Genomic DNA, 51554 nt, shown 5'->3' with positions numbered 1-51554 from the left:
GCGTCACAAGTAATGATTGCCCTGTTGGGGTTTGCGACGGGTACCTGGACATGCCGTCTAGCCACACCATCGGGGCGCTGAACGCCGACGCCGGGTTTCGCCGAGGGGGGTACTATGGCGAGTACCTGTGGGATACGCCCACTAGTACGTACATCCGCGTGCTCGACAACGCGGGGAGTGCAATGTCGTATGCCGGCGTCAAACTTTACCAGAAGAGCGCGTGTGACAGCGACCACGAGCAGATCGACAACACTCCTGAGATCGCCGGCACTACGGACGAGAACGGGATTATGCGGCTTCCAAACAGGCCAGTGACACCAATGAGCACCCCGACGGCGACGGGTCACCAGATCCGACCCAACCCCTTTGGGCAAATTTACGTCGTCGGAACCAACGGCACGATGCTGGTGAAGATCATCAAAAACAACGAGGAATCGTTTCGCTGGCTCACGTTGTCGGAGCTGAACGTGGCATACTGGTCAGGCAATACGGAAGTGGCAGTTATCACCCTCGGGCCTTGCACACAGGGGCCCGACGAAGATGGCGATGGCGTGCGCGACATGTGCGACAATTGCCGCCCCGGGGCAAGCGCCGCCGGGCGGCAAGCGCATAATCCACAGCAAGCAGACGCTGATGCGGACGGCATCGGCGATGTCTGTGACAACTGTCCGGGCGTTGCGAACGCGGATCAACTCGATGCCGACAGCGACGGCACCGGTGACGCGTGCGATACGTGTACGGACACGGACGGCGACGGCCTTGGGGATCCCGGCTTCTCCGCCAACATATGCCCGACCGACAACTGCCCCACGGTCGCCAACCCGCTCCAGTTCGATTGCGACGGCGATGGCGTCGGGGATGCCTGCGACAGCGAGCCGGACTCGGACGGGGACCAGATCGCTGATGCTTGCGAGCTGACGCAGAACGACCTCTGCGACAACGCCGTCGTGGTCGAGGAGCCGTTCTTCGATGTCCGCAACATCGCCACCGCTACCTCGGATGACGTCCCCGCCGTCCCAAACTCGTGCTGGGCCTCAGGGTGCACCAATACCAAGCGCGGGGTGTGGTACCGCTTCACTCCGCCGTATGACGGTACGGTTGGCGTCGAGGCTGCCATGGGCTACGCACCGGTGGTGGCGGCCCTGCGCGGCGAGTGCATCGCGCCCACCTTCGCCGGCTGCGCCAACGCCAACGGCGGCAACAACAACACCGTGCTGAACTTTAATGTCACGCAAGGCGTGACACAATTGATCTTGGTGACCAATGCCTGCTCGCTGCCCGGCGGCAGCCTTTCGTTCTCGCTGAGTTTCACGCCCATGTGCGCCGGCGACTGCTTGGGAGACGGCGAAGTGACCGTGGATGAACTCGTTGTCGGCGTCAACATCGCCCTCGGCAACCAACCGCTCAGCACCTGCGAGCGGTTTGACCGCACGCTCGACGGTGAGGTGACAGTGGAGGAGCTGGTCTACGCGGTCAATAACGCCTTGAATGGTTGCTTCGCCTGGAGTGGAGCCCCGCAGAGCCCTGGCGGCGGCACTCCGGACGGGCCTACCGGCGGTGATGCCATCAGCGGCGAAACCGGCTTGACCGGTACGGTGCAAATCGGCACCGCATCCGGCGCCCGCGGCAGCACCGCCACGGTGGCAATAAGCGTTGCGGGCGGCGCCGACACGGTATCGGCCGCCCAGCTCGATCTGTTGTTCGATAGCGCCACCTTCGGCACCCCGACCTGTACGATTGATCCCCGGCTGATCGATCACTCGTTGAGCACCTCGTTGCCGGCCGACCCGCCGGCACCGGCAGGGCAGACGCGCTTGCGGCTCCTGGCACTGGATATGAGCAGCGCCGCGACGTTCGGCGACGGCATCGTGGCTAGCTGCACCTTCCCGATCAGCGGCAACGCAGCGCCCGGCGTCTACCCCCTCACGGGCGAGCGCCCACACCTGAGCGATTCCTACGGCGCCAGCATCAACTCGGTCGCGAGCAGCGGCGCAATCACCGTGCTCGGCGCAACCCACACTTCGACTCGCACCTCCACGCCCACCCCGACCGCGACTCCTACGCCCACCCCGCAGATCGTGTTCGCCACGGGCTTTGAGTTCTGTAACCTGGGCCCGACGCAGCACCTGCTTGACCCGTTTGGCGGGCAGGCCGCCGGCGGGGCGTGGTCGGGCTCCGGCGTCAACCCCTCCACCCAACGCACACCGGCACCGCCGGTTGCCACCGATAACTCCTGCTCGGTGAAGTTCGCCCCCGGCACCGGCCAGAGCGAGGAGTTGTACAAGGACATCGGCGGTGCAGCTGCCGGCCAGCACTTCCAGCTGCGCGTGAGCAGCGCGCCGGCCGTACCGCGCATGATCGCGGGCTTTAGTACAGCCTACTGCGGCGGCAGCTGCGCGCTCTACGCCACCGCGGCCGGCGGGGGTGTCGCATTGCAGCTGCACTACGCCGATTCCGGCGGTAGCCTCTACGCCGCGAGCGACACCCTGGCGCTAAACACGTGGTACGAGGTGGCCTTCAACTCCGTGCACAACGGCACCGGGCAAGTGTATGACTGTCTGCCCGGCACGGTCGAGTGCGGGCTGTGGATCAACGGGCAACTGGTGGGCGCGCAGACGCTGGCGCAGGCCAGTGTGTCACCGCAGTTGCGTTACGCCTTCATCGGCGCACCCCGCACCGAAGCCGCGGCGATGGAGTTGTACGTCGACGACTGGGTGCTGCAGAGCGGTGGCAACGGCATGGATCTGCCGGTGCTGCGCCTGCAGGAGTTGGTGCCCAACGGCGATGCCGCCATCACCTGGAGCCGCTCCCCCACCAGCCCGGCGACCAACTGGACCAAGGTGGATGACTTCGCCGCCGCCGGCATGCCCAACAACGACAGCGACTACGTCTACACCACCGTGGTCGAGAACGACCTGTACACATTGAGTGACATCAGTCTAAATCCGGGCGAGACAGTACGGGCGGTGGCGCTGCTGGCAGTGGTGCGCCAAGCCACCACCAGTGCCAACCCGCGGCAACTTGCCACCGGCATTTTCGACGGCACCACCGCCGTGTGGGGACCGAGCATCAACATCGGCGGCATGCTCGGCAGCAACACCAGCTATTGGCCGGCGGTGTACTCGCTCTTCGGCACCCAGCCCAACGGCTCGCCCTGGACACTGGCGGCGCTCAACGCGCTGCGCGGCGGCATCCGCCGCCCCAGCAGCAGCGCCTCCGCCATGCGCTGCACCGCGCTACTGGCCGAAGCCGTCATCGCCCGCCCCGCGCCGTAGTGGGATATGCGGTGCAGGTTTGGCGGCATATCTTGTCTCTGCGCAGACTTCTTGTGACTGAGGGCGGGAGCGCCGTCGAGGGTGCTCTCCGAGCGCGTTCGGGGTGGGCCGGGCAAGCGCGCTCGGAGGCCACGCTCCTCCAGGAGAGCATGGGGAGCACAAGATCTCCGAGCACGTTCCACGTTGCGCGCGCAAGGCTCGGTAAGAGGACCCAGGTCCGGCGTTAACAGCAAGCGGCGCCGGATTACGGCGCGTAAATCGCTCGCTGTCGCGAATATCGCTGATGTCACGCTTTATATCAGCCGTTACAGCTGCTCGGGCCGCCGTATTACCCGAGCGCACGAGAGTGCTGGCGCTGCTGGTGCTGGCAACGGGGCTACGCTTGTACCGGCTGGGTGACGAGAACTTCTGGATCGACGAGGTGCTCCAGGTGCGCGTCGCCTCCCAGCCGCTCGCCACCATCTTCGCCAACTATCACCCCGCGGCCGACCCCGGCCGCTATCAGCAGGCCCCACTCTCGCTCTTGATCACTCATCTCTTTCTCTCCCCCAGCCACGCCGAATGGAGCGCGCGGCTGCCGTCGGCCTTATTCGGAGTGGCCGGGGTGTTTTCCCTCTATCTCGTCGGCCGCGGGCTGTTCGGCCCACCGACGGCGCTGCTGGCGGCGCTGTTGCTGGCCATTTCGCCGCTGGACATATGGTACAGCCAGGAGGCGCGCTGGTACGCCTTGTGGGCGCTGCTGACAACGCTGTCGTACTGGGCGTTGCTGCGTGCCAGCCGCCGCGGCGGGCTACGGGCCTGGATCGCTTACGCCACGCTGACGGTCTTGAATCTCTACACGTTCTTGCTGTCGTTTGCCGTTGCCGGCTTGCAAGCGCTGTCGGCCTGGCGTCTCCAGCGTGCGGGCGCAGCCGGGCGCGGCTTTGCCGTGCGTCTGGCGGTCACGCTGTCGCTGCTGGCCGCCGCCGTCGTGCCGGTTCTCGCCATCGCCGCCACCTACCTGACGCCGCACCCGGCGCCGGCGCGGCCGGGCACATTGGCGGCGCTACCGTTTACCCTGTTCGCCTACGCCATGGGCTTTTCCCTCGGGCCGACCATTGCCGACCTGCATAACAATGCCGGCATGCTGAGCGTCGCCGCCGAGCATCCGATCGCCGCCATCGTGCTGCTACTGGCTCTTACGCTGCTGGCGGCGGGGATTGCACTGGCGTGGCGAACTCCCGGCGCCGGCGACTTACTGCTGCCCTGGCTGGGTGGACCCTTCGTGCTCGCCTTCGCGCTGGCCCTGCTGTTGAACATCAATTATCGCGTCCGCTACGCCTTGGTTGCGCTGCCGGCATTTCTGCTGCTGATTGCCGCCGGCATCACCAGCCTGCGATCCGGGTTATTGCGGGCGGCAGCACTCGCCGCCCTGCTGACCTGCTCGCTGTGGTCGCTCGCCAACTACTACTGGAATCCGCGCTACGACAAGGAGCACGTTGCCGACGTGCTCGCTTATGTAAGGATGACGGGGATCGCCGGGGCTCCGGTTGTCACCGTTGGTGAGATAGGGGTTGCGGCCACCTACTACGGCCTTGGGCTTGCCGTTGTCTCGCTCAACGACTGCCGCGCTGAGTTCAGTCAGCGTGACTCCGCGCGCCTGGCGGACTTTCACCAGCGGCCGGAGCTCTGGCTGCTCAGCGGTCGCGACTGGGAGAACCAGACGCCGGCATGCCGCGCACGCCTGGCCTCCTCGCACGAGACCGTCGCTCTCCGACGATATCCCGGCGTGGACCTCTATCAGCTGCGCCGGCGCGCGCCGGCCGCCGCGCAGGGCTGAGGCAAGCGCGCCATGAGTCACCCACTTGTCCGACTCTCCGTGATTGTGCCGGCGTACAACTGCGCCGCTTTCCTCGATCGCTCTCTGACGGCACTGGCGCGCTCCAGCTTCCGCGACTACGAGTGCATCGTCGTGGATGACGCCTCGACCGATCATTCGCGGGACGTCGCGGCCAAGCATGGCGTGCGCCTACTGGCACTTGGCAGCAACGGCGGTCCGGCGCGCGCCCGCAATCGCGCGGCCGAACAAGCCCGCGGCGAGATTCTCGTGTTCATCGACGCCGACGTGTGCGTACACCCCGACACCCTCGGCCGCATCGACGCCCACTTCCGTGCCCACCCGCAAGTGGAGGCGCTGATGGGTTCGTACGACGACACCCCCGCGCACCGTGGTTTCGTGTCGCAATACAAGAATCTCTTCCATCACTACGTTCACCAAACCAGCCGCTCGCAAGCGTGGACCTTTTGGGCCGGTTGCGGCGCCATCCGGCGCCCGCTGTTCTTGCAGTTCCACGGCTTCGACGAATCCTATCGGCGGCCGTGCATCGAAGACATCGAGTTGGGCTTCCGGCTGGCCGCCAGTGGCCATCGCATCGATCTGGAGCCGGCGGTGCAAGTCACCCACTTGAAGCGCTGGACGCTGTGGAACCTGCTGCGCACCGACGTCCGCGACCGCGGCATCCCCTGGTTCCTGCTCATGCTGCGCGATCGCACCATGCCGGCCGACTTGAACGTGACCCGCACTCATCGCCTCAGCGTCTTACTGGTGTTCGCGTTGGTGGCGGTCGCCGGCGTAGCGCTGGCGGAGCCGTGGCTGCCGCGCTGGTTACCCGCGACACTGCCGTTGCGGCCGATAGCTGCCGGCGCCTTGGCGGCACTGGCGGCGGCGCTGTTCAGCTTGAACTACGACTTCTACCGTTTTTTCCTTCGCAAGCGCGGGCTGCTGTTCACCGCCGGTGTGCTGCCGCTGCACTGGCTCTACTACCTGTACTGCGGCGTCGCAGTGGGCGCGGCGCTGACCTTGCATTTGTGGGACCGAGTCACGGCGCGGCGGCTGCGGTGGCAGCTGTCGGTGCCGCCGGCCGCGCGCTGAGGAGTCAAGCTGATGCGGGTTGGAATCGACGGCGCCTGTTGGCTGAATCGGCGCGGGTACGGCCGCTTCACGCGCGAGTTGGTCGCGGCAATGGTGCCGCTCGACCGCAGCGTGGAGTACACGCTGCTGTTTGATTTCGACGCGGCCGACGCTCCGCCGGCGCCGGAGGGAGTCCGGGTGGTCCGCATTCCTACGCGCCGGCCCGGTGCACGGTCGGCTGCCGCCGACGGGCGCCGTTCACTACGCGACCTGTGGCTGACCTCGCGTGCCATCAGCCGCGAGCGATTCGACGTCGTGTTCTTCCCCAGCGCTTACACCTACGTGCCGGTTACCGGTCCCGGCCGAATTGCGGTGGTCATCCACGACGTGATCGCGGAGGAGTTGCCGCAGCAGGTTTTTGCCACTCGCCGCGCAGCTGCCCAGTGGCGGCTCAAGCTGCTGGCGGCCCGAGCCCAAGCCGACTTGGTTGTGACCGTATCCGAAGCCTCGCGCCAAGGCATCGCGCGCCGCTTCGGCATTACCGCGCAACGTATGCTGGTGATTTCGGAAGCCGCCAACGGCTGCTTCCGCCCCCTCCCGCACGACCAGCGGATGTTGGCGCTGCTGGCTCGCTTGGGGTTGGTTGACCAGCGTTTCGTACTTTACGTCGGTGGCATCAGCCCGCATAAGAACCTGGCGGCGCTGCTTGATGCCTTTGCGGCGCTACGCGCCCAGCCCGAGTACGCAGACTACCGGCTGGTGCTGGCCGGGGATTTCTCCGGCGACGTCTTCTACTCAGCCCATGCGGCGCTGCGCCAACAGAGCGCGCGGCTTCACCTCGACGGCACCGTGTGTTTCACCGGCTACGTCGAGGATGAAGACCTAGCCCTGTTGTACAACGCGGCGGCCGCCTTCGTGCTGCCGTCTTTGCAGGAGGGTTTCGGTCTTCCGGCAATCGAGGCATTGGCCTGCGGCACCCCGGTGCTGGTTAGCGCCCGTGGCGCCCTGCCGGAAATCGTCGCTGAAGCCGGGTTGCTTTTCGAGCCCGAGCGGCCCGGCGAATTGCTGGCCGCGTTGCAGCGAATCACCGGCGATGGCGAGTTGCGGGCCAACCTGCGGCAGCGCGGCCCGCAGCGTGCCGCCCAATTCCGTTGGGAGCGTGCGGGGCAAGATCTCTTGCACGCATTCTACGGTCTCCATAGCGGCGTGGCCGCCGCCCCCGTTGTCGCCGGCGCCCACCCGCTCGGCTGATTGGGCATTACACCGCGGCGCCAACTGGCCCCGCCTGAGCGCGAAGGAGGACACCTCACCATGAGAGCCCTGATAACAGGTGGTGCCGGATTCATCGGCTCGCATCTGGCCGAACTGCTGATTGCGCGCGGTGACGACGTCGCCATCATCGACGACCTCTCGACCGGCGCCATGGACAACATCGCCCACCTCAAAGGTCATCCCCGCTTCACCTATCACATCGACTCCGTCTGCAACCGCCAGCTGGTCGCGGAACTAGTCGATCAATGCGAGGTGGTCTTTCATCTGGCCGCCGCCGTCGGGGTCCAGCTGATCGTTGAGAACCCGGTGCGCACCATCACCACCAACGTCGCCGGTACCGAGGTGGTGCTGCAAATGGCGGCCAAGAAGCATCGCAAGGTGTTGCTCACCTCCACCAGTGAGGTCTACGGCAAGCGCACCGACGTGCCCTTTCGCGAGGACGACGACTTACTCATGGGGCCGCCCACCAAGCGGCGCTGGAGTTACGCCTGCTCGAAAGCGATCGACGAGTTCCTCGCCTTGGCTTACTGGGAAGAGCACAAGGTGCCGGTCATCGTTGCGCGCTTGTTCAACACCGTCGGCCCGCGCCAGACCGGCCGCTACGGCATGGTGATCCCGCGCTTCGTCGAAGCCGCGATCGCTGGGCGGCCGATCAAGGTGTACGGCGACGGGCAGCAACAACGCTGCTTCGCTTACGTCGAAGACGTCGTGCGCATGCTGGTGGGCTTGGCCGAGCATCCCGACGCCGTCGGTCAGGTCATCAACATCGGCAATGATGAAGAGACCACGATCGCCGCGCTCGCCCACCAGGTGCGCGCGCAAGCGCGCTCATCTTCCGACATAGTGTACGTACCGTACGAGGTCGCCTACGGCCTGGGCTTCGAGGATATGCAACGCCGCCTGCCGGACCTGGGCAAGCTCGACGCCCTGCTGTGCGACCGGCCACGCACCAGCTTGCGTGAGATCTTGATCTCGGTCATCGACCACATGACGCGCGAGCGTTTGCCCCGGCGCATTGCTACGCGCGCCGCGCTGGCGGCACCGCCGGCCGCTCCTGCGGCCTGAGCTGCGGCCAACGGGCCGCCAGGACTTCTCCATGCCGGCAACCCCGAGTGTGACTACCGACCCGCGTGCGGCCCACGCCACCCGTGATCCGCTGCGCTTCACCGCGCTGATGGCGCAGCTCGGCGCCTTGCTGCTGGTATTCAAGACGTTTCGCGTCGAAGAGCCGGCGTTTCTGGTATTGGCGGCAACCGCCTTCGGGGGTTTTGCCGTGCACTACTGGTTGCCGTTTCGCTTCAAGGAGCCGTTCTGGATCCTGCTGTCCCTGGGCGGGGCCTTCGTGTTGCTGGAGCACCGCGTGGCGCTCTTGCTGCTGGCCTTCGGCGGGGTGTTCTTCGCCATCCTCGCGGCACCGCTCCCCTATGTCGTCCGTGCCGGCGGCGTGGCCGCGATCTTCGCCGCGCTGCTCTACGGCCGCGCGCTGCACGGCTTCGGCCTGCCGCAGCAATTCTGGCCGGTGTTTGGCGCCCTCTTCATGTTCCGCATGTTGATCTACCTCTACGATCTCCGCCACGGCGGCCAGCGCCCGAAGGTGCGGGACTTCCTGCGCTACTTCTTCCTGCTGCCGAACTACTACTTCGTGCTCTTCCCGGTGATTGACTTCCAAACCCTGCGGCGCAGTTTCTACGCCCGCGACGTCCATGACGTGGCGCAGCAGGGCATTCACTGGATCGTGCGCGGCACCAGCCAGCTACTGCTTTACCGGCTGGTCTATTACCTCAAGCCCGAAGCCACACCGGATACCGTCACCTCCGCGGGCGCGCTGGGGTTGGCAATCGTGACGACGTATCTGCTCTACCTGCGAGTGTCCGGCCAGTTCCACGTCATCGTCGGCCTACTGCACCTGTTTGGTTACGATTTGCCGGAGACCCATCGCCGCTACTTCCTGGCCGGCAGCCTCACCGACTTCTGGCGGCGGATCAACATCTATTGGAAAGACTTCATGGTGAAGTTGGTGTACTTTCCCGCCTACTTCCGGCTGCGCAAGCGTGGCGAGGTGCGGGCGCAGATCGTCGCCACCCTCCTCGTCTTCGTCGTCACTTGGCTGCTGCACATGTATCAGTACTTCTGGCTAACGGGCCAGGTGCTGCTGAGCGGACCGGACGTGCTGTTCTGGATGGTTCTGGGCCTACTCGTCACCGGCAACTTGTTGCTGGAGGCGCGCCGACGGCGCCCGGTGGCGAGCGCGCAGCGTGTTTTCGTGCGCCCGCTCAAGGTCGCCGGCACATTCGCGCTGCTGGCGGTGTTGTGGTCGATGTGGAACGCCCCCAGCATGCGCGCATGGTTTGAGCTGCTCACATGGTGGCAGGTCGGCTAGTGCGCTCGCACTTTTGGGCCAACGCGGTCTGCATCCAAGCGGCCTTGGTACTGCTGCTCGCCGCCTCGCAGCTACCCGCGATCCTGCCCAGCAATGCTGCCGCGGCCGCCGCTTCGGTACTGCATACCCTGAGCCGGCGCGGGCTCAACGAGGAAGACCGCGCGCGCACCACCGCCGGCTATTACGAGGGGCTGATGAACGAAGGCGCCACCATGACCGGCAACCGCATTACCGCGCTGCTCGCCGCCCGCGCCGACAACTGGCACGAGTTCGAGGTGCTGACACGCGTAAATCGCCGGCGCCGCGACTTCCTCTATTACGACTTCAAGCCCAACCTCGAGGTCCCCTACCCGGGCGGGCGGCTCCTAACCAACGATTTCGGCATGGCGGACCAACCCTACACTCTGAACAAACCAGCCCAGGTGCGCCGCCTGGCTCTGGTGGGCGACTCGATTGCGCGCGGCTTCGGCGTCCCCACCGGATATGGCTTCGAGCCGCTGCTGGAAGACCGGCTGAATCGTACGGCGCACGACAACGGCAGGCGTACCTTTGAGATTCTCAACTTCGCGGTGGAAGGATACCGGATCACGCAAATGCTCGATGTCGCCCTCGATCGCGCCAGCGCCTTTGACCCCGACGTCTACCTGCTGGCGTTGACGGACTTGTCGATCAGCCGCACCTGGGGCGATCACCTTGCGCAACTGGTCCATGACGGCATCGACCTGAAGTACGAGTTCCTCACCGCCCTCGCTCGCCACGCACAGCTCGACACCGCCGATGATCGCACCACGTTCACCGCCAAGCTGGCGCCGTACTGCTCACCGGCCGTGCGGGCGGTGTTGTTGGCGTTGCAGAGCCACGCGCAACAGCACGCGGCGGCCCTGGTCGTACTGCTGGTACCGACGGCCGACGACACCCAATTGGTCGCGGCGCGCTTTGCTGACACCGTGCACCTGTTGCAGGACCTCGACATCCCCTTCGTCGATCTACTCGATAGCTTCGCCGGCACGACCGACCTTGCCGCCCTGCGGCTTGGCCCGGGCAACTTCCACCCCAATCGCGCCGGCCATCGCCTGCTGTTCGAAAACCTGCACCGCAAGCTCATGGCTTCAGCGCGCCTGCGCGCCGCCGTGCTGGGTCCCGACGAGGCCACGCAATCGGCCGGCATTGCTAGCGCCAGACCCTGATCGCCGCTCGCCGCACCGCAGAGTGACTCCCAACACCATGTCCATCCGCTTCTGGCGCAGCGCCACCAGCTCGCTGCTTGTACTGACCGTGTTGCTAACGCTGCCACTGCTCGCCTCCATTTTGCCGCACCGGCAGCCAGCTTGGGTCAGCGTGCTAATCGCCACCCTCAGCCGCCGCGGCCTGAATGCAGACGATGACGCTCGCCGCACTGCGGGCTATTATCAGGACCTGCTCAACGTCGGCAGCGCGGCCGGGCATCACTTGACCAACGCGGCCGCCGACGGCGGCGCCTGGCCCCGCGGCGGCAACGCCACTGCTGCCCACCGCCGACTTGCGGGCTTCCTTCGTTACGACTTCAAACCGAACCTCGATCTCACCTTCGCGGGCGACCGCTTGATCACCAACAGCTCCGGCATGGCCGACGAGGAGTACCCGCTCCAGCGACCGCCCAACACGCGCCGTATCGCCCTCATCGGCGACTCGATCGCCCGCGGCTTCGGGGTCGCGCCGGGCGAGCGCTTCGAGGCCCTGCTCGAACACCACCTCAACCAAGAGTACGGTGCGGCCACAGCCCAGCAATTCGAGATTTTGAACTTCGCCGTCGGCGGCTACCGCATCACGCAGATGCTCGACGTGGCGCTGGAGCGAGCCGCGGCGTTTGCCCCCGATGTCTATGCGCTGGCGTTTACCGACCTGTCGGTGATGCGGCGCTGGGGCGACCATCTCGCGCAATTGGTTCACGACGGCATCGACCTGCGTTACGACTTCTTGCGCCAGCTGGCGCGTGAGGCTCGCTTGCAGCCGAGCGACGACATGGTCACCTTCAACGCCAAGTTGGCACCCCATCGCCTCCGCGTGCTGCGCTGGGTCATCGAGTCATTGCAGGCGCACGCGCAGCGCCAGCGCGCCGACCTGCTCGTGCTGCTGGTACCACAGGTCGAGGAGTCGCACTCGGCAGCACCCGGCTTCGGCGACGCCATCGAACTGCTCGAAGAGCTTGAGGTTCCGACCCTGAATCTTCTGGACACTTTCGCCGGCGCCGCCGACCTCAACGAATTCCAGCTGCGTGCGGGCGACGTGCATCCCAACGCCGCCGGGCATCGCCGCCTGCTCGATAACCTTCAGCAAAAGGCCCTGGCCTCGCCCCGGCTCCGGGCGATCGTGCTCGGCCCGGGCGCGCCCGTCCAACAAGCCAGCCGCAACCGAGCGCCGCGGCATCCGTGAGGCTGTCATGAGCGACATCAAGGAAGTAATCCGCTGCTACATTCTCAGTGAGTGTCTTCCCGGCGAATCGCCGGCCAACCTGCGCGATGACACGCCGTTGCGTACCAGCGGCGTGCTCGACTCGATGGCGACGTTGCGCCTGGTAACCTTCGTCGAAGAGCAATTCGGTATCGAGGTCGACGCGCACGAAGCGAGCGTGGAAAACTTCGACCGTATCGAGGACATCGCCGCATTTGTCGGGCAGAAGCGCGGCGGGCGCGCCTGATGGACAAGACAGTGACCCATCTGGCTGAGTATCTCGAGCGCAGCGCCGCGCGCGCCCCCGATCGCCCGGCGGTGGTTAATCCCGGCGGCTCCGCCATTAGTTACGGCGAGCTGAACGAGCGCGCCGAACACCTCGCCGCCAGGCTACGAGCGGGAGGAGTCGTCCCCGGGGATCGCGTCGGCATCCTCTTGCCGAAGAGCATCGACAGCGTGGTGGCGATCTTCGCCATCCTCAAGGCGGACGCGGCCTATGTGCCGGTCGATGCGACAGCGCCCCGCGAGCGGATACACACCATTCTGCACGATTGCCAGGTCCGCAGCGTTGTAAGCAACAATGCCGGCGCCGACCTCTTCGCCGCCGATCCGGAGCCGAGGCTGCAAATGTTGCTGCTCGGGGAGCACAGCCTCTCGCCCGAGCGCGCCGGCGATCCGCCCTACGCCAGGCGGAGCGAGGGTCTGGCCTACATTCTGTACACCTCCGGATCGACGGGCGTACCCAAAGGCGTGATGCTGTCGCACGCCAACGCCATCAGCTTCATCGAGTGGTGCTCGGACACCTTCACGCCCGACGGCAATGACCGCTTCAGCAGCCATGCGCCGTTCCATTTCGACCTCTCGGTCTTCGATCTGTTCGTCGCCATCAAGCATGGCGCGACGGTGTTTCTGATCTCGGAGGAGGTGAGCAAGAGCCCGCAGCAGCTCGCCCGCTTCGTTGCCGAGCAGCGACTGACCATCTGTTACGCCACCCCATCGGTGCTGGCGATGCTGGTGGAATTCGGCGGACTTAATCGTCTCGACTTCAGCGCGCTGCGGCTGGTGTTGTTTGCCGGCGAGGTCTTTCCGGTCAAGCACCTGCGCCGGCTGCTCGAGCTGTGGCCGCGGCCGGCGTACTTCAACCTCTACGGGCCGACGGAAACCAACGTATGCACCTTCTGGCGCATTCCGCCCGCCATCCCGCCCGATCGCACCACGCCCTACCCGATTGGGCTTCCGTGCACTCATTGTGACACCGTGGTTCTGAACGACGCGCTGGCGCCGGTGCAGCCGGGCGAGGAGGGACTGCTGTACGTGGCGGGGCCGGCGGTGTTTCAAGGTTACTGGAATCGCCCCGAGCAGACCCGGGCGGTGTTGATCGAGCGTGCCGGACGGCGCTGGTACAACACCGGCGACGTCGTCCGTGAAGACAATGACGGCAGCTTGCTCTACCTCGGACGGCGCGACCGCATGGTGAAGCGGCGCGGCTACCGCGTCGAGCTGGGCGAGATCGAAAGCGCGCTCTACCGCCACCCCGAAATCCGCGAGGTCGCCACCACGGCGCAGGCCGACGCCAACGCCGGCATCAAGATCGTCGCTCACGTGGTGCCGCGCAGCGGGGCCAAGCCGACGATCATCTCACTCAAGCAGTTTTGCGCGCAGCAGCTGCCGGCCTACATGGTTCCCGACGTCTTCGCCTTTCGCGACGCGCTGCCGCACACGTCGACCGACAAGATCGACTACCAGACCCTCGCCCGCGCCCTGGGTGCGCCCGGCGCGTGACAGCCGGTTATGAATCTCGACCTCACCGAATCACAACAGCAGTGGCAGGCGGCGGCGATCGCCTTCGCCCGCGCCAAGCTCAGCGCCGACATGATCGCGCGCGACCGCGACGAACAGTTCAGCCTCGAGGGCTGGCGCCAGTGCGCCGAATTCGGGGTCCAGTCCATGCCCATCCCGAAGGAGTACGGCGGCCTCGCTCTCGGCATCACCGAAGTCATCGCCGTGATGGAAGGGCTGGGCTACGGCTGCCGCGACCAAGGGTTGCTGTTCTCGATCAACGCCCATCTGTGGACGAATTCGATTCCGATCTTGCTCCACGGCGATGCCGCGCAACGCCAGCGCTACCTCCCCGGCCTGGGCAACGGCACGCTGATCGGTGCCAATGCCGCCAGCGAACCCGAGGCCGGCTCGGACGTGTTTGCGCTGCGCACACGCGCCGAGCGCCGCGGCGACCGCTACGTGCTCAACGGCGCCAAGATGTTCGTCACCAACGCCCAGGTGGCGGATCTCATCGTCGCCTACGCCACCATCGATCCTGCGCTCGGGCCGATGGGCATCACCGCCTTCATCATCGAGCGCGGCACCCCCGGCCTGGTGATCGGCAAGCCGCTGGAGAAGATGGGGCTGCGAACCTCGCCGATGGCCGAAGTGATTTTTGACGACTGCGAGATCCCGGCGGCGAACCGCTTGGGCCGCGAGGGCCGCGGCGTCGCCGTCTTCGAATGCTCCATGGAATGGGAGCGCGGCTGCATCCTCGCCAGCTGTCTGGGGGTAATGCGCCGGCAGCTGGAAAGCTGCCTCGATCACGCCCGCCAACGCCGGCAGTTCGGCGCCCCGATTGGGAAGTTCCAAGCCGTCGCCCACCGCATCGTCGACATGAGCGTGCGCCTCGATACCGGGCGCTTCCTGGTCTACCGCATCGGCTGGCTCAAGGAGCGCAACCAGCCGGCATTGCGCGAATCCGCCATGGCCAAGCTCTATGTCTCCGAGGCCTTCACCCAATCCTGCATCGACGCCGTGCGGCTCCATGGCGGCTACGGCTACATGACCGAGATGCAGATCGAACGTGATCTGCGCGACGCGATGGCCAGCACGCTCTACTCCGGCACCTCCGACATCCAGCGCAACATCATCGCCAAGTGCCTCGGAATTTAGCCCAGCGTGAGCCCGTTGCCATGACCGCCGAGTCGCCGCTGCGCTTCTGCCTCGTCACCACCTTCTACCCGCCGTACAACTTCGGTGGCGACGGGGTCTACGCCCACCGGCTGGCCAACGGCCTGGCCCGGCGCGGGCACCAGGTGACGGTGTTGCACAGCCCTTCAGCGTACGAGTTGTTGGCCGGCCGACAACCTACGAACCAGTACCCGGATCATCCGAACGTGACGGTACATCCGGTGCCAACGCCGCTCGGCAAGTGGGGCTTGCTAGCGGTGCAGCAAACCGGCCGGCCGGGCCTGCAAGCGCCGGCGCTGCGGCGCTGGCTCGACGGCGGCAGCTTCGACGTCATTCACTACAACAACGTCTCGCTGCTCGGCGGGCCGCACGTCTTTCGGTACGGCCGCGGCCTCAAGCTGTGCACGTTGATCGAACACTGGCTGGTTTGCCCGATGCACGTGTTGTGGAAGTTCGGCCGCGAAGTCTGTACCAAGCCCAGCTGCCTGCGCTGCCAGCTGGCAGGACGCCGGCCGCCGCAGCTCTGGCGCCACACCGGCTTGATGCGCCGGGCGACGCGCCATATCGACGCCTTCCTGGGCCCGAGCGAGTTCACCATTGCGATGCACCGGGCGCGCGGCCTGCGCGGCACGATGATTCAGTTGCCGCTCTTCCATCCTGAACCCGAGGCCGGGCCGGCTTTGGCGCGCAACCCCAAGGTAGAGCGACCGTATTGCCTCTTCAGCGGGCGGCTGGAGCGGATCAAAGGGGTGCAGGTCATCATCCCGGTGTTCCGCGCGCTGCCGGATGTCGACTTGCTGATTGCCGGCACCGGCGACTTTGAGAGCGAGCTACGCGCAATGGCGGCGGGAGCAGCGAACATCAAGTTCCTCGGCCGTATCGACCATGACCGGCTACAGGCCTGCTATCGCGGTGCGCTCGCCACGGTGGTGCCGTCACTGTGTTACGAAACCTTCGGCCTGATCGTGGCGGAATCCTTCTCCACTTGCACGCCGGTGATCGTCTACGCCCAAAGCTCGCTGGAGGAACTGGTGCGTAGACACGGAGGCGGGTTGTTGTATCGCAGCCCGGACGAGCTGCGCGCCGCCGTCGTGCAGCTGCAGGGCGACCCGGCCCTGCGCGCGCGCCTCGGCGCTGAGGGCCGGCGCGCCTACGAGGCGGAATTCGCCGAGCCGGCGTTCTTGGATCACTACCTCGGCGTGACGCGCGCTTTGCTCGCCCAGAAACGCGCCGGCTTGCCGTTGACGCTGCCCGGTAATGCGCCCAACCTCCAGCGCGTCGCCGGCCAACCGGCGTTCCTGACCTCCGAATCGTAGCACCAGCACGTATGACGACAGCTCCGCGCCCAATCGCACTGTCGGTGATCATCGCCGTCGTCGGCGGCAAGGACTGCTTGCGCCGCTGCCTGGCGGCGTTGTGCCCGCAGATCGATTTCAGCGAACACGAGATCATCGTCCCCTACGATCACTGGTCCCGCGAGGTTGCCGAGCTGCACAGCGAGTTTCCGGCGGTCCGCTTCCACGAGATCCGCGACGCCGCGACGGCACCTGCGCCGTCACTGCGGGCATTCGCGCATCAGCGCTACGATTGCCGGCGCGCGGTCGGGCTGGGCTTGGCCCGTGGAGAACTGCTTGCGCTCACGGAAGACTACGCCGTGCCGGCTGCGGATTGGTGCCGCCGAGTCCTGCAGGTGCACGAGCAGCCCTACTCAGTCATCGGCGGCGCAATCGACAACGGCGTCGACCGGGCGCTCAACTGGGCGCTTTACTACTGCGACTTCGGCCGCTACGGCCGGCCGCTGACACCGCAACCCGCGGCGTACGTCTCCGACGTCAACGTGGCCTACAAGCGCAGCGCGCTCGAAGCGGTACGCGCGCTTTGGTGCGAAAGCTACCACGAGACCAGCGTGCACTGGGCGCTGCAAGCGCGTGGCGAGGTGCTCTTCCTCGATCCGCGACTGGTGGTGCAGCAACATCGCCCGCCAATCAGCTTCCGCCGGGCCTATCGCGAACGGATCGACTGGGGGCGCGCGTTTGCCCAGACGCGGGCGGCCGCTGGTAGCGGCTGGCGGCGGTTGGTGTACGCGGCCAGCGCCCCCCTGCTGCCGGTGTTGCTCTTGGCCCGCGCGGTGCACCACATGGGGCGCCAGGGCCGGTCGATCGCGCAGATGACCACGACGATCCCGCTCGTGTTTGGCCTACTCACCGGCTGGGCGTGGGGAGAGTTCTTGGGATATGCTGCGACCGCTCGCGGCCCGCAGCCCGATGCAGCAGCGCCGGCCGCCGGGGTACAACCGGCCACTCGATGATGACGCAGCCGCTGCCCATTGCCGGCGCGCGACAGTTCGCCGAGTCGGTGAATTCGAGCCCAATTCCGGTGCCGATTCTCACTTACCACTCTCTCGACAACAGCGCCTCGGCTATTTCCGTGGCTCCAAGTGCCTTCGGGGATCAGATGGACTGCCTGGCGGACATCGGTGCCCGCGGCATCTCGCTGGCTGATGCCGCAGCCCACCTTGCGGCCAACGGCGCTTGGCCGGAGCGCTGCGCGGTCCTCACCTTCGACGATGGCTATGCCAACACTTACGAAGTTGCGCTCCCGATACTGGCTCGTCACGGCTTTAGCGCCACGGTTTTCGTGGTAACCGGTTTCGTCAATCGGACCATCGACTGGCGCTGGCCCGGGCGCTGGCAGCGGCAGCCTGCACCGCTGACCTGGAACCAGGTCCGCGAGTTTTGCGCTGCCGGCCTCGAAATCGGCTGTCACACGGTCACACATCCGGACCTGCGCTGGCTCTCGCCCGCCGCGGCTGAGGACGAGATCGTCGGCGCCCGCAACGAGATCGAGGATCGCATCGCACTGCCGGTGGAAACTTTCGCCTATCCGTTCGGCTTGGTGGGCGCTGCCGCCAGCAGCATCGCCCGGCGGGAGTTCCGTGCGGCCTGCACCACCGAACTACAACGAGCCCGGCGCCAGCCTTTGTGGGCGCTGCCACGCGTCGACATGTACTACATCCGTTCCACGGAGTTGCTCACGCGCCTGATCCACGGCCGGCTCGACCGCTATCTCGCCGCACGCCGCTGGGCCCGCCGGCTGCGCCGCACCGTGCTCCCCCGCGCTTTCGCAGCCGGGGGCAGGCCCACGCGCGCACAGATGTCCTGACGAGAAGAAGGAAGGCGCTGCATGCATGCCCTGACACGCGTCGCCAAGCACGCCCGGCTGATCTGGCAGAACCTGAGCATTCCGGCCGTGCCCAGTCCGCCGTTCGTGATCCTGTTCATCAACTCGATCTGCAACATGAAGTGTGAGCACTGCTTCTACTGGCAGAACCTCAACCGCCGTGACGATCTGACCTTCGAGGAGTTGGTCGCCCTGTCCAACGATCTCGGGCACATCGAGAATCTCAATCTCTCCGGGGGCGAGCCGTTCTTGCGCAAGGAGTTCGGCGCAATCTGCCGCCAATTCATCCGCGCCAACGGTGTCAAGGAGATCTACGTTCCGACCAACGGCTACTACACCGAGCGCACGGTCGAACAGATTCGCGAGACGCTCAAGGAGCCGAGCCTGCGTCTGTTCGCCGTGGAGTTCTCGCTCGACGGTATGCCGGAGTTTCACGACCGCTTCCGTGCCACCAAGAACGCATTCGCCAAAGCCATGGAGACCTACGACGCCCTGGCGGCGTTGCAGCGGGATGATCCGCGGCTCCAGCTGCATGCGATTTCGACGGCGACGGCGGACAACATGGAGGAGATTCGCCGGCTGACGACCTATTTGTTCGAGCGCTGTCCGCACATAGCCCACCACAACTTGGCTTTGATCCGCGGCGATCGGAAGAACCCGTCACTGCGTGGCCCACAGCTGGCCGAGTACCAAGCCCTCTATGAGTACTTGCGCGCGTTGTGGGCGCCGCGCGAACGCCGGCGCTACGGCGCTATCGTCGAACCGATGTTGCAGTGGGCCAAGGTCAAGACCGCGCAAGAGCAGCGCCAGGTGATTCCTTGCCGCGCCGGGGTGCTGAGCGCGGTGGTTTACTCCAATGGCGACGTGAGCGCCTGCGAAACGCATTTACCCCTCGGCAATCTGCGGCAGCAATCATTCCAGGAGATTTGGCGCTCGCCCGCGGCCGCGGCACTGCGGCGTTCGATCTGCGCCAAAGACTGTCACTGCACCAATGAGATCTTTCTCTGGCCGAGCATCACCTTCCAGCCGCTGCAGTTGTTGCGCGTTCTGGCAGGAAGTAAGGCCTGGCGGCCGTTTCCGCCGCTGGCAGACTTGGGCTCGCGGCCGGCCAGCGATGCCGCGACCGCGCACACGCCGTGATGAAACTACTGCGGAACTTTCTTTCGTTGGCTGGGGCGGAGCTGGCCGGCAAGCTGCTCACGTTCGCAGCCTTCGCTTACCTCGCTCGCATCGCCGGCCCGGAGGGCTTTGGCATCGTGGAGTTTGCGGGCGCGGTGCTACTGTGTGCCGGCCTGATCGTCGATCAGGGTTTCGGCCCTTACGGAGCGCGCGAAATTGCGCGTGAGCCGGCGCACACCCCCGCGCTGGTCGCGGAGATCGTCGGTGCGCGCGTCATCCTCGCACTCGCGGCCTACGCTGGGGTCATTCTGTTCGCCTGCCTGCTGGATCGCTCGACCATCCTGACACAGCTGCTGCTGATCTACGGGGTGAGTCTGCTGGCAACACCGTTCCTGCTGCAGTGGGTGTTTCAGGGCCACGATCGGATGAACACCGTGGCCACGGTGCAGGTGATTCGTGCGGCGGTGTTCGCCGCGCTCGTGTTCGTCTTCGTGCGCGACGCCGGGCAGCTGTTGCGGGTCGCCGCCGCCGAGGTAATCGCGGTGAGCAGCGCCGCCGGGTACGGCACCTGGAGGTATTGGCGGCACTTTGGTGCTGCGGTTCGGGCGCGGATCACGTTCTCGCCGCGTCTGTTTCGCGAGGGCGTTCCGATCGGCCTGAGCCAGCTGTTCTGGGTGGTGCGCATGTCGGGCGCCACGCTGATCCTCGGGCTCGTGGCTTCGGCGGAAGATGTCGGGTTCTTTGCCGGCGCGTTGCGCATCCTGCTGGCCGCGCACACCTTCGTCTGGCTGTATTTTTTCAACCTCCTGCCGTCGCTGGCGCGGGCCTGGCAGCAGGGCCCGCGCCCCTTTGCGCAGCTCATTCACGGCTCTCTGCGGGCAGTGACATGGGGCAGCGTGGTGGCCGGGGCCGCCTGGGTGTCGGTGTCACCGGCGGTCATCACCACGGTATACGGCGCCCGCTTCGCGCCGGCGGCCTCCGTGCTGCAGTGCTTAGCTGGAGTGTGTGTGATCGCGGCGCTGAGCGGGCACTACCGCTTCGCGCTAATTGCCGCCGGCCGGCAAGGCGCAGAAATGCTGACGGCGGCCTGCGGCGCCGCTACCGCGGTAGTGCTGATCCCCGTAGGGTACACGAGCGCGGGAGTCACTGGCGCAGCCCTCGCCCTGCTCGCCGCGGAGGCGGTGGTGTGGCTGGCGGCATGGTGGTGCAGCCGCCGCCTGCTTGGACTGCAGGGTTACGCGGCCATGCTGGCTCGCCCGGTGTTGGACGCAGCCGCACAACGGTAGATCACGATGACCCATCTCGTCACTGCGGCCGGAGCGGAGTCGGCCTCGGCCCGGCATACCTCGCGCGGCATTGCCGTACGCCTGTTTCTCACCTGTTGGCTGGTGTTCGCGCTGCACTTCGCCACCAACACCGTGCGTGAGATCTACCCGGCGTTGACTCTCGGCGATCATTTCAGCCTCGATGTTTCAGAGTATCTCGACTTTCATCCGGACATCTTCGCGGTACCGGGTCGGGGCGCGTTTATCAACAACAATCCCGGCGTCTCGATGCTAGGAGCGATTCCGTACTTGCTGACCCGTCCGCTGATCGACCGGCTGGTCCAGCGGCAGCTACGCGTCCGCGCCGCCAGCGGCGCAGCCCCGGCGCACTATGACACCATTTATCCGATGGCGAGGGAGTTTCATCGCAAGGCGCAGGAACGCGGCCTCGAGCTCAAATTCGGCTTGGCGGCGGCGGTGATGCAAGCCCTTTGCATGGCTCCCCTATCCGCTCTGAGCGTGGTGGTGATGTTCCACATTCTCACCAGCCTGAACGTCGCGGCGCGCGCCGCGGCGGCGCTGGCGCTGCTCTACGCCGTCGCCACGCCCGTGCTCTATCGCACGGCGCAGCTCAACCAGAACGTGGTCGTCGGTCACTTCGCGCTGTTCGCCTTCGCGCTCTTGTGGCGGCCGTGGGATGACCCGCGCGCGCCCCGGCAGCCCCGATATTGGCTCGCCGGCCTGCTCAGCGGCGCCGCGCTCCTCTGTGACTACAGCGGACTCATAGTGCTGCTGGCGCTGGGATTCTACGCGCTGGCGCGCCGGCGGGCATTGCCGCTGGCGCTGCGCTCGCGTGCGGACATCCCGTTCTTCGCAGCCGGCGCTAGCATCGGCATCGCAGTGCTGCTGGCCTCACAGTGGCTCTGCTTCGGCCATCCACTCTATCCGGCGCAGCACTACATGCCGCCCGCGCACTTCTCCGATCTCGGTTACCACGGGATGGCCTGGCCGCAGTTGGACTTGGCCTGGGCCACCGCCTTCGACATGCGTTTCGGCCTGTTCACCTCCGCTCCCTTGCTACTGCTCGCACTCTATCCGCCCGCCTGGCGGCACGGCGGCGGCCTCGGCCTTCGAGAACGGGCGTGCATCGCCGGCCTGTGCGTACTGTTCTTCCTCTTTTGCAGCGCCAATCAGTACGGGCGTATGCAATTCAACTGCGGTGTACGGCACATCGTGCCGGTCGTGCCGTTTCTGTTTCTGATTGCCGCCGGGGCGCTGCGAGGCCTGCCCACTGCGGTAGCCGCCGGTATCGCCATTGTCACCGCATACTGGTCCTGGTGCCTAGCCATGTACCGCGACGTCGAACAAGGCCTGGGTGTATTCGAGAGTTTGATTCACGTTACCTCAGAAGGACTGAGACTGCCGTGGCTCACAACCGCTGAGCACATGGGCTACCTGCCCCCGGGCCTGCTGGCCACACCGCTGCTGCTATTGTCGGGCGCGCTGGTGTGGGGGTTATGGCGCGTGAAGAGACTGCCGTTACGCCCGCGGCGTCGCTTCGGGGCCCGGCCGCTCGCTTCAGCGCGTCGTGAGCCGGCGCGCTTCTAGATTCTGCAACCCACGTTAATATGGCGCTCTTTCGTCTCACCGTAACCGGTCTCGGGGTGCTGCTGCTGGCACTGGCTGCGCTCGTCGATGGCCCGGCAATTGAGCGCGCCCTACTGGGCCAGGCCACCGGCGCCCTGAGTTGGGGGCCGGCGCTGTTTCGGCTCTTGTGCGCCGCGCACGGTGCGGCACTGCTGGGCGCCGCCGCCATCGGCAGCGCACGCCAGCCGGCCAGTGCCCTTCCGGCGCGCGACCGGCGGCCGTGGCTGCTACTGACGGGGCTGAGCGTGGTCGCCCTGGTCTTGCGCTGTTACCAGCTGAACTCGTGTTTGTGGTTCGACGAAGTGCTCACGCTGGTGGACTTCGTGCGCTCACCGCTCGGGCAGATCGTGACGACTTTCCCGTCACAGAACCAGCATATGTTGTTCTCGATCTTGGCGCACGCATCGATCAGCATTTTCGGCGAGAGTGCGTGGGCGCTGCGCCTGCCGTCGGTCGTGTTCGGCGTCGCCAGCCTGTGGGCGTTGTTTCTGCTGGGCCGGCGGATCGCCGGCACGCGCGAGGCACTGCTCGCATGCGCGGTACTAGCGGTATCGTATCATCACGTCTGGTTCTCGCAGAACGCGCGCGGGTACATGGGGCTGATGTTCTTCTCCACGCTAGCGACCTGGCTGTGGCTGCGAGCGTTGGAGTCCCCCCACTGGCGCTGGCCGCTCGCTTACGCGCTCACGGTAGCGCTCGGGATGTGGATCCACATGACGATGCTGTTTGTGCCGGCCGCCCATGGCCTGCTGTCCGCGGTGTTTCTGCTCCGCACTAACTTCGGGGCCAGGCGCACGCCGCTTGCTGCCGGCGCGGCCCGACTGCTAGCGGCCGGCGTGCTCGCGCTGACCCTGACGTTACAACTGTACGCGCTGGCGCTGCCGCAGTTTTTTCGCACCGCGCTGCACGAAGTCTCGCTGCCGTCGGAATGGACCAATCCACTTTGGGTAGTCACAGAGAGTTTGCGCAGCCTGCGTCTCGGCTTCGGACTCGAGGCTATTCTAGCCGCCGGCGCCGGGGTGGCACTAACCGGCTGGCTGAGCCTGACCCGGCGCAACTGGCTGGCCGGTTTTGCCCTGGTACTGCCCGCCGTCATGGGGGGGGCCGGCATGCTCGTACTCGGCCACAACCTCTGGCCGCGATTCTTCTTCTTCGCCATCGGCTTCGCCCTGCTGATTGCGGTGCACGGTACCATGAGCGCCGCGCGGCTGGCGGCGCTCGCGGCCGGCGCCGGTGAGCGAGCGGGGCGCGCCGTCGGTACCGCAGTCGTCGGCCTGCTGATCGTGGCCTCGCTCCTGTCGCTGCCGCGGGCTTACGCGCTGCCCAAACAGGATTTCGCCGGCGCCCGCCACTACGTCGAGCAGCGGCGCGGTCCCGGCGATGCGGTGGTGGCGGTGGGTTTGGCCGGGGTCGCCTACCAGCGCTACTTCGCCCCCCACTGGCAAGTCGCTGAGACGGGGGACGAGCTGGAGGCGCTGCGGCGGGCGCACCCGGGGTTGTGGCTGGTGTACACCTTGCCGATCGAGCTCAAGGCCTACCGGCCCGAGATCTGGGAGGTCATTGAGCGAGACTTCGAAATTGCCCAGGTGTTTCCAGGCACTCTGGGTGACGGCGCCGTCAACGTCTGCCGGGCGCGCCGCTCCCTCGTTAACACCGGTAGTGACGTTCCGGGTGCGGCGGCGGCGCCGGCTGACGACTGGCGCAACAGCTGAGGAGAACACGATGGCTCAACGAGTGACAGTGGTTATTCCCGCATATAACGAGGAGGTCGCGGTTCGCGACGTGATCGCGGAAGTGCGCGAGCACTTGCGCCAGCACGACCTCGAAGCCGAGATCGTCGTGGTCGATGACGGCTCGAGCGACGCCACCGCGGGATCGGCGCGCGCCGCCGGCGCCCGCGTGATCCAGCACCGCAGCAACCGCGGCTACGGGGCGGCCTTGAAAACCGGCATTGCCGCCGCCAGCAACGATCTGATCGCCATCATCGACGCCGACGGCACCTATCCCGCGGCGCGCCTGCCCGAGTTGTTCGCCGGACTCGAACATGCTGACATGGTGGTCGGGGCCCGAACCGGAACCAGCGTGAAGATCCCGACCGCGCGCCGACCGGCGAAATGGTTTCTCAACCGCCTGGCCAATTACGTGTCTAACGCCAGTATCCCCGACGTCAACAGCGGCCTGCGCGCCTTCCACCGCGAGGTGGTGATGCAATACTTCCCGATGCTGCCGGACCAGTTCAGCTGGACGACCACGATCACGCTGGCGATGCATTGCGATAAGTACGCGGTCAGCTACCTCCCCATCGACTATCGCCAGCGCCAGGGGGAATCCAAGATCGTACCGTGGGACGCCGGGGCTTTTGCCATCTTGATCTTGCGCACGGCGATGCTGTTCCGCCCGCTGCGCGTGTTCCTGCCGCTGGTGATTGCCTGTTTCGCGTACGGGCTGATCAAGATGAGCGTCGACCTGCTGCGTGATCCCAACATTTCGGCGTCGGCGATCTTGGCGTTCTTGAGTGCTTTGCAGCTGCTGCTGATCGGCATGTTGGGCGACGCGGTCGCGGCCCGCCTGGGAAGGCTCAGCCCGAACGCCGCCTTCGGCGTGCAACCCAAGGAACTGACCGCAGGCGGCGAAGCGCTTGCGGCGCCACCAAGCGGAGACAGCACCCGCTCATTCCGCGGCGAGCGCGAGGGCGAAATCACGCCTTTGCGCCGCAGTACGCTGCGCCGCGATCGGCTGGCGCGTTGAGGGAGCCGGCGGTGCTGCTGCTGCGCCTCTACCTGCTCGCCGGTATGGTGGTCCACAAGGCCGTCTGGGAGGTACTCAAGCGCCGGTCCCACGGACCCGCGGCCCGGGCCGCACCGCCGGTCTCGCCATGGTTGCTGCTGGTGAAATCCGTGAAGGTGGCCATCCTCCTCGGCTTGCTGGCGCAAACCCTGTTGCCGGAGATTCTGCCGATCGCGACGGATGCAACTGGGCTGCGCGTCTTGGGCGTCTTGCTTTACAGCGTTGGGCTGGTCACCGCGATCGTGGCTCGCGTCCAGCTGGGAGATAACTGGTCCGACATCGAGGCGCCCCAGACGCTGCGCCAACAGCGCGTCATAGCGCGCGGTGTCTATCGCTACGCCCGCCACCCGATTTACGCCGGTGATCTGCTGTTGTTGTTGGGTTTGGAGTTGAGTTTGAATTCTTGGCTCGTGCTCGCTGTCGGCCTGCTGATTCCGGTGGTCGTCCGCCAAGCGCTGCGCGAGGAACGGATGCTGGCCGCGGCACTGCCCGGTTACCAGGATTACTGTGCTGCGACCAAACGATTTGTTCCCTTCCTGGTGTGAGTGGATCATGGTCAGGGTTCGCCCGCTCAGGTGGCGCCGCCGCCGCGCCGCTGACTGCACATGCCGCCCCGGATCATAATACTGGGCGGCGGACCGGCCGGTCTGGCCGCCGCCTGGCAGCTCCATCGCCGCGGCAAGGCGCGAGCGACGGTACTGGAGCAACGCGACGCTGTCGGCGGCAACGCCGGCAGCGTCGCGCTCGACGGGGTACCGGTCGACTACGGCAGCCACCGGCTGCACCCGGCTTGTCAAGCGGACATTTTTCGCGACCTCAGCGCGCTGCTCGGTCACGACTTGTTGGACCGGCCACGTCACGGCCGAGTCTACCTGCACGGCCGCTGGATCCATTTTCCGCTCAAGCCTCTCGACCTGATGTTCCACCTGCCCTGGTGGTTCAGCCTCGGGGTGGCAGGCGACGGGCTGCGCAAGGTGCTCGCCCGGCCGCAGCAACGCCACCGCGCCACCTTTGCCGGCGAACTGGAGCGCGGTCTGGGCGCTACCATCTGCCGCGATTTCTACTTTCCTTACGCCGTCAAGATTTGGGGACTGCCGGCGCAGGAACTATCCGCCACGCAGGCCCGCAAGCGGGTGGCGGCGGGCTCTCTCGCCGCCATGGTGCGCAAGCTGCTCGCGGCGGTGCCCGGCTTGAAACCGCCGGGCGCCGGGCGGTTCTTCTATCCCCGCCACGGCTTCGGCCAGATCAGCCAGGCGATTGCCAGCGCCGCCAGCGCGCTCGGCGCCGACATTCAATTGCGCACGACCGTGCGGCGCGTGATCCTCGGCCCACCGCTACGCCTCGAGCTGGAGCGCGATGGAGTTGCCGCTGTGATCGAAGCCGATCGGGTGTGGTCAACGATTCCAGTCACCGTGCTGGCCCGCCTGCTCGAGCCGGCGCCGCCGGCGGAGATACTAGCGGCCTGCGGCCGGATCAATTATCGGGCGATGGTGCTGATCTATCTCGTGCTCGCGCAGCCACAGTTCACGCCCTTTGACGCGCACTATTTTCCCGGACGCGACATCGCCTTGACGCGGCTGTCGGAGCCCAAGAACTACAGCGGCCGGCTCGATCCGGCCGACCGCACCATTCTCTGCGGCGAGCTGCCGTGTGCCGTCGGCGACGCGCTGTGGGCATCATCTGATGAAGCTCTGGGCGAGCTGGTATGCAACTCGCTGGCTCGCTGCGGGTTGCCCGTCAGTGCGCCGGTTCTGTCGGTGGTAACCAAACGTCTTCCCCAGGCGTATCCGATCTATCATCGCGACTACGAAGAGCCGTTGCAGCAATTGCACCGGTGGATTGGCGAGCTTGCCGGCGTACTCACCTTCGGGCGCCAAGGCCTGTTCGCGCACGACAACACCCACCACACTTTGGCCATGGCGTACGCGGCGGTGGAGTGCCTGCGGGACGACGGCCACTTCGACGCCAGACGTTGGGCCCAGTACCGGAGCGAGTTCGAGTCACACGTAGTTGAGGACTGACGCCACTGCTCGGGCCGGCGCCCTCGTAAGCCGTCCAGTCAGGATAGTAGCATCATGAAACACTTTGTATTCCCCGTCGCAGTGTCGCCTCCGCACGGGCCGGTTGGGCTTGACAGCTGCGCTTACGATCTACAGGGTCTTCCATTGACCAATCAGCCTTTACCGGAACAGGCTTGCGCGCCGGCGCGTTCGGCGGCGCTCGCCTGGCTACGGAGCGAGCCCGGGCTACTCTTGCTGCTGTTTACCTTCGCCGCAGTCGCACGACTGGTGGCGGCGATGCAGCTCGGTGGCGGATTTCACTTCGTCGACGAAACCGACTACTTCGACACCGCGCGGCGGATTCTCGCCGGTGGCGGCTTCGGCGCCACTTACAGCAGAGAGCCGGTCTTTCCTCTCTTCCTCAGCGCACTATCTGCGATTGCGCCGGGTAACGTGCTGGCCTTGCGCATGCTCCACGCCGTCGCCGCTGCACTGGGCACCGTGCTGATCTTCCGGCTAGGGCGACTCCTGTTTGGGACCACCGCCGCGGCCTTTGCCGCCCTGGTGTACGCCTTCGACCCGTTGCTGGTGGTCACCGGGGCGCTGTTCTACGCCGAGTCGCTCGCCGCCATGACACTGTTGGCCGCGCTGTTGGCGGCGCTCACCGCCTGGCGCAATGACCGGATCGGCTGGTCGCTGCTCGCCGGATTGCTGCTTGGAGTGGTGGCGCAGTTGCGGGCGGTGGCACTGGTCATTCCGCCGCTCTTCATCGCTTGGGCGGTGCTGGCAACTCCCCTGCCCGTTCGCCGGCGTCTGCTTCACGCCAGCGCGCTGGCGCTAGCGTTGCTGCTGGCTTTGCTGCCGTGGACCTATCGCAACTACCGTGTGCACGGCCGCCTCGTCACCATTTCTCGCAGCGCTCAGCAGAACACACCGAAAGCATGGCGTTCGTATGCCTGGAACAACGGCGTAGGCAGCTCGCTGCTGCGGCGCGCGTACGATGACCCGAGCGGGTTTGCCGATCGCACGCTGCGGCAATTCGGCTACTTCTGGGAGCTGCGGCCGACGCGGCTGGAAACCGACACGCAGTCCGGGCGTGACGCGCTCCACGCCAAGGATCGCCGCTTGCCGAGAGCGCCGAGCTTCAACACCGCGGTGCGCGACAACATCAGTGCGATCAGCTTTGGCGCCGAGCTGCTCCTGGCATTCGCCGGTCTAGCCGTGGCCTGGCGCCGGCGCTCCCCGGCGGTGCTGTTGCTGGTTGCCGTCCCGATCGGCTACGCCCTCGGGTACTCGCTCTTCTTTGCCAAGATGCGCTACCGGGTGATGGTGCTGCCGGAGCTGTTTCTGCTGACTGGCCTGGGCGCAGCCCTGGTGTGGGAGTTCTGGCGAGGAATGCTACCTGGTGGCTATTCCGCCCGCACCACCCCGCCCCCGGCGCCAAGCGACCGGCGCCCTCCAATTGGCGCCGTCACACCACCTCTGGAGCGCGTGGAGTACGGGCACGGAGCGTGGAACCGGGCACACGGCGTAACCCACGAGGTTGTTCGAAAGGAGGATCACACACAATGACACTGTTTACTCTCATGGTTCATCTGGACTCGGCTCGGTCCACCCTGCACGCGGTCGCACCGCTCTACATCGGGCCGGACCAGATGTTGCCGCTGACCTCGGCGGTGGGCGCCGCAATCGGGGTACTGCTGATAGTCTGGCAGCACGTGGTTGCGCTGGTGCGCAAGGGCTGGCGGTTGCTGGCCAAGGGGCTGTCGGGGCAAAGGAGCCGCGCGTAGGGATGAAGAAGGTCATCGTCATTGGCCTGGATGGCCTGGAGCCAAAGATTGCCGAGCCGATGCTAGCGGCCGGCGAGCTGCCGCATTTGGCGCGGCTGCAGGCCGCGGGTGGGTACGCACGCGTGGAGACAACCTATCCGGCGCAAACGCCGGTGGCGTGGTCGACCTTCGCCACCGGCACCAATCCCGGTGGCCACGGTATCTTCGACTTCGTGCGGCGCGATCCCAAGACCTACCTGCCCGACTTCTCGCTCAACCGCTATGAGCAGAAGAGCGCGTACCTGCCACCCAAAGCCGTCAATCTGCGCCGCGGCACGCCGCTGTGGGAGCTGCTCTCCGCCGCCGGCATCGCCAGCACGATCGTGCGCTTTCCGTGCACGTTTCCGCCGGACGCGATCCGTGGCCGTATGCTCTCCGGCATGGGCGTTCCTGACCTGCGTGGCGGCCTCGGCACCGCCACGTTGTACACCGCCGAGGAGCACACGCCGGCTGAGGAGAATGAGCACATCATCCCCGTTCGACCCGACGGCAGCGGTTGTGTGCGCACGTACATCATCGGCCCACGTGATCCGAAAACGCGCGCCGACTTCCGCTGCGACATAACCGTACAGGTCGAGCCCGCCGCCCGCCGGGTCGTGATTCGCTCCGAGGGACAACCCAAGGTGTTGGGAATCGGCGAAGGCGAGTGGAGTGACTGGCTGAGAGTGAAGTTCAAGACCGGCCTGCTGCAGTCGGTGCGCGGAATGGTCCGCTTCCATCTGGTGCACTGCGCCCCGGTGCTCGAATTGTACGCCAGTCCGGTCAACTTCGATCCCGAGGCGCCGATGTTCCCGATCAGCTCGCCGCCGGATTACGCGCGCGAGCTAGCGGCGCAGGTGGGCACGTTCTACACCACGGGCATGGTCGAGGATCACGGCGGGCTCAACAACGGCCGCTTCGGCGAGAGCGCGTACCTCGATCACTGCAACGCCGTGCTGCACGAGCGCGAGCGCATGCTCACCTACGAGCTGGATCGCTTCAGCAGCGGCCTCTTGTTCTGCCTGTTCGACACCCCCGACCGCGTTCAACACATGTTCTGGCGCTTTCGCAACGGCGCGGCCGCCGGCGCCGGAGCCGAGATGGCGCGGGTAATCGAGGAGCACTACCGCGCTTGCGATGCGGTCGTCGGTCGTGCGCTCGAACGCGCCGACGACGAGACACTATTCATAGTCCTGAGCGACCACGGCATGAACAGCTTTCAGCGCGGAGTCCATCTCAACACCTGGCTGCACGACCAAGGCCTATTGGCCTTGCGGTCCGGCGCGCGCGCCGGTGATCCGGGCGACTTCTTCCACCACGTGGATTGGGCGCGGACACGCGCTTACGCCCTGGGGCTAAGCGGGATCTACTTCAACTTGAAAGGACGAGAAGGACAGGGTGTGGTTGAGCCCGGCGATGCCGCTGCACTCGGGGCGAGCATTGCCAAGGGGTTAGCGGGCCTGCAAGATCCCGCGGGCGGAAGCCAAGCCATCCGCGCCGTGCTGACGCGAGCGCAGGTGTACCGCGGGCCGTACGCCGCCGAATCACCCGATCTGCTGGTCAACTTCGCCGCCGGCTACCGGGTGTCCTGGGCGACGGCGTTGGGCGGAATTCCCGCCGGACACTTCGAGCACAATCTCAAGAAGTGGGCCGGCGACCACATCATCGACCCGTGCCTGGTGCCGGGCGTGCTGCTGATGAACCGCGGTTTTCGCGGTGACGCGGCCCGCTTGCTCGACCTGGCGCCAACGATCCTGGCGGCCCTAGGCGTGCCCAAGGGGCCGGCGATGGAAGGAGTGTCACTGTTACAATGAAGGCTCTGGTCATCGGTCTCGACTGCGCTACTCCGGAGATCCTGTTTACGGACGAGCGCCTCACCAACCTGCGCCGTTTGATGGAGGCCGGTTGCTACGGCCGCCTGGAGAGCGTGATCCCGCCGATCACAGTGCCGGCGTGGATGTGCTTTGCCACCAGCCAGGACCCCGGCTCGCTCGGCGTTTACGGCTTCCGCAATCGCACCGATCATTCGTACGCGGGACTCGGCATCGCCAACGCCAAGTCGATCCAAGAGCTGACCGTCTGGGATCAGGTGGCGCGCGAGGGCAAGCGTGCCAACATCATCGGCGTGCCGCCCTCCTATCCGCCGCGCAAGATCAACGGCCTGTGCATCGGCTGCTTCCTCACCCCCGATCCGCAGCGCGATACCTACACCCATCCCGCCGCTGCCAAGGACGCAATTACGCAGCTCGTCGGTGACTATCCGGTGGACGTCAAAGGCTTCCGCACGGACAAGAAGGCGTGGCTCCGCGATGAGATCTTCGCCATGACCCGCAAGCACTTCGAGGTGGTACGCCACTTCCTGCGCCAGCCTGACTGGGACTATTTCCAATTTGTCGAGATCGGGCTGGACCGCATCCAGCACGGCTTCTGGAAGTTCCATGATCCCGAGCACGTGCTGCACGAACCCGGCAGCCCGTATGCCGAGGTCATTCGCGACTACTACGCCTATCTCGATCACGAGGTCGGCACGCTGCTGGAGTTACTCGATGAGGACACGCTCGTCCTGGTGCTCTCCGATCATGGCGCCCAGCGGCTCGACGGCGGCTTCTGTGTCAACGAATGGCTGGTGCGGGAGGGCCTGCTGGTACTCAATGAGTACCCGAAGACGGTGACCTCTTTCGGCGAGCTGAGCGTGAATTGGGACAAGACCAAAGTGTGGAGCGAGGGCGGCTACTACGCGCGCGTCTTTTTCAATGTCAGAGGGCGCGAGCCCCAGGGCATCATCGATCCGGCCGACTACGAGCGCTTTCGCGATGAGATCAAGGCGCAGCTCGCCGCCACGGTCGATGCCCACGGCCGCCACCTCGACACGCGCGTCTTCAAGCCCCAGGAGATCTACCGCACCGTACGCAACGTCGCGCCCGACCTGATCGTGCACTTCGGCGACCTCTACTGGCGCTCGATCGGCGGGGTCGGCTATCCCACACTGCACGTGCTGGAGAACGATACCGGTCCGGATGACTGCAATCACGCGCAGTTTGGTAGCTTCATACTGGCTGCGCCCAACAACCCGCTTCGGGGTGAACTCGCCGGTGCGCGCATCATCGATCTGGCACCGACCGTGCTCGAGTTGGCGGGTTACGACGTACCGAACTCGATGCAGGGCAAGTCGCTAGTGTCCGGGCAGTCTCTGCGAGCTCAGGCTGACAGCGGCTACGGAGCGGACGCCGAGGCCGTGGTTCGTGAACGCTTGCGCGGCCTCGGTTACATCTCGTGACAATGCTGAAGTCGATGGCTGCCACCGGGTCGGACACAGCCGTAGGCGCCGTGTTCCGCCGCGGCGACGTATTACGCCTGGCCGCCTGCGGCGCGTTGGCCGGCGGGTTTGTCGAAGGCCTCGTCTTCTGCGGCATTCGTTTGGTGCCGGACTGGCTCACCTGGGAGATGCGCCAGTTCAACGTGTCGGCGGATATCCTGTGGGTTGCACCGTGGATCTACCTCATTCCCTTCCTGCTGGTGGGAGTGCTGTGGGCGGGCACCGCTAGCTGGTGGATGCGCCTGCCGCTGCTGCGTCGCACTGATCTGGCTACCGTGTCGCTTGTGCTCTTCGGCTGGCTCGCCTTCTTGCCGGTGATTCATGTCACCGGTCGCATTCGGCCCTATGCCTCGTGCCTGTTGGCTCTGGGCTTAGCGGCACAACTGGCGCGCTGGTGCCGGCGGGCGGAGCCGGCCCGGCTGCGCCGGCTGCTCGGGGCGGGTTGTTACGGCTTCGGGCTTATCACCGCGGGTATTGCGGCAACAACGGCAGTGTGGAGCGGCGTACGCGAGGCGAGCCAACTGCGCCATCTGGCCCGGCCGGGCCGCAACTCGCCGAATGTCTTGCTCATCGTGCTCGACACGCTGCGAGCAGATCATCTGTCCGGCTATGGCTACCGGCGCCAGACAACCCGGAACCTCGATGCGCTGGCACAGAAGGGCGTGGTCTTCGAGAACGCCTTTGCGCCCTCTTCGTGGACCGTGCCGAGCCACGCCTCTCTGGTGACGGGTCGTCTCGTGCACGAGCATGGCGCCGACGCACAGCGGCCGGTTCTGAGCAAGCGCTATCCGACGCTTGCCGAAGTCATGGCGGCGCACGGCTATGGCACCGCGGCATTCTCCGCCAACACCTGGTGGCTAACCCGCAACAGCGGTTTCGACCGGGGCTTTCACCACTTCGAGGACTACTTCTGCTCCGTGACCGATATGATTGCGCGCACGGTCTACGGCAAGCTGGCTGCCGGCAAGCTGCTGCCGCGGTTGGGCTACCGGGACCGTTTTGGGCGAAAGCGTGCCGGCGACATCAATCGCGCCTTCCTGCGTTGGCTCGATGCGCGCCAGGTGAAGCCGTTTTTCGTTCTGTTGAACTACGTCGAAACCCACGCGCCCTACGTTTCGCCCAGCGCTTTTCACACCCGCTTCATGGATCCACAGCAGCGCGCCCGCGAGCCTTCGTTCACCTTCGTGCCGCCGAATTCACCCGACGGCTCGGCCGACACCGTTTCGTTGCTGGCCGCGGGCTACGACGGTTCGCTGGCGTTTCTCGATGCCGAACTGCAGCACCTGTTCGACCAGCTGCGTCTTCGCGGCCTACTCGACGACACCCTCGTCGTGCTGACCTCCGACCACGGCGAGTCGCTTGGTGATCACGGACTGTTCCAACACGGTAACAGCCTCTACCGCGAGCAAATTCGCGTGCCTTTGATTGTCAGCTTTCCGCAGCTAGTACCCGCTCCCGTGCGAATCGCAGCCCCGGTCAGCCTGCGGGACATCCCCGTGACGGTTACTTCGCTGTTGTTTCCGGGCGAACCCTCCGTCTTTCCGGGCCGATCGCTTGCAGAGCTGTGGAGTAGTCCGACCGGCGGGGCCGATCGCGAGCACGAGCCGATTGTTTCGGAGATTGCCGCCCGCGACGGTGTGCCGCGCGCGTGGCCCAACAGCCGCCGATGGGTCCGGTCGCTGGTGACGGCCGAGTGGCATTTGATTCGGCGGCAAGACGGCAAGACCGAACTCTACCGTCTCACCGCCGATCCAGCCGAAACTCACAACTTGGCCGATACACCCAGCGGCCGGGTGACGTCGGCCCAGCTCGGGGCCAGACTCGAGGCGATTCTCTCGGTCCCTGATTCGGACCATCCGGCTTAGTCTGTTCGGGCTCACCTGCCGGCGCATGCGTATCAATGTGTTTGCTCGCTTACTACGAGTGTCGCTCCTCGCTGTAGTGGCGGCCCTGCTTCAGAGCCAGCCTGCACTCGGCCTTACCGGCGATACCAACTGCGACGGCCGGCTGACTGCGGCCGACTTAGCCATACTGCTCGAACTGCCCTTCACCGGCAGCAGCTGCGCGAGCGCGGACGTCAACGGGGATGGGCGGATTTCAGCGGGCGACTTGCCGCTCGAAATCCAGCTCCTGCGGCCGCCGCCGACCGCCTCCCCCACCATGACGCCAACAACGTCGGCAGTGCCGAGCGCATCTCGGACCGCCAGCCCAACGCCGTCGCGGGCGCCGTCTCCAACCGCGTCGCCGGTGCCCCCAGCAACCGCCACCGCGACACCGTCGCGAACGCCAAGCAGCCAGCCGACACCTTCGCCGACACCAAGTGCAACGGCGTCGCTGACGCCTTCAACCGCCCCTTCCGCGTCGCCAACTGCTGCCTCCAGCGCGACGCGCACTGCAACCACGACAACCTCGCCGACCTCGAGTGCGACACCGTCGCTGACACGCTCAGCCACGCCCTCGGCATCTCCGAGCGCGACGTCCAGCAAGACACGCACGGCAACCATGACGGTAACCAGCACGCCAACACCGAGCGCCACGCCGTCCCGCACGCCTTCGGCCACGCCTTCTGCGTCGCCTGCTGCAACGGCCACGCATACTACAACTGCGACTGCCACCGGCGCAGCCACCATTGTGCCGGTGCTCGACTTCGCTTCGTACCTCGGCGGCAGCGGCTACGATCAGGCGCGCGACGTCGTCACCGACAGTGCCGGCAATATCTATGTCACCGGCGGTACCGACTCGGCGGACTTTCTGACCACGGCTGGCGCCTACGACCGCACCGCAAACGGCAACGTCGACGTATTCGTGATCAAGCTCGATCCCACCGGCCAGAGCATCATCTGGTCCACCCTGCTTGGCGGCCCCAACTACGACCGCGCCTACGCGATCGAGTTGGACAGTGCCAACAACGTGATCGTGGGCGGGCGCGCGGGCGCCGGCTTCCCAACCACCTCCGGCGTGGTGCAAAAGGTTTTTGCCGGCGATACCGATCCCGAGTCGCTCTATGGGCTCCAGGACGGTTTCCTCGCCAAGCTTTCGGCCGACGGCACGCAGCTCCTCTGGGCTACGTACTGGGGCACCGGCGATCGCGGCATCGTCCGGGATTTCGCCGTCGACGCCGCCGACAACGTTTATCCGGCATCGAGCATCGAAGCCGGCCACAGCTCGCAGCACATCACCGCGGGGACCTTTCACACGACGCCTGCGGGAGGCCGCGACGGACTAGTCGCGAAGCTCAACGCCACCGCCGGCGCGGTCCTGTGGTGCACATACATTGGCGGCACCGGCAACGAGACCGGCACGCCCAGCATTCGCGCCGACGACACCGGGGTCTACTATCTGGCCCACAGCATCTCGACCGACGCCTTGACCACGGCCGGCGCCTACGACCGCAGCGCGAACGGCGGTACGGACATGTACGTAGCCAAGCTGGCGCCAAACGGGGCCAGCCTGCTGTGGGCCACTTATCTCGGCGGCGCGGCGAACGAGTTCACCGAAACTCACGGCCTGGCGGTCGACGGGCAACACAATGTTTATGTGGCCGCGACCACGCTGTCGGCCAACTTCCCGACGACACCGGGTGTCTTGCAACCACACTACGGCGGCTCCGGTGGCGCAGGCACGGGTCAGGGCACGAACTACCCGGGCGATGGGTTTGTCGCCAAGCTCTCCTCTGGCGGCACCCAGCTCATGGCCAGCACTTATCTCGGCGGCACGCTCGGCGAGGGGGTTGAGGGCGTGAGCGTGGGAGCGGACGGCAGCGTCTACGTCTCGGGAGCGACTTTCTCCAGCAACTTTCCGGCAACGGCGGACGCCGCTCAGCCGAGCAACCACGGCAGCGGCGACATGTTCGCCGCCCGGCTGTCAGCCGACTTCACGCAGATCCTCTACGCGACCTATGCCGGCGGCAGCGCGCTCGATTACGCGCGCAGCTCCATCTTCGACGGCGCGACTCGCTTCGTCATCCTCGGCGAAACCGAAGCCACCAACTTCCCCACCCACAGCGCCCGTTTTCCGGCGTATCGCGGCGGCAGCCAAGATGCTTTCATTGTGGACATTCGCGTTGCCGGCAGCTTCTGACAGCGGCCAGACCGGCAGGGCATCACGGCGCCCCGCCGCACCCGCGATCGCCGTCCGCTTGGCGCTCGCCGCGCTGTGCCTCCTCGCCATGGTCGTACTCGCCCGCCAGCTGGCGGTTCCCGATGATCCGTCCGCGGTCGTTCTTCGACGCTACTCACCCTCGGCGTTCATGTACCTATTGGCCGCGTCGTACGCGCTCGGCTGGGGCGTGTACTGCGCGCTGGCCCGGCAACCACTGCGCAAGCAGCTGATGAACTGCGGGCTGGCCACCGGCGCCCTGGGCTTAACGCTTGGCGTCCTGGAGATACCGGCGCTCGTCGGTCTTGCCGACTACCGGCTCTTGCTCGCCCCCGCCGGTGCGGCGACTTTTGGCGGCGTGCGCAAGGCCTGGGAAGACCCAAGAAATCGCTTCGACCGAGAGTTGATGTACACGCGGCGTCCAGGCTATCGGATCGCGGGTGAGACCACCGGCGACCTAGTCTACTGGCTCGGCATCGCCGCACCTCGCCGCTATCAGGTCGACGTGCGCTACGATCGCAACGGCTTCCGCAACGAGCGCGAGATCAAGCAGGCAGCGATGGTGCTGATCGGCGACTCATTCTTGGAAGCCGGGCTAGTGGCGGAAGCTGCTTTGGTGTCCAGCCGCTTACGCCAGCTGTTGGGCGTTGAGGTCGCCAATCTCGGCCTTTCCGGCTACGGCCCGCAGCAGGAGCTGCTAGTGCTCCGGCGTTACGGCCTGCCGCTGCGCCCGCAAGTGGCGGTGTGGTTCTTCTTCGAGGGTAACGACCTGCTGGACGTGGAGCGTTACCGCCAGTTTGCCCGGCACTCGGCGGAGTACGTTCAGGAGCTGGACCGCTTCGCCAACCGCTCGTTCACCAAACAAACGATCTTGGCGCTCGGGCGGTTGACAACATCAAACGGCATCAGCGACGGTGCCGAGGCGCAGAGGCGCTCCTGCCGCTTGCGCCACCCCTACGACGAAGAAGCACGCACGCTTTACTTCGGCTTTGCGGCTGCGCCGCTGTCGCCGGCTGAACTGGCAAGCCTGGAGATAGCCCAGCACCAACTGCTGGAGGCGCAACGGCTGTCGGCGGCCAGCGGGACGACTTTGCTCCTCGCCTATGTGCCGACGAAGTTTCGCGTCTACGGCGAGTTGTGCGATTTCGCCGAGGACGCCTATCCGCGCGCGTGGACCTTGAACGATTTGCCGGTGCGGCTCGAAGGTTGGGCTCGCGCCAATGACATCGCCTACGTCGATCTGACCGCGCCCCTCAAGCAAGCCGCCGCCAACGGAGCACTGACCTACTTTGCCGACGACGGGCATTGGAGCGCGACCGGCCACGAGGTAGTCGCCAAGACCATCGCCGGCACCATCGCCACGCAGGTGGCGCTGAAGTCGCCCCAGTAGTCGGCACGCATACCCATGAACGTTACCTCTTCACCTGCGCAACCCGGGCAATCAACGCCGCCGGCGCCATCATTTGCGCTGATCGTAACGGTCGCCGCATCGTTCGGCTTGATCTGCGGGCTCGCGGAAGCCCTCATCTATTGGGGGCTGAGCATCGTTCCCGACCCGTTGGGATGGAGGAACGATCTGCTGCCGGAAATTCTCTGGATCGCCCCGGCAGTCAACTCCCTGCTGTTCGCCGCAGTCGGCGGCCTCACTGCGGCAGCGAGCCGCCTCTGCCGGCTCACCCGTGCCGCTCTTCCCGTTTACTACGCACTGTTTGGCGCCGGCGCGATTTACGCTCCTTTGGCGGCCATGGGACGATTGCGGCCGCTCACCTGCGTACTACTGGCTACGGGTGTGAGCGTTCAGCTCTACCGCTATACCCGCACGCACCACCGCGCTCCAATGCTGCTTCGCCGAGCGCTGGCGGCCGCTGCACTCGGCGTGCTGCTGGGCGGCAGCTGGAGCACGCTGGCAAGTCGAGGCCTTGGCATCGCGGGTACGACGCCGGCGGCGCCGCGCGCCGAACCGCCCAATATCCTGCTTGTCGTCTTGGACACGCTGCGAGCCGATCACGTCTCCGCGTACGGCTACGAGCGGCTGACGACGCCCCATCTCGACTCCTTGGCCCGTCAGGGCGCGTTGTTCGAGCGCGCCTTTGCCAGCGACTCGTGGACGCTGCCGTCCCACGCCTCGATCATGACCGGCCGCTACACCCACGAGCATCGCGCCGGCGGCAGCCCGCTGGGCGGCCGGTACCCAACACTGGCCGAATACCTATCGGGCCAGGGCTACGCCACCGCCGGCTTTGTCGCCAACAACTATTACTGCAGCGCCCGCAGCGGCCTGGCGCGCGGCTTCACCACTTACGAGGACCACTTCGAGAGCGCCGGCGACATGGTCGTGCACACAGTCTATGGCAAGTTGCTGGGGCAAGCGCTGCCTTGGCTGGGGTACTATGACATCCCCGGGCGCAAGCGGGCGCTAGCCGTCAACCGCGAGTTCTGGCGCTGGCTCGACAGCCGGCGGCCGGCGCCCTTCTTTGCGTTTCTGAACTACCTCGACGTTCACGACCCCTATCTGGCCCCTGCGCCATATGACCGGCGTTTCTCCGATTACCCCTGCCGCGGCGACCGGGTCAATTCCGAACTGTTTCCCCGCGATTTCACCGGCGGACGGCAGCTGTCTCCCGCCGAAGTGCAAGCGGAAATCGACGGCTACGACGGCTCGCTCAGCTACCTCGACAGCGCCGTCGGCGCGCTGATCGCGGAACTCGATCGGCGCGGCCTCGGCGAGCGCACGCTGGTCATCGTGACCTCGGACCACGGCGAGTCGTTCGGTAACCATGGCCTGTTTGGCCACGGTAACAGCATGTATCGTGACCTGATCCATGTGCCGCTCGTAATCCGCTATCCCGCGAAGGTGCCGCCGGGCGCTCGCTTGCCGCACGCGGTCAGTCTGCAAGCTCTGCCGGCAACGGTGGTCGACCTCGCCGGCGTCGGAGCCGGCGCCCCCTTTCCCGGCCACTCGCTGGCCGCAGCCTGGATGCACGGAGGCGGCGATGGAGCAGCGGCTGCCTTTGCCGTTTCCGAGTCACTCCCGGGCATCGTGCCCAATCCCGCCTATCCGCTGGGGCGGCGCGGCGCCATCAAGTCGATCACCACCTCGGAGTGGCAACTCCTGCTTCACGAGGAGGGCACCATCGAGCTGTTTCGCGACAGTGATGAGCAGCAAGCCCACAACCTTGCCGGCGCGCCGGAGCACCGCCAGGTCGTAAGCGAACTCGGCACTCGCCTGGCGGCGCTGATTGCTCCCCGTGATTGGAAGCCCTTTGCTGGGCTGCTGCAAGCGTACCAGTAATGCGCCCTACCCGCACCGCCGGCGACGCTTACCGATCACTGCCGGGGATGACCTATTACGCCGGGGCCGGCTTGGTGCTGCTGGCTTATGCGTGGCACTGCTACGCCGTCAACTACGTTGCCGACGATAGTTTCATCACTTTTCGTTACGTGAAGCACTTCGTGGCCGGACAGGGCATCGTGTACAACCCGGGCGAGCGGGTCGAAGGTTACACCAACTTCCTGTGGCTGCTGCTGTTGAGCGGCTTCGCCTGGATGGTACCGGCCGGCGATCTGCTGTTGGCAGCACAGATTCTCGGCGTAGCCTGTGGGGCGGCGGTAATCCTGCTGCTGCTGCTCGCCTCTCGGCACTTGCACCGGCAAGCGGGGCCTTTTGCTCTGGTCGCCGGCGCCCTACTCGCCTTCAACGCCTCGTTCTGCGCCTGGTCCACCGGCGGCTTGGAAACCACGCTGTTCGCTCTCCTGGTCTTCGGCAGTGTCTATGCCTACGCCACCGCCTTGGAGTCTGGCCGGAATCTTACCGGGGCCGGCATGCTCTTCGCCCTCGCCGCGCTGACTCGGCCCGAGGGAGTGTTGTTATATGCGGTTGCGTCCGCTCACTTGCTGTGGACGACGGTTCGTGGTGGCAAACAGCAGACGAGCGCGCGGCTGCTCGCCTGGGCTTTGGGCTTCGCGGCGATCTACGCGCCCTATTACGTGTGGCGGCTCAGCTACTACGGCTATCCGTTCCCCAACACGTTTTACGCCAAAGTCGGTAGCGGCTTCGAGCAGTATCGGCGCGGGGCGCGCTATCTCGTCGATTACCTCAAGTGGGACGGTGCCCTGGTGCTGCCGTTTCTGCTCGTCCTGCTATTGCAGCGCAAGCGGCCCCATCTGGTCAACGTCTGTCTGGCGGTCGTCGCCGCGCAGTTTACCTACATCGTGTACGTGGGTGGTGACGGGCTGGCGTTCTTCCGCTTCGTCGCTTGCGTTGGCCCGCTGCTCTGCTTGCTGGCACAAGAGGGGTTCACGGGCGCTTACGGGCGCTGCGCCGCCCGCGTGCGCCCCGCACATGGGCGCTGGTTGCGGTGGGCGGCCACCGGCCTGTTGGCCGTAGCGCTTTCATTCGAGGCCCGCCAGACGCTGGGTGTGGTGCTGTTTCCAGCCGCGCACCGCTGGTACGAGCCGCAATCGGGGCTGACCTTCCCGGGCACGGGTAGTGATCACCGCTACCTCTGGTTTGACAACTACTTCGTCGACCGCCTCAAGATTGCGGCGCAGTGGCTGGAAACCCACGCACCGCCGGGCGCCGTAATCGCGGCCACACCGGCGGGCGCTATCGGTTATCACACCACCCACAACGTCATCGACATGCTCGGCCTCAACGACGTCCACATCGCCCACCGGCAGCCGGCGAACGTGGGCGCAGGCCGCGCCGGCCACGAAAAGGGCGACGGCGCTTACGTCCTGGCGCGCAGCCCAGACTACATCCTGCTCGGGAACGTCGCGGTGTTGCCGCACCCGATTGCCGATGGCGAGATGGCGGGAAAGCTGGTCCAGCGCTCCGAGCGTGAAATCTGGGCGGCCGCCGACTTCCACCAGCGTTACGAACGCGTGAGCGTTCAACTTGGCGACAGCGGGGCCTTCCGCTTTTTCACCTTCTACCGGCGGCGCTGACCGGTTCACCCCGCCAGCACAATGACCGGCAGTGAGTTATGCTTGCCGGCGAGAAATATTTCTCGATCAACGGAGACAGGTTTACGCCCTACCGCGATAGTGCGCGTGCTGCCGTGGCATATAGCAGGGCATGCCAGTTGCTGATCGTAGCTCTACGCCTCGGCTTCGGGCGGGTATCCTCGCTCTGGCCCGCGCGACTCAGGGCGATTCTCCCCCGGCCGTCGCCGATCGAGACGGGGCCGGCATGTTCACAACCCAGCACTTAGGCGCATCTCGCGCCCGCCAGTTCGTTAGGGGATCACCATAACAGCAGAGGAAAGGAGAAAGATCATGAAAAGCATCAGTTACACGGCCCTAGTGGGGATCGCAGGCATTGCTGCGGTGGCGATGTTGCGCCCTAACCCGCTGTCGGCGCAGACGGCTTCGTGCTGCCGCAATGCTGACTGCGACGACGGCAATCACTGCACCTCGGATTACTGCGCGCCGGCGCCGGGCGGTGGGCGGCCGTCGTGTGAGGCGGAGGTGATGGGCATCTGTAAACACGGCCCCCGCATTGGCTGGGAGTGCAACGACGGCAATCCCTGTACCGCCAAGGATCAGTGCACCAAGAATTTGACCTGTGTCGGGACACCGAAGAACTGCGATGATCATAACCTGTGCACCAACGATTCGTGCGATGCCGGCAGCGGCGCCTGCATCAATGCGCCGAATACCGTCGCCTGCGACGACGGCGACCAGTGCACCAACCCCGACGCCTGCAGCGCGGGGCAGTGTGTGGGCCAGCTTAATCCCGCCAAGTGCCTCGATCACTTCAAGTGTTACAACGTGGACACGCAAGAAGGCTTGCGCAGCACCGTAACCCTGGTCGACCAGTTCGAGACCAAGACCACGCACGTCTTCCGGCCGCTGCTCATCTGCAACCCGGTCGACAAGAACGGCGAGGGCCTCCTGCATCCGCAGGCACACCTCGAGTGTTACTACATCCGCGACGCTTCCGGGCAGCCGCCGTTCATACCGCAGCAGTTGGCAGTCAGTAACCAATTCGGGCAAGAAACCGAGCTGGCGACAGGCCCGAACGTGCTCTGCGTCCCCTCGGTGAAGCGGATCCTGCAGTTGCCGTAACGGCGAACTCCGACAGCCAGCCCCGACTTGCGCCGCTTTGCGCTCGCGGCTCGTTCTTTACCGGCCGCTTGCCTGAGGCCGGGGCTGGCTCGCGCCGGCACAGAGCCGGCATCAAACGTGTCTCCGAGTAACCCCACCCGAATGTTTCTGCTCGCCATCTGGTTCGGCCTCGTCACCGGGCTGGTGGAAGGCGGAATAAAGACCACGCTGCGGGGAGTGCCCGGGTTTGTCTTCTTGAACTCGGCGGACATTCTGTGGGTGGCACCGGCCGTCAACGTCTTGCTGTTTCTCGCGGTGGCGCTCGCGGGCGCCCTCGTCAGCCGGCTGCTGCCGGCGCCCGCGACCGTAGCGCAGGCAGGGGGGTTGTTCGCCTGGCTGAGCCTCTGCGGGCTGCTCTGGGCCCTCGGCAAGTTGAGCCCTTGGGCGGCGTTGCTGTTGAGTCTGGGGCTCGCCATCCAATGCGGGCGTTGGCTACGCCGCCGAGAAGAGCGATTCGTGCAGCTGGTGGCCAATAGCACCGCGGTGTTGCTGTTGGCGGCGCTGGTCGCGGGGAGTTTTGGCGCAGGCTGGGATGGTTGGCGTGAACGCCAGGCGCTGGCGGCACTACCGGAGTCGGGCGCGCACCCACCCAATCTGCTCCTAATCACGCTCGACACCTTGCGCGCCGACCATCTCTCGTCCTATGGCCATGCGCGGCTTACTACCCCGAACCTCGATCAGCTAGCCGCCACCGGCGTCGCATTCGATCGCGCGATCGCGAACTCACCGTGGACGCTGCCGTCGCACGCGACGTTGCTCACCGGCCGTCTACCGTACGAGCACAAGGCGGACTGGCTCAGCGCGCTCGACGGTGCCTATCCGACTTTGACCGAAGTTCTCGCAGCTCGCGGCTACGTCACCGCCGCCTTTGCCGCCAACACCACGTACGTCACCCCGGAGTGGGGCCTGGGCCGGGGGTTCACGCACTTCGAGGTGTACAGCAACTCGCTCAGCGATCAGGTTACCCGCACCGCCTACGGCAAGAAGCTGGCTCTCACGCTGCTGCCCCGCTTCGGCTACTTCGACATTCCAGGGCGCAAGCGGGCGGCAGACCTCAACCGCCAGTTTTTGCGTTGGCTCGACGGCGTCGGCTCGCGGCCATTTTTTGCCTTACTCAATTACCTCGACGTCCACGACCCATATCTGCCGCCGCCCGAGAGCGCGCCGCCGTTCTCGAGCGAGCTTTCGCGGGGAGACCTGATCAACTTCCAGTTTCAGCCGACGGTGTTCCGCCGCAAAGCCACCCTGAGCGAGCGAGAAGTCGAGATGGAGGTAGCGGCTTACGATGCCTGCCTCGCCTACCTCGATGCGCAACTGGGGGCTCTGTTTGCCGAGTTGGCGGCGCGCGGGCAGCTCCACAACACGCTGGTGATCGTAACCTCGGATCACGGCGAATCATTCGGCAATCATGACTTGTTCGGCCATGGTAACAGCCTGTACAGCGAAACCCTTCACGTGCCGCTGATCATGGCGTGGCCGGGGCGACTACCGGCTGGCCGGCGAGTCGCGCAAGTTGCCAGCCTCCATCACGTCGCGGCCACTGCGTTGGATCTGCTGGGTCTGGGCGCGCCGTTGCCGGGAACCTCGCTGGCCGGCCTGTGGGCGGGCGCGGCCGCGACTGCCGCCACCCCGGTTTTCTCGGAAGTCAATCCCGGTCGCTTCGCAGATGGTTTGCCGCACTATCCCACCGCCAAGGGTGCGCTACGTTCACTGGTAACCGACCAATGGCACCTCATCCGTTCGGAATCCGGGGCCACCGAACTCTACGACTGGGGTAGCGATCGCGCCGAGACGCACAACCTGGCCGGTACGCCCGCGGGCCAGGCCGTCATTCGTGATCTGGAACGTCACTTCCCTCAGGGCTAGGGCCACGGCTTTTTCCGCTTTCTAGAGCAGCGCACCTGCTCTCGCGCACACTCTCCCATGAGCGTACAGTCGATCGAACACCACGGCAGCATCGACGGGCAATTGCTGTTGTCGCGGGCGGCAACGCAGCGAGCAGCCTGGTCGTTCTGGTTGCCCACGCTGGCAGCAGCGGCCGCCTGCATGCTGCTGATCTGGGCCCTGCACCGCAACAGCCCTCGCACCTTGGTGTCGTTTCACGGGTTGTTACACGCCGCCATCGCCGAGCGTTTTCTCATTGCCGATCCGGTCTTTCCACCGGAGAACCCGTTCTACGCCGGGCGTCCGGTTTGCTATTATTGGTTCTTTCAGTTTCTCGCCGCACAGCTGGCGTGGCTCTGCGGCTGGAACATGTTTCAAGCATTGGAAGCAGTCATCCTAGTGGCAGCGGGCGCTCTGTGCGTCATCGCCGCCGGCTTCGGCCGCAGGCTGTTCGGCCATACCGCTGCCGGACTATTGCTAGCTTTCCTCGTGCTGGCAGGCACGAACCCCGCCGGCTTCGTTTTCGCCGCGATCAAAGTGGCGCTCCAGGGCACCGAGCGGCTGCAAGACGATCTCGGCCACATGTGGGGCGTGGTACATCCGGTCTACTCCCTGATCCGCTACAATGACATCGGCGGGCTCTACGGCCCGTTGCTCAACTTCTTTCTCAACCTCACCTCGCGCCCCGCGGCGCTGGTCACGCTGTTACTGTCGCTCACTGCACTCGAATGGTCCTTGCACACCCGGCGCGCCGCGGCCTGGTCCGCCCTCGCTTGTACCAGCGCGCTGACGACCGCCTTCAGCCCAATCGTCGGCATTGCCGCCGGCGGAGCACTGGTGGTGGCCTGCGGCGCTTTGTCGCTGCGCGCCCACGGCGTCGGACCGGCACGTTGGCACCCCTATCCTCAGTCGCCGTCGCTGCTGGCGGCGAGTGTGCTGATAGCGCTGGGAACCGCGGCTGCCTTTCCCACTTACTACCACCTCTTTCTCGGCCCCAGCAGCAACCAGATGCGGTTCTGGCTGCTCTCGAGCGAGGGGCTGAAGCATCTGCTCACGGCGACCACGAGCGTGGCAGTGCTTGTGGGCCTGGCCCTGTTGGGAATGCGCAACGCGGGCGCAACACAGCGGCCGTTCCTACTCATACTACTTCTCGCCGCCTTCATGCTGCTGCTGGCTGACGTTGCGGTGGTGTTGCCGGTATGGAACCAGTCGAACTTCTTTCACGCGGCCGTCGTCATGCTGGCCGTACCGGCCGCAGCCAGCATCGTGCGCCCCGGGCCAGCGGGCCGGCCCTCTACTCTCAACGCCCGCAGGGCGGTAGTTATTGTACTGCTCTTTTTGCCCACCGTGGCACTGCTGCTGAGCGCCTATATCAACCGGCCGCCCTTGCCGCTGGCATTTGCCGGCACTTCTCTGCAGCGACTGCCGCAGGACTCCGAGCTGGCGCGCTTGTACGCCTGGGCGCGCCGGGACACGGAACCCGACGCGATCTTTGTGCTCGACCCGCGTCCGCCCCAGATCGCGATGTGCGGCAACACCGCCGAGTTTCCGGCTCTGAGCGGGCGAGTCATGTTCACCGAGAACCGCCGCCACTACATGGTGGAACCCTACCCGGACTCCGCTGCTCGCACCGCTCTTGCCATCACACTGGTTTCGGGACTCGCCCCCAGCGCCGCCGAGCGCTCTGCTCTGGCCGCGCTGCGACGGCCGCTTTACGTCGTTTACCGCGCCGCCGGCGACGTCAGCCTCGCTGATCAATTCCAGCGGCATTACGGCGAACCCGTATTTAGCGCGGGAAACATCCTTGTCTTTCAGCTTACGAAGTTCCTCACGGCTAGCTCCGCCAGCTAGCGATCATTTCGTACGAGGTTTCCAATGGCACACACCGTGATTATCGGGGCCGGCCCAGCCGGGCTGACTGCCGCGTACGAATTGTCCAAGCTGGGCATGCACAGCACCATCCTGGAAGCCGACTCACAAGTGGGCGGCCTGTCGCGCACCGTTGACTACCGTGGCTATCGCTTCGACATCGGCGGTCATCGCTTCTTCTCCAAAGTGCCGCTGATCAACGAGTTGTGGCACGAAATCCTGGGCGAAGCCTTCCTGCTCCGGCCACGTTTGTCGCGCATCCACTATCGCGGCCACTTCTTCGACTATCCGCTCAGGCCGCTCAACGCCCTCGCCGGCCTCGGCCCGATCGAGGCCCTGTTGGTGGGCTTGAGCTACACCCACGCCAAGTTGTTTCCGCATCCGCAAGAAACCAACTTCGAGCAATGGGTCTCCAACCGTTTCGGCTATCGCCTCTACGAGATCTTCTTCAAGACCTATACCGAGAAAGTCTGGGGCATCCCCTGCACCGAGATCTCCGCCGACTGGGCCACCCAGCGAATCAAGAACCTGTCGCTGAGCGAGGCCGTGCGCAACGCGTTGTTCCAACAGAACCGCACCAAGGACGGCCAGCTCATCACCACCCTGATCGACGAATTTTACTATCCCCGCTTCGGCCCCGGGATGATGTGGGACCGTTGTGAGCAGCTGGTGGCGCGCGCCGGCAGCGAAACCATGCGCGGCGTCCGCGTCGAGCGCATCCGCCACCGGCACGGGCGGGTGGAGTGCGTTTACGGGCGCACCGCCGGCGGCGAGCCCGTCGAGTTCGGTGGCGACCACCTGATTTCCACGATGGCCATTCGCGAGTTGATCAACGCGCTCGATCCGGCGCCGCCTGCGGCGGTGGTGCTCGCCGCCAACGAGCTGCGCTACCGCGACTATCTCACGGTCGTGCTGATAGTGAAGCGCGAGCAAATGTTTCCCGACAACTGGATCTACGTGCACTCTCCCGAGGTGCGCTTGGGGCGCATCCAGAACTACAAGAACTGGAGCCCGGATATGGTGCCTCACCCTTCGCGCACCTCCCTGGGATTGGAGTATTTCCTGTGGGACAAAGACCCGGAGTGGACGTGGTCACGCGAGCAATTGATGGATCTCGGCATCCGCGACTGCGTTACCATCGGGCTCGTTAATCCGAGCGAGGTGGAGGACGCAACCGTGGTACGCATGACCAAGGCCTATCCCGTCTACGATCAATCATACGAGGCCAACCTGGCCACCGTTCGCAACTACCTCACGGGCATCACCAACCTGCAACTGATCGGGCGCAACGGCCAGCACCGCTACAACAACCAGGATCACTCGATGCTCACCGGCGTGTACGCCGCGCGCAACCTGGCGGGCGCCAACTACGACATCTGGTCGGTCAACACCGAGATGGAGTACCATGAGGAGACGGTAACCGCGAGCGCACGGCGCGCCGATCGTCTGGTGCCAGCGCCGGTACAACCGCCGCCTAGCGGTGCACCGCCGATGTCGCCCGAGGAGATGATCGAGGCGGCCTTCGCGCGGCTCGACCCGGTGGCCTTGGGCGGAGCCGTTGGGCTGGTTGCCGGAGTCGGCCTGTTCTTGGCCACGGCCTTCTTGCTGCTCAAAGGCGGGCCGGTGGTCGGCCCCAACCTGCGCCTACTCGGCCAGTTCTTCCTCGGTTTCAGTGTCACCTGGAGCGGCGCGGTTATCGGTGCGCTCGAAGCCGGCGCCGGCGGCTTCGCCCTCGGCTACCTCATCGCCGGGTTGCGCAACCTCGGCTTCACGGCGTATGCGTATCTGGTGCGGCGGCGAGCGGCGTTAGAGGCGCAACGCAATTTGCTCGACCAAGTGTGACGGAGGCGAAGCGAGATGAGCGGCGCGAAAACAAAGGGCGACTTCGAGATCAGCCGAGCCGTGACCCGCATCCACGCCGGAGTCCTGGCCTTGATTTTCGGCGTGCTCGGCGGCTTGGGGCTCTTTGTCATGACGGTCTGGCTGTTGCTTAAGGGCGGCCCGCACGTCGGCGCGCACTTGCAGCTGCTCAGCCAGTACCTCTACGGCTATCGCGTCACCTGGCTCGGCAGCATCATCGGTTTGGCTTACGGCCTGCTGCTCGGCGGCGCCATCGGCTGGCTGATCGGCAACATCTACAACCGCATCGTCGGATTTCGCCTCTCGTAATCGCACCGCCCAGGTTCAACCCTCCCCACCCGTGAGTGCGGGCTGAAGCGACCCAACGCTCGCCCCGCCCGCCAGGCGCGCCCGCGCCCGGCGCCACTCACGCACCACCAGTATTCGAGCACCACAGCAATCCGGGCGGAGCTTTGTCCGCTCCGCGGGCCGGCTAAGAGCCTAGCCCTAAACCCTATAACGCTATGACGTTCAGACTTCAGACCGTACCGCGGTGAGCGCAAGCCCATAGCCTGCGCCCTCGGCGAGCCCCCCAGTCGCCTGTCCGCCCTGGTCTTGGGATACCTACGCACTACGGCGCGGCGGCGATGTTGCCGATCAGCACCTCGCGCTCAGCGCCGGCGGCGCTGGGCGCCGAGCCCACCTGCGCGACGACGGTGCCACCGCTGTCGAGGTCGAACACCTGTACCGGCGCGCTCGGGTCGGCTTGCGCCACCGCCAACACGTTGTGACTGAGGTCGGGCATCAGCGCTCCTACCGCGAGATGCGCTCGCAGGCTGCTGGCACGCGATTGCGGATCCGGCAACTCGAGCAGCTGCTGAGCGCCGCCGCTGGCCAGGCTCAAGACGCGAATCGTCCCGCCTGTGCTGCCCTGGCCCACGATCAACTCGGCGCCCGGCTGTGAGGCGATTACGTCGGCCACCCACACCTCCACCCCGGCCGGGGCCTCCCCCGGCGCAAACGCCTGGACTTCGAGCGCGGGCGTCTGCGCCGAAGAAGCAAAGATACGAACCAACCCGTCCCCGCGGGTACCGTCGTCGGCAACTATGATCTCGTCGCCGGGCTGCTGCGGCAACACGTCCCCGACTGCCAGGCGGTCGGCCGAGCGCCGCGGCGTCTGAGCGAACGCCGCAATTCGCCCTAGCCGTACCGCTCTATGCTGTTGCACGCCCCACAAGTGCACCCAGCCGTGCGCGTCACCGGTGACGATCTCCTTCACGGCGGCGCCGTGGTCCGGCCTGACGTCACCGAGGACAAAGGCCACCGGCCGGCGTACAGCTGCTCGTGACGAAAAGGCACGGAACGTGGCAAGGAGATGCATCCCGCCGCCCGCCAGGCCGCCGAATACGCGTACTCTGCTGGCACGCCGCCGGCGGCCATCGTCGCCGACGACGATCTCGTCGCCGGGCTGCGATGCATCAACATCGGCGACCGCCAGATTGCTGCTGCCCGAGAGGGCCGAGCCCTCAAAGGCCGCAAACTGGCCGAGACGCTGCGCCGGCTGCGCCGGGCCGATGCGATAGACCTCGACGCGATCGCAGGCCGCGCCCGCCGCCGCGCCGGCTTCACCCACGATCAGCTCGCGATCCCCGTCGCCGTCGACATCTCCGATCGCCGCCTGCGGCGCACTGCCGCCTGAGGTGCTGTCGCTGAAGACGGCGAGATCTTGGACGCGACGGTCTCCCCCGTCGCTGGCACCAAGCAGGTGAGCGTCTGCAGCCTCCACCGGCAGATAGTAGACGGACACACCGTAGCCGCTGGCATTGCGCCGAGTGATCGCCAGCGGCCCACCATGGCGCCGCGGCGTCGAGGTGGCCGAGGCACTGGGCGTCGGGCTCGGGGTTATTGTGGCGGCAGCCGTAGAGGTCGCGCTGGGCGGTACGACAAACGTGAAGGTCGCGCTCGGGCTGGGGGTCGCGCTGGCCCTCAGGGTGGCCGTGGCGGTCGGCGTCGCCGTCGCGGTGGATGTCGCGGTCGCGGTGGGAGTTGCTGACGCGGTGGGAGTTGGCGTTGCGCTCCTGCTTGGGCTTGGCGAGGCGGTGTCGGCTGCGGTTGGGGTGGCGGTCACGGTTGGGGTGGCGGTAGCGGTTGCCGTGGCAGTCACGGTTGCGGTGACAGACCAAGACGGCGTAGCGGTACTCGATGCCGTCGGAGTTCGCGTTGCAGTCGCACTAGCGCTTGCCGTAGCGCTGGCGGTCACCGTCGCCGTGGCGGTCACCGTCGCGGTGGCTGTGCTGGTTACGGTTGCCGTTGTCGAGGGAGTCCGCGTGGCGGTGATTGTCTGCGTCGCTGTCGGTGTCTTGGACGGCGTCGGCGTCGTGGTTGCGGTGGCCGTGGCAGTTGCGGTCGCGGTTCGCGTCGGGCGGTCGGTGGGACGCGACGGCACGGTAACCGTTGCTGACCGCGTGGCAGTCGCCGCCAGCGTTGCGCTGGGTGTGCTGCTAGCTGTGGCGGTCACCGCGTCAGTCGCGGTTGCAGTCGCTCTCGCGGTTTGCGTAGTAGTGGCGGTCCAAGCTGGTGTCGCTGTACTCGACGCACTCGGCGTCACGCTGGCGGTTGCCTTGGGCGTAATCGTCGCGCTCGGCGCCGGCGTGTCGGTGGCAACCGGCGTGGGGCTGATGGTCGCCGGCGGCGGGGCCGTCTCGGTCGCAGTTGCGGGCACCGTTGCCGTTTCGGTGGCCGTAGCGGTCCACGTCGCGGTTGCGCTGGGCGTGGCAGTGGTGGTGCTAGTGTAACTAGGCGTTGGCGTTGCGGTCGCGGTGCGGGTCAACGTCGTCGTGCGAGATGCGGTTGAAGTCGAAGCCGCAGTCGCGGTCGCCGTAGGTGCCGGCACGTTGGTCGACTGCGCAGTCGGCGACCGGCTCGGCGTTGCACTGTGAGATGGCGTCACGGTTGGCGTTACCGTGGAACTCCGCGATGCCGTTGATGAGGCAGTGGCCGTTGTCGTGCGGGTGCCGGTGCCGGTCGGACTCGGGGTTGCCGTCAAGGTTGGGGGCGATGACCAGGTTGGCGTCATGCTCGAGGTTGGCGTGAAGGTAGCCGTCGGCGTCGGGGTTCGCGTCCAGCTGGCTGTGGGCGTCAGACTCGGAGTTCGCGTTGCGGTTGCAGACACCGTGGCGGTGGCAGTTGCGCTAGGCGTGGCAGTGGCGGTGCTAGTGTGACTAGGCGTTGGCGTTGCGGTCGCGGTGCGGGTGAACGTCGTCGTGCTCGATGCGGTTGAAGTCGAAGCCGCGGTCGCGGTTGCCGTAGGTGCCGGCATGTTGGTCGACTGCGCAGTTGGCGACCGGCTCGGCGTTGCACTGTGAGATGGCGTCACGGTTGGCGTTACCGTGGAACTCCGCGATGCCGTTGATGAGGCAGTGGGCGTTGTCG

39 protein-coding genes and 1 other annotated feature are annotated in these 51554 nt (G+C 66.0%); of the genes, 37 read left to right on the top strand and 2 right to left on the bottom strand.

Going from position 1 to position 51554, the window contains the following annotated elements; genetic code table 11:
* From HY699_12865 to HY699_12695, 35 genes are all read left to right on the top strand, one after another.
* Positions 1-3275, top strand: a 3275-nt coding sequence (locus tag HY699_12865) for a thrombospondin type 3 repeat-containing protein (protein ID MBI4516696.1), incomplete at its 5' end; no start/stop codon positions are given.
* Between the two features lie 283 nt (positions 3276-3558).
* Entirely contained in the window at positions 3559-5094 is a 1536-nt protein-coding gene (locus HY699_12860) for a glycosyltransferase family 39 protein (GenBank protein MBI4516695.1), read from the top strand.
* 12 nt (positions 5095-5106) lie between these two features.
* Positions 5107-6186, top strand: a complete 1080-nt coding sequence (locus HY699_12855; GenBank protein ID MBI4516694.1) for a glycosyltransferase family 2 protein — start codon at positions 5107-5109, stop codon at positions 6184-6186.
* Between the two features lie 12 nt (positions 6187-6198).
* Positions 6199-7416, top strand: a complete 1218-nt coding sequence (locus HY699_12850) for a glycosyltransferase family 4 protein (protein MBI4516693.1) — start codon at positions 6199-6201, stop codon at positions 7414-7416.
* A 60-nt stretch (positions 7417-7476) separates the two neighbouring features.
* Positions 7477-8502: a GDP-mannose 4,6-dehydratase gene (locus HY699_12845; protein ID MBI4516692.1), complete on the top strand. Its 1026-nt coding sequence runs from the start codon at positions 7477-7479 to the stop codon at positions 8500-8502.
* Between the two features lie 31 nt (positions 8503-8533).
* Positions 8534-9817: a hypothetical protein gene (locus tag HY699_12840; protein ID MBI4516691.1), complete on the top strand. Its 1284-nt coding sequence runs from the start codon at positions 8534-8536 to the stop codon at positions 9815-9817.
* Positions 9799-11004, top strand: coding sequence for an SGNH/GDSL hydrolase family protein (locus tag HY699_12835; GenBank protein MBI4516690.1), 1206 nt, complete (start codon positions 9799-9801; stop codon positions 11002-11004). The genes HY699_12840 and HY699_12835 overlap by 19 nt, the downstream gene beginning before the upstream one ends.
* 37 nt (positions 11005-11041) lie before the next feature.
* Entirely contained in the window at positions 11042-12229 is a 1188-nt protein-coding gene (locus HY699_12830; protein ID MBI4516689.1) for an SGNH/GDSL hydrolase family protein, read from the top strand.
* Positions 11342-11401: a sequence feature (possible 16S ribosomal RNA but 16S or 23S rRNA prediction is too short), on the bottom strand. Its footprint overlaps the gene before it by 60 nt.
* A gap of 7 nt (positions 12230-12236) precedes the next feature.
* Positions 12237-12494, top strand: coding sequence for an acyl carrier protein (locus HY699_12825; protein ID MBI4516688.1), 258 nt, complete (start codon positions 12237-12239; stop codon positions 12492-12494).
* Positions 12494-14029 (top strand): amino acid adenylation domain-containing protein, encoded by a 1536-nt coding sequence (locus HY699_12820; protein ID MBI4516687.1) that lies wholly within the window; start codon positions 12494-12496, stop codon positions 14027-14029. Before HY699_12825 ends, HY699_12820 begins: the two co-directional genes overlap by 1 nt.
* 9 nt (positions 14030-14038) lie before the next feature.
* Complete coding sequence (locus tag HY699_12815; protein MBI4516686.1) at positions 14039-15184, top strand: acyl-CoA dehydrogenase family protein; 1146 nt, start codon at positions 14039-14041, stop codon at positions 15182-15184.
* 20 nt (positions 15185-15204) lie between these two features.
* Positions 15205-16518, top strand: a complete 1314-nt coding sequence (locus HY699_12810) for a glycosyltransferase (protein MBI4516685.1) — start codon at positions 15205-15207, stop codon at positions 16516-16518.
* Between the two features lie 11 nt (positions 16519-16529).
* Positions 16530-17510, top strand: a complete 981-nt coding sequence (locus tag HY699_12805) for a hypothetical protein (protein ID MBI4516684.1) — start codon at positions 16530-16532, stop codon at positions 17508-17510.
* Positions 17507-18364: a polysaccharide deacetylase family protein gene (locus tag HY699_12800; protein ID MBI4516683.1), complete on the top strand. Its 858-nt coding sequence runs from the start codon at positions 17507-17509 to the stop codon at positions 18362-18364. Before HY699_12805 ends, HY699_12800 begins: the two co-directional genes overlap by 4 nt.
* Before the next feature lie 21 nt (positions 18365-18385).
* Complete coding sequence (locus HY699_12795; GenBank protein MBI4516682.1) at positions 18386-19522, top strand: radical SAM protein; 1137 nt, start codon at positions 18386-18388, stop codon at positions 19520-19522.
* Entirely contained in the window at positions 19522-20787 is a 1266-nt protein-coding gene (locus HY699_12790; protein ID MBI4516681.1) for an oligosaccharide flippase family protein, read from the top strand. Before HY699_12795 ends, HY699_12790 begins: the two co-directional genes overlap by 1 nt.
* A 6-nt stretch (positions 20788-20793) precedes the next feature.
* On the top strand, positions 20794-22374 hold the full coding sequence (locus HY699_12785) for a hypothetical protein (protein MBI4516680.1): 1581 nt from the start codon (positions 20794-20796) through the stop codon (positions 22372-22374).
* Between the two features lie 20 nt (positions 22375-22394).
* Entirely contained in the window at positions 22395-24125 is a 1731-nt protein-coding gene (locus HY699_12780) for a glycosyltransferase family 39 protein (GenBank protein MBI4516679.1), read from the top strand.
* 10 nt (positions 24126-24135) lie between these two features.
* On the top strand, positions 24136-25161 hold the full coding sequence (locus HY699_12775) for a glycosyltransferase family 2 protein (GenBank protein MBI4516678.1): 1026 nt from the start codon (positions 24136-24138) through the stop codon (positions 25159-25161).
* 11 nt (positions 25162-25172) lie between these two features.
* The gene (locus HY699_12770) at positions 25173-25745 is read left to right on the top strand and encodes an isoprenylcysteine carboxylmethyltransferase family protein (protein MBI4516677.1); all 573 of its coding nucleotides are present in this window, start codon (positions 25173-25175) and stop codon (positions 25743-25745) included.
* A gap of 60 nt (positions 25746-25805) precedes the next feature.
* The gene (locus tag HY699_12765) at positions 25806-27221 is read left to right on the top strand and encodes an FAD-dependent oxidoreductase (GenBank protein MBI4516676.1); all 1416 of its coding nucleotides are present in this window, start codon (positions 25806-25808) and stop codon (positions 27219-27221) included.
* A 144-nt stretch (positions 27222-27365) separates the two neighbouring features.
* Positions 27366-28772: a glycosyltransferase family 39 protein gene (locus tag HY699_12760; protein ID MBI4516675.1), complete on the top strand. Its 1407-nt coding sequence runs from the start codon at positions 27366-27368 to the stop codon at positions 28770-28772.
* On the top strand, positions 28769-28990 hold the full coding sequence (locus tag HY699_12755; GenBank protein MBI4516674.1) for a hypothetical protein: 222 nt from the start codon (positions 28769-28771) through the stop codon (positions 28988-28990). Before HY699_12760 ends, HY699_12755 begins: the two co-directional genes overlap by 4 nt.
* Before the next feature lie 2 nt (positions 28991-28992).
* Positions 28993-30822, top strand: coding sequence for an alkaline phosphatase family protein (locus tag HY699_12750; GenBank protein ID MBI4516673.1), 1830 nt, complete (start codon positions 28993-28995; stop codon positions 30820-30822).
* Positions 30819-32285 (top strand): alkaline phosphatase family protein, encoded by a 1467-nt coding sequence (locus HY699_12745; GenBank protein MBI4516672.1) that lies wholly within the window; start codon positions 30819-30821, stop codon positions 32283-32285. The genes HY699_12750 and HY699_12745 overlap by 4 nt, the downstream gene beginning before the upstream one ends.
* A 14-nt stretch (positions 32286-32299) precedes the next feature.
* Entirely contained in the window at positions 32300-34189 is a 1890-nt protein-coding gene (locus HY699_12740) for a sulfatase (GenBank protein MBI4516671.1), read from the top strand.
* A 25-nt stretch (positions 34190-34214) separates the two neighbouring features.
* A complete protein-coding gene (locus HY699_12735) occupies positions 34215-36404 on the top strand; it encodes an SBBP repeat-containing protein (protein ID MBI4516670.1) in 2190 nt (729 codons plus the stop codon).
* Positions 36373-37812: a hypothetical protein gene (locus HY699_12730; protein MBI4516669.1), complete on the top strand. Its 1440-nt coding sequence runs from the start codon at positions 36373-36375 to the stop codon at positions 37810-37812. The genes HY699_12735 and HY699_12730 overlap by 32 nt, the downstream gene beginning before the upstream one ends.
* A 15-nt stretch (positions 37813-37827) precedes the next feature.
* Complete coding sequence (locus tag HY699_12725; GenBank protein ID MBI4516668.1) at positions 37828-39714, top strand: sulfatase; 1887 nt, start codon at positions 37828-37830, stop codon at positions 39712-39714.
* Positions 39714-41369 carry a glycosyltransferase family 39 protein gene (locus HY699_12720; protein ID MBI4516667.1) on the top strand — a complete coding sequence of 552 codons (1656 nt, stop codon included), beginning with the start codon at positions 39714-39716 and terminating at the stop codon, positions 41367-41369. The genes HY699_12725 and HY699_12720 overlap by 1 nt, the downstream gene beginning before the upstream one ends.
* A 330-nt stretch (positions 41370-41699) precedes the next feature.
* A complete protein-coding gene (locus tag HY699_12715) occupies positions 41700-42491 on the top strand; it encodes a hypothetical protein (protein MBI4516666.1) in 792 nt (263 codons plus the stop codon).
* 141 nt (positions 42492-42632) lie between these two features.
* A complete protein-coding gene (locus HY699_12710; protein MBI4516665.1) occupies positions 42633-44396 on the top strand; it encodes a sulfatase in 1764 nt (587 codons plus the stop codon).
* 57 nt (positions 44397-44453) lie between these two features.
* A complete protein-coding gene (locus HY699_12705) occupies positions 44454-46265 on the top strand; it encodes a hypothetical protein (GenBank protein MBI4516664.1) in 1812 nt (603 codons plus the stop codon).
* A 24-nt stretch (positions 46266-46289) separates the two neighbouring features.
* Entirely contained in the window at positions 46290-48125 is a 1836-nt protein-coding gene (locus HY699_12700) for an NAD(P)/FAD-dependent oxidoreductase (protein MBI4516663.1), read from the top strand.
* Between the two features lie 15 nt (positions 48126-48140).
* The gene (locus HY699_12695) at positions 48141-48452 is read left to right on the top strand and encodes a hypothetical protein (GenBank protein MBI4516662.1); all 312 of its coding nucleotides are present in this window, start codon (positions 48141-48143) and stop codon (positions 48450-48452) included.
* 301 nt (positions 48453-48753) lie between these two features.
* Here HY699_12695 and HY699_12690 read toward each other — a convergent pair whose 3' ends face one another.
* A complete protein-coding gene (locus HY699_12690; protein MBI4516661.1) occupies positions 48754-49929 on the bottom strand; it encodes a hypothetical protein in 1176 nt (391 codons plus the stop codon).
* A 16-nt stretch (positions 49930-49945) separates the two neighbouring features.
* Here HY699_12690 and HY699_12685 point away from each other — a divergent pair, with 16 nt between their 5' ends.
* Complete coding sequence (locus HY699_12685; protein ID MBI4516660.1) at positions 49946-50917, top strand: hypothetical protein; 972 nt, start codon at positions 49946-49948, stop codon at positions 50915-50917.
* A 168-nt stretch (positions 50918-51085) separates the two neighbouring features.
* On the top strand, positions 51086-51343 hold the full coding sequence (locus HY699_12680; protein ID MBI4516659.1) for a hypothetical protein: 258 nt from the start codon (positions 51086-51088) through the stop codon (positions 51341-51343).
* Here HY699_12680 and HY699_12675 read toward each other — a convergent pair.
* On the bottom strand, positions 51344-51554 hold a 211-nt coding region (locus HY699_12675; GenBank protein ID MBI4516658.1), incomplete at its 5' end, for a hypothetical protein.

This window comes from Deltaproteobacteria bacterium (genome assembly GCA_016210005.1).
In the GTDB taxonomy this organism is placed as follows: domain Bacteria; phylum Desulfobacterota; class Binatia; order HRBIN30; family JACQVA1; genus JACQVA1.
The sequence above is the reverse complement of the archived record's forward strand: the minus strand, read 5'-3'. Positions and strand labels throughout refer to the sequence as shown.

Bases quoted from the DNA above. Each gene is read 5' to 3' on its own strand.
- HY699_12860 (MBI4516695.1), top strand. From the start codon at position 3,559: ATGTCACGCTTTATATCAGCCGTTACAGCTGCTCGGGCCGCCGTATTA.
- HY699_12855 (MBI4516694.1), top strand. From the start codon at position 5,107: ATGAGTCACCCACTTGTCCGACTCTCCGTGATTGTGCCGGCGTACAAC.
- HY699_12850 (MBI4516693.1), top strand. From the start codon at position 6,199: ATGCGGGTTGGAATCGACGGCGCCTGTTGGCTGAATCGGCGCGGGTAC.
- HY699_12845 (MBI4516692.1), top strand. From the start codon at position 7,477: ATGAGAGCCCTGATAACAGGTGGTGCCGGATTCATCGGCTCGCATCTG.
- HY699_12840 (MBI4516691.1), top strand. From the start codon at position 8,534: ATGCCGGCAACCCCGAGTGTGACTACCGACCCGCGTGCGGCCCACGCC.
- HY699_12835 (MBI4516690.1), top strand. From the start codon at position 9,799: ATGGTGGCAGGTCGGCTAGTGCGCTCGCACTTTTGGGCCAACGCGGTC.
- HY699_12830 (MBI4516689.1), top strand. From the start codon at position 11,042: ATGTCCATCCGCTTCTGGCGCAGCGCCACCAGCTCGCTGCTTGTACTG.
- HY699_12825 (MBI4516688.1), top strand. From the start codon at position 12,237: ATGAGCGACATCAAGGAAGTAATCCGCTGCTACATTCTCAGTGAGTGT.
- HY699_12820 (MBI4516687.1), top strand. From the start codon at position 12,494: ATGGACAAGACAGTGACCCATCTGGCTGAGTATCTCGAGCGCAGCGCC.
- HY699_12815 (MBI4516686.1), top strand. From the start codon at position 14,039: ATGAATCTCGACCTCACCGAATCACAACAGCAGTGGCAGGCGGCGGCG.
- HY699_12810 (MBI4516685.1), top strand. From the start codon at position 15,205: ATGACCGCCGAGTCGCCGCTGCGCTTCTGCCTCGTCACCACCTTCTAC.
- HY699_12805 (MBI4516684.1), top strand. From the start codon at position 16,530: ATGACGACAGCTCCGCGCCCAATCGCACTGTCGGTGATCATCGCCGTC.
- HY699_12800 (MBI4516683.1), top strand. From the start codon at position 17,507: ATGATGACGCAGCCGCTGCCCATTGCCGGCGCGCGACAGTTCGCCGAG.
- HY699_12795 (MBI4516682.1), top strand. From the start codon at position 18,386: ATGCATGCCCTGACACGCGTCGCCAAGCACGCCCGGCTGATCTGGCAG.
- HY699_12790 (MBI4516681.1), top strand. From the start codon at position 19,522: ATGAAACTACTGCGGAACTTTCTTTCGTTGGCTGGGGCGGAGCTGGCC.
- HY699_12785 (MBI4516680.1), top strand. From the start codon at position 20,794: ATGACCCATCTCGTCACTGCGGCCGGAGCGGAGTCGGCCTCGGCCCGG.
- HY699_12780 (MBI4516679.1), top strand. From the start codon at position 22,395: ATGGCGCTCTTTCGTCTCACCGTAACCGGTCTCGGGGTGCTGCTGCTG.
- HY699_12775 (MBI4516678.1), top strand. From the start codon at position 24,136: ATGGCTCAACGAGTGACAGTGGTTATTCCCGCATATAACGAGGAGGTC.
- HY699_12765 (MBI4516676.1), top strand. From the start codon at position 25,806: ATGCCGCCCCGGATCATAATACTGGGCGGCGGACCGGCCGGTCTGGCC.
- HY699_12755 (MBI4516674.1), top strand. From the start codon at position 28,769: ATGACACTGTTTACTCTCATGGTTCATCTGGACTCGGCTCGGTCCACC.
- HY699_12750 (MBI4516673.1), top strand. From the start codon at position 28,993: ATGAAGAAGGTCATCGTCATTGGCCTGGATGGCCTGGAGCCAAAGATT.
- HY699_12745 (MBI4516672.1), top strand. From the start codon at position 30,819: ATGAAGGCTCTGGTCATCGGTCTCGACTGCGCTACTCCGGAGATCCTG.
- HY699_12740 (MBI4516671.1), top strand. From the start codon at position 32,300: ATGGCTGCCACCGGGTCGGACACAGCCGTAGGCGCCGTGTTCCGCCGC.
- HY699_12735 (MBI4516670.1), top strand. From the start codon at position 34,215: ATGCGTATCAATGTGTTTGCTCGCTTACTACGAGTGTCGCTCCTCGCT.
- HY699_12725 (MBI4516668.1), top strand. From the start codon at position 37,828: ATGAACGTTACCTCTTCACCTGCGCAACCCGGGCAATCAACGCCGCCG.
- HY699_12720 (MBI4516667.1), top strand. From the start codon at position 39,714: ATGCGCCCTACCCGCACCGCCGGCGACGCTTACCGATCACTGCCGGGG.
- HY699_12715 (MBI4516666.1), top strand. From the start codon at position 41,700: ATGAAAAGCATCAGTTACACGGCCCTAGTGGGGATCGCAGGCATTGCT.
- HY699_12710 (MBI4516665.1), top strand. From the start codon at position 42,633: ATGTTTCTGCTCGCCATCTGGTTCGGCCTCGTCACCGGGCTGGTGGAA.
- HY699_12705 (MBI4516664.1), top strand. From the start codon at position 44,454: ATGAGCGTACAGTCGATCGAACACCACGGCAGCATCGACGGGCAATTG.
- HY699_12700 (MBI4516663.1), top strand. From the start codon at position 46,290: ATGGCACACACCGTGATTATCGGGGCCGGCCCAGCCGGGCTGACTGCC.
- HY699_12695 (MBI4516662.1), top strand. From the start codon at position 48,141: ATGAGCGGCGCGAAAACAAAGGGCGACTTCGAGATCAGCCGAGCCGTG.